We start from the raw sequence: 54432 nt of genomic DNA on the forward strand, positions 1-54432 counted from the left end.
GATGTCAGAGGGTCCGGCGAAACACCTTGTCTTCGTCGACTGTGACGGCACCGGATGCGATGAGTCGTTCGAGGTGTAGCTGAGCTGTCCGTCGTTCGACGGCGTCGACGTACGGTGCCGATACGTGGGGGCGGTAGACGAGTCGATGAGCGACTATGTCTTCCAAGAGTTTTGGTTCGCCGAGGAATTGGATGAGACGGTCTTCGCGGCTCAGTAATTTGTCGCGGTATGCGGACAACCGGCGACGGAACTCGTCGCTGCCCTCGACCACGCCCTTCTGATGGAATGTTCCGTACCAGCGTGCGTCGATCGTTGCGACGTGGTCGATGGAGTCGAGGAAGTCGTTGACGCTGCTACCCAGGTCGCCGTACATCGGGCCGAAGGAGGTGAGGTCGATGTCGGCGACGTAGAAGAAGCCGTCGGGTTCAACGAGGACCCCGCAGTGTCCGCGGGTGTGCCCTGGCAAATGAATGACTGTCGCAGTGCGGTCGCCGAGGTCGAAGACGTGGCCGCCCGCGATCCCCGACACGTTCTCGTGGGTCGGGGGTATGCCGTATTGCGTAGCAATCGACTGCTGGACCTCGACTCGTTCGTTCGGAGGAAGGCCGTAATTGGTGAGCATCGTGTCGAGGGATGCGACTGCGGGTGCGTCGAGATGGTGCGCATAGGCCGGGGTGTCGAAATGGCGTAGTCCGGCGATGTGGTCCTCGTGCCCGTGGCTGACGAATACGAGGTCTGCGCCGACGGGGTCGCGGTCGAGGGAGAGCGAAGGGTCGATGACGAGCGTGCTTTCAGATCCGTGCACTACCACGGTGTTCCCGTAGGGGACGGCACCACCGTTCTCAGGAACCAGTACCGAGACCTTGCCGAATTCTGCAGGTGTGAACATCTTTCGCCTTCCTCGTGACGATCGTGTCGTGACGACACCGGCTTGCAGGCTCGAATCAGTGGAGATGTTGTCGAGACGTCTCGACAGTATCCGTTGCCCAAGCGGCGAGGTGCATCGGATAGTGGCAGTAGATCCAGTCAGTGTGCAGTGCCGGCTATTTCGTCGAGAGTCCGTTCGACGGCTCGGGCGATCTTGCTTGCAGGTGGGAGATGCTCGGCATCGGCCTGGATTCCGATCCAGAATGTGTCGTTGTAGGACGCTGCGGTGAAGCCGACGCGGACATTGCCCGCCAACGGGCCCAGAGGCCAGAGTTCGACTAGCGCTGCCCCGTCGAGCGTGAGCGGGCCGCGCGGTCCATGGACGTTGGACACGACTGCACCGATCATGTGCTGCCGCTTTGCGAGCTTGTCGAAAATGCCGGCGATACGCGGTGACCGAAAGGTTGTTCCCGCAGCGCGTGCGGAAGGTTTGGCCGCAGCGGTTTGCTTCGCGACGATCGCGACTGTGCGTTGTGGGTCGGTTTCACGAAGTGGAAGGTCGATGATCATGAACCCGACGGCATTGCGTGCGCTACCGATCGCTGTGACTGCGACGGGTACCGATACCGCAATCGACTTGGGGATGGGCTCGCCGCATTCTTGGAGGATGAATCGTAGTCCGCCGCCCACCGCAACGAGATAGGCATCGTTCAAAGTGCCTCCCGCTTGCTGCGCGGCATGCTCGATCAGCGAGGTGCGGACGTTGACGGACGAGATCGATCTCGTGGGACCAATGGCGCCCAGTAACACCCGTGATCGGATTGGCCGGTGCAGGAAAGTACCGATTCGAAATCGGAGGAGGTCGAGGGAACCGGCGGCCTTCGGAGGGATGTTCGGCACGGGAGCGCCCGGGTCGGTACTTTTCGAATCAGGTGAGGCGAACAAGCGCTCGAAAAGGTCGCTGGCTCTGGCGCCGTCGAGAACCGCGTGATGCACTCGGATCACAATGCCGCACAGACCCGGTCGAGCTGCAGGAACGAAGGCGATGTGCCACAACGGTCGGGTGGTGTCGAGGGGTTGCATCACGAGTCGACCACAGACGGATTCGAAGTCGGGTTCTGTAGGCCCGCGTTCGTCAAGCGAGAGATGGAGGTCGAAGTCGATGTCGTTTTCCGTCCACCACCATGACCCGTTCCGCATGATCGGTCGCTGCCGCAGTAACGGCTCCTGCGCGATGTGAGCGGCGAGGGTGCGGTGAAGTCGCATTAGATCAGGTCGACCGTCTCGATCGACGAAGCCACCAGGAGCGAGCAGTCCGGCAATAGTGACCAGGTAGGGCTGGACGTGCACACCGAGCTGGAAGCTCGCAGCGTCGACGGGTGATATCGGCACGTCGGGTGTGGTGTCGACCATCTGCTGAGCCTAATCGAGGCGACACGGTGGACGGCGATGGTTTCGGCTAGCGGATCACCAAGTCGTGGTCGGTGGCGCTGAGCGTGATCGCGGCAATGGGGTTTCCGCGCATCCAGTCCTGCACGAACGCGTCCAGAGCGGGGTTCGATGCCCGATCCGCGTACGCGTCCGACGGGATCTCGATTGCCCCGACGAGGTGGCGCGGATCGGCATCGAGGCCGGATGCGCGGGGAGCCATCCGTAGTCCGTCGGCGGTGTGCAGGACGACCGGAAGAACCGTGCCATCCGGTGCAGTCACGGTCGCGGTCCGCGTGGTGGCGACCGGGTCGAAATGGTCCACGTCCAGTCGGTATCCGGACGGTTGTGCGTGCTGGCCGATCGCGTCGAGCAGACGCGGATCCACCACAGAGTACGGAAACCCGATGTCGATCAGAGCCTGACCGTCGATGGCACCGTCGCGGGCGGGCAGGGTCGTGGACAAGTGCCAGGGGGCAGCGGGGGACAGGGTATCCGTCGACCGGTCTGTCGGCGCGTTTTCGATCAGTGTGCCGAGGAGGGACGCGCCGGTCGGCGTGAACTCCCAGGCATCCCCGACGAGATCCTTGTGCCAGAAGCCGGATTCGGCGCCGCGGAGACCCTCGACGCGCAACTCCCGCCGGTTCGGGCCGGGACCGAGTGAGTGCACACTGATCGCGGATGTGACTTCACCGGGAATTTTGGGCTGGTGCACCCAGTCTGGGGCCGGAAGTCGGATCGCGGCGGTGCTGCGGTCGAGTGTTTCGGCCACGAGGTTGGGTGCCGACGGCTTGTCCGACTGATCTTCCCAGCTGTAGCGGAAGAAGATCGAGTCCGATCCCGAAGAATCGAAATCAAATGTGCGGGTGTATATGTCGCCGTACTTGTTCATCACGAAAGTGGTTGATCCGGCCGCCGACAGCGAGTCCGCCTGGAATCGCCCGCCGAGCGGGCCGCCGATCTCGTAGCTGTCGTCGTTGGGCAGCCACGGGTCCGCGTAGGTTATCCGGCTGCCGTCCCCGGTCAACGTGGGGATCATCGTCATCTTGGCGAGTCCGACGAAGTGAATCCGTCCTGCGACGTCGGTGAAAGTTTGGTTGTCCCAAGGCGACGAGACGCTCAGTGCCCACCCGTTCGGGTGGTCTCCGGGGAGTTGTCGGCCGGGACCGCTCCACAGCGGTGCGCCCCATGCCGAGGTCCAATTCCACACCAGCGGATCCTGGGATGCGTTGTCCATCGTGTAGATCCAGCCGTTGTCGTCGACCGCGACGAGTTCGTCGTCGTCCAGTGATATCCCGACCAGTCGTCCACGCAGGCACTCGGGCATCGGCACGAAACGCCACGGTTGAGCCGTTGATGCGCCTGTCTCTCGCGGCCGAGCGAGTAAGTCGTGGTCGACTAGCGCGAAGTCCCAGAAACGATTGAATTGCGTAGTTGGCGTGCGGATCTGGACCGAGCTGGGGGCGGTTGAACCGGTGAATGTCGGTAGGTTTGCCAACCCGACTCGACCTCCACCGGAGGGCGCACCTGGTGGCAGTTGGGCGGTTCCGAATGATATGCAACTGGCCGGCCCAGGTTCGGTGGGCGCGGCAGCGGCGAGGGGAGTGGACCACAGGAGGGCGGCGGAGAGTAGGACGCCGACGCTCAGCAGTCGCGGTCGGTGCGGGTGCGAAACTCCACTCGCGGTCTCGTTCACCGTCCGATTGTCGCATGATCGGCACGTTGAATCTGCGAATTGTGAGGTTTGTCCATCTGTGTCGGTTGCGGCGAGAGTGCCGATCGCTGCGTTGGTTGTTGTGAGTGGAACGAGAGTGCGTGTACTGCAAAGGTATTCGCCGTGTAGCTGAGTTTGCCATGACCTGCAGATACGGTGGGGTGATGAGAAGGCCGAAGTCGCTGGGTGAATGGTTGGTAGCTGACCCTCCGGAGTCGTCCAAGCCACCGGGGCCGATTCTTTTGGCATTCACCGTTGTTCCGCTCATTGCGTTGGTCTGCCGGCATTACGGTTGGTGGCCTTCGCCGTTCGGGGAGTACAGATGGTTGGATCCCTTCCTCGTCAGCGCTGCGGCGCTGCTCATCTTGATCGTGGTCGGTCTGGTGTGGGCGATCCGCACCCTCTACGTCCTTGGCCAGGACCGGCGGTGGTCGTGGTGGATTCTGCCCTCCCCGATCGCCGTCATCGCTGCAGTCGCTCTGGCGTTGTTGATGCCGCCGGCAACTTTCCTCGACAAGAGCGGAGAGTTCGAGACCATCGCGATTGGTCTTTTGGAGCAGCCTGAATCGACCGTGGAAGAGCTCGAGATCGGCCAGTTCGATATCAGTAGTGCCCATGTCGTGCGGCCGGATGAGGTCTACTTCATCGACGACGACAGCATGTTCATCACCTCGAGTGGGTGGGTGTACTCGCCCAGCGGCCCACCATCGGGGTTCGATGATTTCTCCGCAACTCACCTCGGCGGACCTTGGTACGAGTTCACGGCGGTATGGCGTGACTGATAAATCGAGTGGCCTGTAACGCAGGCCTGTAGCTACCATCGCGGTGTGGATACGTACACGGTGACGCCCCATGGGCGTGAGGGGGTTGTCGGCGTCGTCTTCGCCGGCGACAGATAGCGCATTTCGGACCCGACAGCACTTGGTGCTGATCGGGCCATGAGCTGTACCCACCTTCACCGAGCCACGATTGGTATACACCCATGATCATTTTGACCGATACATCTATTCGTTCCAGCCTCGTCAACGCGAGTCGTAAGGAGAAGTCCGATCTCACCGTTCCGGACGGCTTCGGCACCATCGACTTCGACGCTCTCGACTACCTGGGCTGGCGAGATCCGAAAATGGGCCGACGCGCCTACGCGATCGTCCCGACACTCGACGGGGAGACCATCGGAGTCTTGCTCGTTCAAGCCGAGGCCACTCCGCGATCGCGCGCCCAGTGCTCCTGGTGCCGCGACACGCGACTCCCCAACGAGGTCGTCTTCTACGGCACCAAGTTGGCCGGGCCCGCCGGTCGACGTGGCAGCACGGTCGGAACACTGATCTGCCGAGACTTCCAGTGCTCGTCCAATGTTCGTAACGACCCCCCGCTCCCGTATGCCGGCTACGATGCCGCCGCTGCGCGCCAGAACCGGAAAGATGAACTGGTGCTGCGGGCTTCGAGTTTTGTCGAGCGGGTGGCTCGGCAGTAGAGCGGACCAAATCGGGGACGAGATAGCACCCTGTTGCGACGTTCGTCCCCCTTTCCTGACTCAGGGAGGGGGACGAGCTGTCTAGACGGGTTTGATCCGACGAGCACTTCGAGACGACGCGACATGTGGCGTCGCACATGATCGCGCGGTCACGGCGTTGCTCGACGCAACGTCGCCCAGGCTCCGGCGATGCACGCGATGGCAAGGGCCAGAGGGAGTAGCGCCATCGGTACCAGTCGGGGAGTATCGACAAACCACGAACCGATCGCCGGCCACCACCCAGCCCAGGTGATCGCGATCGCTGACAGGCCGAGCAAGCCGAAAAGCCCGGTGAGGGAGGCGAGTAGACCGGTGATCCTCCACCGCTGGTAGATAGCACCTGCCAGCATTGCGATCGAACTGGTCAGCAGCAGCGTCGCGAACAGTGCGAGCAACTGTACGGCGGTGTTGTCGGTGAAATAGCGTGCGATGCCGAACATGCGCATGTGCACACCCCAGCCGTTGGTGGCGGACTCCAGCACGGACAGCAGTTGCAGCGCGATTGCGAAGACTGCGGACTGTGCCAGCGCCATAACCGTGGTGGCAGTGAAGAACTCGCGGCGAGTCACGCTCAGTCCGAGCGCGAATGGGAACGTCTGCGTCATCGACTGGAGGTAGAACGCCAGCACGAAACCGTAGACCGAGAACACACTACCGGTGAATCCTTCACCCTCCTCGTTCCCGACGATCGCGTAGATAGTGAAGCTGATCAGGAACGAGATCAACAGGATGCCCACCGGCCAGGCGATCAGCAACGGCCACGCGACCGTATGCAGTTGTAGGACGGCACCGATCCTGGACCGAGCGGGCGTCTTCGGGACCGTCCGTGGCTCTGTCGTTGCGATACTCATACGGTGATCTCCTTGCGCTGCGTCGAAGTCGCGATGACAAGTTCCTGCAAAGATGCCGGTTCCACTTGGACTCCCGCCTCCCGCAGTCGGTTTCGCTCGGTCTCTGTCACATCGGCCTGCAACATGATTCGGCTGTGGGCACCCAGTGTCTCCCGGCGCAGGACCCTGCCGGACGCAGCAACGGCATCCACCGCATCAATGGGACCGGATACCACCACGGCGCGGCTACGCAGTGCATCCGCGTCTGCGTCGACGACAATCCGGCCGCCGTCGACGACAATCACGTGCTCGAGTAGATTGGCTACCTCGTCGATCAGGTGAGTCGAAAGCACCACAGTGCGAGGATGTTCGGCGTAGTCCGCAAGCAGGCGATCGTAGAACAGTTGGCGTGCAACGGCATCGAGACCGAGATACGGCTCGTCGAATAGCGTGAGCGGTGCACGGGAGGCAAGTCCGATGATCACTCCCAACGCTGACCGCATGCCGCGCGAGAGCTTCTTCACCTTGCGGCACAAGGGAAGTTGGAAGTCGTCGAGCAGTGTCTCGGCGAACGCGTGGTCCCAATTCGGGAGTAGATGGCCGGCGGCGACGAGTACGTGCTTGACCTTGAGGTCTTCGGGGTACGTCTGGCTTTCCTTGACGAAGCACACGTTTGCCAGGACGTCGGCATTTTCGAAAGGGGCAGCGCCGAATACCTCGACGTTGCCGCGGGTGTGCAGGTCCTGCCCGGTCAGTATCTGCATGATCGTCGTCTTGCCTGCGCCGTTACGGCCGAGCAGACCGTAGATCTTGTTGCGGCTGATCTCGAACGAGACGTCCGCGAGCGCGTCGACATCCCCGTACTTTCTGTCCACGGAGCGCATCGAGGCGACAAGTTCAGTTTCGTCGAAACGCCTGACTCGGGGCTCGGTCGTTGTCGTGCTTGCGTTCATCGGTCCGCCTTCCTGTCGTCCAGCATGGATTTGAGTTCGCCGAGGGAAATCTGGAGCCGGTCGGCCTCCGCGACCAGCGGCTCGATGTACTGGCGCGCGAACGCTTCTCGGCGTCTGAACCTGAGTGCGTCGCGGGCACCGACCGTGACGAACATTCCGATTCCCCGTTTCTTGTAGAGGATCCCCTCGCCTACGAGCTGATTGAGGCCCTTGGCTGCCGTCGCCGGATTGATTCGGTGGAACGCCGCCAGTTCGTTGGTTGAGGGCACCTGCCCGTCTTCCGGCAGGGAGCCGTCGATGATCGAGCCTTCGATCTGCTCGGCGATCTGCTGGAACAGTGGTCGTCCGTCGTCGATCACGATGATCGATGGCCGATGTTCACTGGTTCATTACTCATGTAATGAACCATAGAACGTCGTGGGGCATGTTGGCAATGAGATCGCGGAATCTGGCACCGATGACTTGGGTCTCCGAGCGCTGCCTATCGGGACATTCATCGCAGAGGCTGATGGAACAGCTTGGATGCAGACCAGCTACGACTTCCAGATCCCGGGGCGTTGCGCACAGGCATTGAGCTTCTGCGGAACCATGGAACCGCCGATCTAGGTGGTCGACCACGGGACGGGGCACCTTCGGGTGGCCGGTAGTTATTGCCTCAATGAATTCGGCCACCTCATCGAAGACGGCAACTATGTCGCGGGGGTCATTCTGCATGGACGTTGTAGATGGGAGTTCGCTATGCGTTGACGCAAACACCAGTCAGCATCGGCAGTTCGCCACCCAACGTGAAGCCGGCGAAACCAGAAGCCGCGGCTTCGGGGCGTAACCCGCAGTCGTAGAACAGAAGCCGGACCGCACGCCGCGGTCGGGCCCCTTTTCGTCAACCCAAAGACGGAGTCGTATCCACCGCAAGTAGGGACTTAGCGCCCCGTTTTGGTGTTTCTGTACTGATTTGCAATCCCGATACGTACGCTTCCGGCCAGGGAATCGGACACTCGACCAGCAGGGGTATCTATGCCGAATGTGACAGTGAAATTCGGGGGTTCAGACCCGGAAACAGCAGACCTCGCACGCCGGGCACTGCAACCAGTACTAGACAGCATCTACCGCACATACCGCAGGAAACCGCTCCCATTCGTCGAAGCCGCACTTAGACGCGCAGGTCGAGGAAGCTTCTCACAAGCAGGAATTGAGCGATTCGCCGACTACATTTCAAGAGGAGACCGACCGATTCTCACCACATAGCGGCCGCTCGTGATCGGGCCGAAGACCGAAGCGCTTCCACCGGCTACCTGTTCGACGACCTAAATTGGTCAGTGCCAACTAGGTACAGGTCCATCGTGGTCAACATCAACATCAAGAGACAGCGCCCGCCCGCGTCCGAGATCGGTAGCTTGCCTCACCGTGGCAAGGGCACTCGAGCCAGCAGACGTATTCGATCAAACGGAGCTGAGAAGGCTGATTCAGCAGATGCACATTAATCGACCTCTGTGTGAATTCTGCTCACGGTGCGCACTCGCGTGATCAAACCAGTCGGCGCTGTGACATTCGGTTGCTGATCCTATTCGGGGCGGCCTCGACCGACTATTTGGGACCTGTCAAACATACGCTCCCCTTCCTGGCCAGGTAGGGGAGCTTATGTTTGTGACCACCGCACGATCCACGCATCTTCTGATATGCAGGTTTCAGGCAGAGCTGAAAATGTCATCCACATGCGGTCGGCCGATCTTCTCTACAAGTCGGGAGCGGTTAGTGGCCCTGCGCCTTCTAATGAGAGGGGGATCGTGGAACCGTTCGCCATCGCCACGATCACGTTGACGATAGCAAAGAGGACGTTATCCATTTGAATTCACCTCCTCGCTCCGTCTAGGGCCCGGCAGTATTCGCTACTGCATACAGGGCAGATGTCCTGCTATCGAAATTGAGACCTGCAATGTAAGCGGCGAGCCTGGACCGAATGAGGTGACTGTCCTGATATATCCGAGGCCATTCGAGGAGTTGTAGTCCACCAACCAAGATCCACCAGAAGCACCTGCGCCAAAGTTGCCCGGTTTGGCAGTTGCGTGAGAAGCCGTAGTTCCGAACGTCATAACCAGGGAAGACGCTGCGATGCTTGCGGGGAATGAGGTTTCGACTCTGGACACTTACGGCCTTCTATCGAATTGGGGCCAGTCTGCCGGTTTCTAAAGATCTTCGGGAAGGTAGCGCGACGCTAATGTGACGGTCCTCGAAACTGGGGTATTTTTTCGAGCTTTATCCGGCTCTCCGGATTCGGAGTGTATGAGTTGATCCACGGATGATCCGAGCAGGCACAAGATGTAGGTTGGTGAGGGTTTAAATGTGCAGACCGATGGCGTGCGTTGGGACTTACGGTCAGCGCTGTCCGGTACTGAGGAAGAATACGTACTTGATGCTTTTCGAAGGTGATTTTTTGACGCACTTGGGTCCTTTCACAGCTGTGATTGTGAGAAGACCTGCATTCGTGCGTGAGTTGTGGTCCTCGGCGTATGGGTGCGCTACGGCAGATCGTTTTTGCAATATTCAACTGACAAGCTGCGCGGAGTCCGAGCGGAGACAGTTTCCAAACCCATTTGTTGGTAGTCGCGCTCGAATCACTGATGGACGGCAAACGAACCGAGGTACCGGCGACCATCGGCTTCGAGGTCGACAGCACTCTCCTGACAGTGCGCGCAATGGACACCGATTCAGGCCGGGGGACGACCAGTCGGACTGCATCGATGAACTGCAGAATTCCGAGACGCGGTCCTCTAGCACCCCCATTTTCGTTGGATTCACATTGACTGATCACTGAATGGAGGGGGTTGTGTACCTGCCGTGTACCTGTCACAGGATTGGGTCCCAAACAAGCGAAGTTCGACTGCCCCAAAAGGGCTCTGAACTGCGGAGAATCTGTGGAGCCGATGACGGGAATCGAACCCGCGTATTCAGCTTGGGAAGCTGATGTTCTACCATTGAACTACATCGGCGTCGCAGCCGACCGGACGTGTTTTCACCGCCGATCAACGTGCTTTCCGAACATTATCAGACGAGCTTTCAAGCGGCGGTGTCCCCGGGCGCCATTGATCAACACAGGCGTGTCGAAGTCGGCGCCTTCGGTAAATGATTTGCCCAAAATTTTTGCGCAGGAACACCTTTCGGGATGGAGAACTTGAGATAGGTGGGGCTGGGCTCTCCCGTGGGAGTCCAGAACCCGCGCATCGTGTTCGGTAACCACAGTGTGATCGCCCCGGCGATGGGCCGGCACTGCCCGCAGAACCGGTAACCTCTACCTGTGCTGCTCTCCGATCGTGACATCCGTGCCGAAATCTCCGTTGGACGTCTGGGTATCGACCCTTTTGACGACTCTATGGTGCAACCGTCGAGCGTCGACGTGCGCCTCGACGGTCTGTTTCGGGTTTTCAACAACACGCGGTACACGCACATCGACCCGGCACTTCGCCAGGACGAGTTGACCAGCCTGGTCGAACCGGCAGAGGGCGAGCCGTTTGTGCTTCATCCCGGCGAGTTCGTTCTCGGTTCGACTCTCGAAGTGTGCTCACTGCCGAACGACCTGGCCGGCCGCCTCGAAGGTAAGTCGAGCCTCGGGCGCCTGGGCCTTTTGACGCACTCCACCGCCGGTTTCATCGACCCGGGTTTCAGCGGCCACATCACACTGGAGCTGTCCAACGTCGCAAACCTGCCGATCACGCTCTGGCCGGGAATGAAGATCGGACAGCTCTGCCTGCTCAAGCTCTCGAGCGCTGCAGAGTTCCCCTACGGAAGCTCCGAAGCCGGATCCAAATACCAGGGCCAGCGCGGCCCGACACCGTCGAAGGCGTACCTGAACTTCAACCGCGGCTGAACGAACGAACTTCGGGGGGAGTCGCATGATCGGAATTTTCTACGGTCTGGTTTTCATGAACTTGTTGTTCGTGACCAGCACCGTGTGTTTGATGAAGCCGTCCAAAGCCAGTGTTGTTGTGACCGTCTGTGCAGGGGTGGCGTGGCTGTTCTTCAATGGACCGCTGGAAGGTCAGGTCTTGTGGTCGTTGAACAGAGAACACGGTCTGACGGTCTCGGATCTGATGTCGCTTGTTGCCTTCGGCATCGCCGCTCGTGGTTGGAATCAGGTTCGCAAAGCCCGTGAAACCGTCGGCGCAGATCGTTTCTGACCTGCGCGCTCAACTGGATTGACCGCCACGATTCGGACAGATGTTTCGACCTGGAGCACAACAGTCGTCGAATCGGGCACAATTACTGGTTATGTGGTGGATTGTCGGAGGCGTACTACTCGTATGGGTCGTGTGTTCCATTCCGATTGCCATCCTGGTGGGGCGGGGTATCGCGCGTCGGGACCGCGCGGAATTCGACGGGCGAAATCAACAGTGGGCCGACGAGGTTGTCAGGTCGATCGAGAAGCAATCGGAGCAGGACAATGCCGATCGGCGTAAGCCACCACTGATCAGCTGACCAGCTGGACTTTTCCGGAGGTGAGTGGGCATGGAACTTCCACCCGATACTCCCGACGACGTCGTGGCCGCGGCCGCAGCAGGGCCCAGGGTTCCTCAGTTCGATTCAACAATCGGGATTCCGGTAGTTCCACCGGGTGGCGATGCTCCCCACCGGTTGGTGGTCATCGGGGATTCGCTGTCGCAGGGATTCCAGAGCGGGGCAATCTTCAATACTGATCTGTCGTATCCGGCGATCATTGCTCACCAGCTGGGCCGGCTCGATCAGTTCCGCTTTCCCCGTTACGGCGGCCCGGGCGGGCTTCCGCTCAACATCGAACTGTTGCTCCGAACCCTCGAGGAGCGGTTCGGCCCGCGGCTCGACCTCTGGGAGGTTCCGCTCGCACTCTTTGCTGCGCGCGCGTTCATGGATCAGGTAGAGGACTACTGGGAACGCGGACCGGGCAGCGAAGCGCCGACATTCTCGACAATCAACCACAACCTCTCGGTGTACGGGTGGGATCTTCGTGACGCTCTGACCAAGACGGCGCAGGGCTGCGAGGATGCTCTTCACCAACCGCACGACGATTTGATCAGCCAGATCGTCGAGAACAACGGCGAGCGCGCCGCACTGCGAGTTCTGCCGCGAGGCTCCGACGCCGAGAAGCGTATGACCGCGTTCGACGCAGCAGCGGAGTTGGGCAAGGAAGGCATCGAAACTCTGATCGTCTTCCTCGGTGCCAACAACGCGCTCCGCACCGTCACCGAACTTCGAGTCGAGTGGAGCGGCAACAACTTCCGTGATCCGGGCGGCAAGCGCGACTACACGGTGTGGCGGCCTGAGCACTTCGCGTCGGAGTACGCCGAGGTGCTGGCCGCGATCCGCAAGATCAACGCCCAGCACGTCATCCTCTGCACCGTCCCACACGTGACCATCGCACCGATCGCCCACGGGCTCGGGGGGAAGATCGAAATCGGATCCCGCTACTTCCCGTACTACGCACGACCGTGGGTGCGCGACACCGACTTCGACCCACAACGCGATCAGCACATCACCGGCGCGCAGGCGTGGGCCGTCGACACCGCAATCGACATGTACAACGACGGAATCGAGCAAGCCGTCGCGAATGCCCGTCGGGTGGGGAAGGACTGGTACCTCTGCGATATTGCCGGGTTGCTCGAGCGCGTGGCCTCACGGCGCTACGTCACCGACGTCAATGCGCGGCCGTCATGGTGGACGCCGTACCCCCTTCCCAAGGCGCTGACCGACTTGCAACCCGTGCCGGACTCGCTGTTCCTCTCCGCCGACGGTCGCGGCGGCCGCGCTTCGGGCGGCCTCTTCTCGCTCGACGGCGTTCATCCCACGACAGTCGCGTACGGGGTGATGGCGCAAGAACTGGCGAACATCATGGTCACGGCAGGGGTCCAGTTCGACCGCGCTCAGATCGATTTCGACCGACTCGTCCGACGCGACACCTTGGTGCGCACTCCGCCGCAGAATCTCGATTCCACGCTCGGCGTCATCGGCTGGGCCGACGAGCATCTCGGCTTTGCCAAACGTGTGTTCGGCCTCTGACTTTCAGCTTGCCTTCGACATCGTCGGTGCAACGATGCGTTCCGCGTACTCCCGCAACAGCACGACCAGGTCTACGTCGTCGACGGAAAGTCTGCCGGTCGGACCTATCGCAGCCAAGGCACCGACGACACACCTTTCCGCGTCGTGGATCGGGACGGCGACGGCGGAGCGTCCGACACGAATCTCGTCGACCTCACGGGCGGCCTCACCGCGCCGGATCCGAGAGAGTTCGAGTTCCAACTGGTCGCCGTCGGTGATGGTGTGTGCGGTGACCTTTCGCAGTGGGGCCTCGGCCAATTCGGGTCGGTTGGCGAGGAGCAGCTTCCCGATAGCCGACGCGTGAACGGCTGTGACCAGTGTCCGTTCACCACTGAGTTCGTGGTCGGGATCGCGATCGACGAGCCGAATTCTGTTTTCTGCAAACGACGCGAGGTAGACGCCGAACCGTACCTGCTCGCGGAGTTCTTCGAGGAGCACCGAATTGTCGATGGGTGTGGGTTCGGCGGCAGCCCCGGCTAATTCACGGGTGCGTCGGCCTAGTGCGAAGCCGGAGAGGTCGGCGATCCGAACCAGGTAACCGTCGGCGACAAGGATGTTGAGTAACCGATACGCAGTGGCAGGTGGGATGTCGGCCAGGGCGGCAATGTCCTTGGCGGTGGCTCCCGATCCGAGCCTGGCCGCCGACTCGAGGAGGGCAAGGGCGCGCTGAACCGCTCGGGGTTCGTGCCCACCGAGGTCGCGTGGTCGGCCCACCATCAGCGGGCGCCGGCAGTCGGCTCGCCCACCAGCACGATGTTTCCGGCTGCGTCGGTGGCGAACACCCCAGCTCCTGGTAGTACGTCCTCGGTTTCGGGACTGTCGAAAGCTCCGACGTGCAGCAGACTTTTGGGGCTTCGGCGTCGCAGGTAGAACTGCCAGAGTGTGCCCGAAGTCAGGATCACGAGCACGGCGATCGGTGCAACGTACGCGTGGTCGATCGTGTTGGCATAAACCAGGTAACCGAGGACTATCGCTCCGGCACCACTGCCACACGACGCGGCCGCGAGAACGCCGGGAGTGTGCTCGCCGATCCGTGTCAGGAAGACAACGGATGCGATAGCCGTCAGTGCATAGGCCACGATGACGGCGCCGCGAACAGTCAGTCGAACGTCGTCGAAGATTTCTCCGCGCCCGAGAACGGCAAAGGTTCCGCCGCCCAGCAGGACGGTGCAGACCACGGTAGTCAATGCGAAGTAGGGCGTACGGAAGGCACTGTGAACCGAGGCGAACCGGCGGGGGAGTAGGCGCTCGACACCGAACGAATAGACCAGGCGTGACGCAGCATTGGACGACGCCATCGACGACGCCAGCCACGAGCACCCCAGACCGACGTTGAGCGCGATCACGACACCGGGGCTCACGCCCGTCGCCGTTCCGTGGAGATAGGCGTTGACGAGGGTGTCACTGCGCCCGGACCAAGCGGCCCAGCCCGCGAAGATGAAGAGCGATCCACAGATGATCGGAGTGAGAAGGACTGTGCGGGTGACGGTTACCAGCGGACGACGGGCCTCGGGGCCGAAGAAGGCCGCGCTCTCGAATCCGGCGAGAGCGAACACGGCAGCCAGGGCGGTGAGTAACAACCCGTGGCCGGAGGTGGGTGGAACGATCTGTGCTTGTTGACTTCCGGAACCGCCCAGGATCATGAGCCCGACGATGAACAGAAGTGAACAGCTTTCGACGACGAGGATCGCGAGCGCGGCAAATCTGACACTTCGCACGAGAGCGCCGAGAATCAGCAAGGCTATCCCCAGATAGAGCGCGATGACGTGAAAAGTCTTGTCCACGTGCATACCCGCGAAGCCGAGCAATGCGATTGCGGCCTGTCCGCCGTGATAGAGCGTCATCACCGCGCTGCCGACGTACTTGACCAGCATGGCGATGCCGGTGGTCAATGCTGCCCGGGTGCCCAGGCCACGAAAGACGAAGCTGTGCAGTCCGCCCGACGCAGCCATTCGGCGAGTGAACTGCGAAACGCAGAAGGCTATGAGCGTCACCAGCACGGTGGCGGAGATGATGGTGATCATCCCGCTCAACAATCGGCCGTGTGTCAGCATGGTGACGGGCAGAACCACCATCGACACAGCGGGAGCAGTGGTTGCCACCGACTGGGCCAGCACTTCGGCGCCCGAGAGTTGCCGACGGCCCAACGCCCGCAGCGGTGATCGCGCCGGGGGCTGCTTCTCGCGCGTGGTGAAGGACCGCGCGATGGCTTCGGTGAGAGCGGACATGTCGCGTCACGCTAGTCCGGTTCTGTAACGCCGATATTGCGGGCATGCTTCCGCTGATCGCACTCGGGTGAGAGAGCAAGATGCGAACGCTCGCACGTTTCTCACTCGGTCCCCACCGACTGTTTCCTGCGCGTCAAGTTCCGGACCCAACGCTCCTGAAGTCTGTGTTCAACACCAACCACCCGGGTCACCGGGAGCACACTGGGGAGCTCGAATGCCATACACACGTAGATCTTTCATGCGCAGCCTGGGAATCACCGGCGGCGCGGGCCTGGCGCTCGGTGCTATGTCGTCCATCGGCCTGGCGCCGGCAGTGGCGTCGACGCCGAGGCGATTTCAGGCACCTGCTGCGGGTGACCTGATCGGAAAGGTCAAGGGAAATCACTCCGTCGTGATCCTCGGCGGCGGACCGTCCGGGCTGTGCTCTGCCTACGAACTGCAGAAGGCCGGATACAAGGTCACCGTCCTCGAAGCACGCAACCGCCCGGGTGGTCGGGTGTGGTCGATCCGCAACGGCACCGAAGAAACCGACCTGAACGGTGAGACACAGACCTGTTCGTTCTCCGAGGGGCACTTCTACAACCTCGGTGCGACGCGTATTCCGCAAAATCACAACACCATCGACTACTGCCGCGAACTGGGCGTCGAACTGCAGATGTTCGGAAACCAGAACGCGAACACCTTCGTCAACTACACCGGCAACAAGCCGCTGGCGAATCAGTCGATCACCTACCGAGCAGCCAAAGCCGACACCTACGGATACATGTCCGAGCTGCTGCAGAAGGCCACCAATCAGGGCGCTCTCGACCAGGTCTTGAGCAAGGAAGACAAAGAAGCACTCTCGTCCTTCCTCGCCGACTTCGGCGATCTCTCCAGCGACGGCCGCTACGTCGGATCCTCGCGTCGAGGGCACTCCGCGGAGCCGGGCGCCGGCCTCAACTTCGGAACCGAGATCGAACCATTCGGGATGAGCGATGTCATCCAGGGCGGCATCGGGCGTGCATTCTCCTTCGAGTTCGGTTACGACCAGGCCATGACGATGATGACCCCCGTCGGTGGCATGGACCGGATCTACTACAAGTTCCAGGACGCGATCGGGATGGACAACATCGAGTTCGGCGCCGAGGTCAGCGGCATGAAGAACGTGCCGGAAGGCGTCACCGTCGACTACGTCGTCGACGGCAAATCCAAGTCGATCACCGCCGACTACGCAATCTGCACGATCCCACCGCACTTGATCAAGCGGCTGAACAACAACCTGCCCTCCGATATCCTGCTCGCGCTGGATGCCGCCAAGCCGTCGTCGTCGGGCAAGCTCGGTATCGAGTACTCGCGTCGGTGGTGGGAGACCGAGGACCGCATCTACGGTGGCGCGTCCAACACCGACCGCGACATCTCCCAGATCATGTTCCCCTACGATCACTACAACTCCGACCGCGGCGTCGTCGTCGCGTACTACAGCTCGGGTAAGCGTCAACAGGCTTTCGAATCGCTCACCCACCGTCAGCGGCTGGCAAAGGCCATCGCCGAAGGCGCAGAAATCCACGGCGACAAATACACTCGCGACATCTCGTCGTCCTTCTCCGGAAGCTGGCGTCGCACCAAGTATTCGGAATCCGCCTGGGCATCATGGGCCGGCGCGGGAGATTCCCACGGCGGCATGGCAACTCCCGAGTACACCAAGCTGCTCGAACCCGTCGACCGGATCTACTTCGCCGGCGATCACCTCTCCAACGCCATCGCCTGGCAGCACGGGGCCTTCACGTCCGCGCAGGACGTCGTGACCCACCTGCATCAGCGTGTTGCGCAAACTGCCTGACGTGCTTCGTTTCCCATCACTTTTTCTGGAGGTCTAATCATGAAATCTCGCAGCACCAAGGTCCTTGCAGCGGCATTCGCCGCCACCACGCTACTGGGCTTCGCCACTGCCTGCTCGTCTGACGAGGCGGACGCCGAGACCACATCGAGTTCGTTCGTCTCGAAATCGATTCTCGAAGCGGGGCAGGCAAACCCGATGATCGCTCAGGGCGTCGCGATCGGCGGCGACACCGCAATCTACAAGACCAGCGGCATCGGTCCGTCGGCAGGAAACAAGGCGGCGCCGGAAGGTTCGCCGGAGTCGTACATCGACGGTCAGTTCTCCGGCGGTGTTCTGCCGACCGGTGTCACCGTCACCGAGGCGCAGGGCATCAATGTACTCAAGAAGATCCGCGACAACCTCGAAGCTCAGGGATTGAGTCTCGAAGACGTCGTGACGATGCGCGTCTTCCTCGACAACGCGCCGGGATCGGACAAGGCCGACTACACAGGATGGAATCGCGCGTACCGGCAGTTCTTCGCCAACACCAATCTCGACACGGGTGACACCGAGTTGGTGCCGATGGGCACGGCCGAGCCGATCGCTCCGATCGAGCGAAACAGCGCCCGGCCCACCCGATTCGCCCTCGAGGTTGCCGGACTGCCCGTTGCCGGTTGGCTCGTCGAGGTAGAGGTCGATGCGGTGTACCCCGACGGCAAGGAACCCGCCTGATGGGCGCGCTCAGCCCGACTCACTGGGCGATCGTCGCAGTAGTGCTCGTGGTGCTGTTCGGTTCGAAGAAGCTGCCCGACGCGGCCCGGGGCCTCGGCAGGTCGATGCGGATCCTGAAGTCCGAAGTCGGTGAACTGCAGTCGGATACGGACCTCGCGTTGGAGCAGCGAGACTGACCCCCGTGCGCGGTTGAGGAGCCCCCACACTCCTCAACCGCGCACAGGTCTACTAGATCAGACCTTCGGAACGAGCTACCGACGGTGGTGACGGCGGACCCTTCACGAAGACATCGATCAGCACGTCCTCGTCCTGGTACGACGCGAACTGCGCCAACCCCGGCGTCTGGCGCACAGCCGAATGAACAGCGTCACCGTTTTGCGGATACTCCGGCACGACGTGACGCCAATGGGCGCACAGCAGCGTTCCGCCAGGCTCGAGATGCTCGACGACCTGCAGCATTGCCTCGATGAGCTTTTCGAAGGTCAGGTAGTAGCCGACTTCGCTGATGACGACGAGGTCGAAGGTTTCTTCGGACCAGTCGTCACCCAAGGCCCAGAGCCGAAATTCGGCGTCATGTCCGGTAAGCCTCGCACGAGCGCTCTCGAGTGCGGTCGGGACGATGTCGGTGGCGAGAACGCTGTCGCAGCGCTCGGACAACTTCTCGGTGAGAACCCCGATCGAGCACCCCGGTTCGAATGCGCGACGGTATCGAGGTTTCGGGAGCATAGCGACACTGAGTGCGTACTTCCGCTGCTCGTACCAGCGGGATTCGAAATCCCATGGGTCGGACTGTGCGGCATACATCTTGGCGAAGTAATCCGCGGGGAGTTCACTATCGCTCATACGAACACCGTCTCGTACGGCCTCAGTAATCGTTCCATCGCATGGCGGGGGAGGATGGGTGCATCCGCGGGATGATCGGAAAGCGGAGCGATCTGTGAAGTGAACTCATTGGTGGCAGCAGATTTCGCAGCCTGAACGTCGGAGGGCAAGGTCACCTTTCGTGCTCTTTCCCACGGGACTGCCGCATGATCCGGCGCGGCCCAATGCCACGCCCAGATGGGATACTCGATCAAGCGCGATCCAGTGTCCGCGCACGCCCTCGCCGCCGCGTCTCCGGTGGCTTCGTGGTCCGGGTGGCCGTCCCCGCGCCACGTGGAGGCGCACCAGGTATCCGCCGAGGAATCACCGAGAATCGAGCTGAGGCGGTCGGTCAACTCCTGTCGGTTCTCGCCGATCTTTCCGTCCGGGATGCTCAATCGAACCGGTGTGGGAATTCCGAGGACACGCGCTGCCCGATCCGACTCGGACCGTCGACGGCGTTCCATCTCGGGCTGAGTCACGGTCGGTGAATCGGGATGCGAAGCTCCGCCGTCGGTGACAGATACGACCTGAACACTGATGCCGGAAAGTATTGCCAGAAGAGCGGTTCCGCCCAGACCGAGTATTTCGTCGTCGGGATGGGGAGCGACGATGATCAATCGTGAGCATCCGGTGAGATCCAGTTCCGGAAAACTTCTTCCCCACTCCCGCCATGTCGATTCGGGAGTACCGCCGTCGTCGACAGGCTTCTGCGCGAACAGTTTCGAGTTCACCACGGCCGTTTCCCCTTGGCTGCAATCCGGCCCAGCTCGGCGAGATCCTTCTCGGCGTGACTCTGCCGCAAGTAGACGGTGAGATCGGCTACCCGTGCGGCGTGCGCGGCGTCCATGCAGAGCGGTGCGGCGCCGAGAGCGCGTCCCACCCGATCCAGGGTCTCGGTAGCGGCGCGCTCGACAATTGCGCGCACACGGAGTGCCCGCTGCATGGCCTCGGCATTTTCGTCGAAGGGATCCGCATCGACCTCGGCCGCCGCGACTGCGAGCGCGTTGCGCGCTGCGGCGAGCGCTGCATCGACCGCACCGAGGTGTGCGAGTACGTAGGGGTCTTCGCTGCTTGCAGCCTTGTCGTACAACGGATCAGCGACGCCGCAGGCGCCGCCGTACCAGCATGCAGCCACGCCGATCGCGCCGTGCCAGAACCCCGGGCGGCTCAGGTAGTCGCCTGCCGTCCCGACCGGTATAGCCGGAACCATGTCGAAGTCGACCGCGCTGGAGTCGCTTTCGGCCATACCGACGGCCTTCCACGAATCGGGAACGGGATGCACCCCAGGTAGTCCGAGCTCGACCGCGAAGAGGGAGGGGACACCGTCGACCAAGGCGGTGATCAGTGCATGCGTGCAGGTGTTGGCGCCGGAACACCACAACTTGCGACCGGTGAGCGTCCAGATCCCCACGTGCTCAGACGCATTCACCACAGGTTCGGGTGGCTCGGCCGCCCACACTCCCCACAGCTGCCCGGGTTCGGGATCCGGTCCGTCGAGTTCGGTGAGTATCGCGACGGCATCGGTGTGAGCCTCAGCCATCCGGCCGAGAACCACATTCTCCCGTGTGAGCTCTGCCAGGGAGGTCCACCGTGCGGCCGTCGCGCCGCCGCCGGGCAGCGGCAAGTACAGTCCACCTGCGTCCAGGAGTGTGTGTAGTCGTTTCATCGTGCCAGCTCCGCTTCTTCGTTATCGGCGGTCGTACCACCCAGGTTACGGATATGTCCGGCAAAGCCGCCCGGAGTTCGGCCGTCGAGACGCGCAGACGTGGTGACCGCAATGTCCTCTGCCCACGCGATACAGGCACCGGCCTCGCTCAACCGCCGGACGAGATCGACATCCTCGTCTTCTTCGAGATCGCAGAATCCTCCGACGTCCCAGTACATATCGGCGCGGACACCGAGGTTGGCACCGTGGACGTGACCGTGTCGACCATAGGGGTGTGCGTGGTACATACGTTCGTACCGTTCGCGAACGGAGTGCGGATGGCCTTCCCAGTCCGCGATGCGAACGGTGCCCGCGACGACGTCCGCAGTACGCGCATACTCCAATTGGCGCGCAATCCAGGTGGGGCCGACCACCGAATCGGCATCGGTCGTGGCGAACCACGCTGAGGCCCCCAAATCCGAGCCGAACGCAGAGAAACCCGTCGCTCGCGAACGGCCGACGTTCTGATGCTCGACGCGGAGTACTTCCACCCCGTCGGGGATGACCCCCGCGGTTCCGTCCGAACAGTTGTCGAGGACGGCAACCACTCGGACGGGGACAACGCAAGCCGACGCCGCTGTTGCGAGTGCACGAAGGCAATTGGGGAGGTCTTCGGCTTCGTTGTGGGCGGGAACTACGACAAGAACCTGGTCGATTGGCACAGTGACGATCCTTTCCTCACCCTGGTACGGTCGGGTCTTCTTTCGTCCCGGTTCTCAACAGATAACCACATTTCGGACGGGTGCCGCCGCGCGACCGCCAGCAGCCGTGCAGGTCGAAAACTGTTTCGGTGAAACATCTCTGGATACGTTTGAGAGATGTGCCGGCGGGGTACAAGACGGGGTTTTGCGACTGTGCTTTCGGGTGCAAAACGGGGTTTTGCACCGAAGAATCTTCAGAACCGGCGGTGGCGCACCGAATCGACGAGCATCCGGGCCACCTCGTGCAGTTTCACGTTGGTGTGCTGCGATTGCTGAACGAGTCGGCTGAATGCTTCGTCGGCGTCGATGCCGTGGATGGCGATCAGCACGCCCTTGGCTTGTTCGATCTCGGCACGAGATTCCATGGCGCAGTGCAACTGTTCGATGTGCTCGTGTGCCTGACGCCAGCGTCGTGAATCTGCGATCGCCGCGCCCGCAGCGGCGGTGAACAATTTCATCAACTCTTCGTCGAAGGGCTTGAACTCTGTCGAGGCGAATCCGTAGACGTTGAACGCGCCGAGAAGTTCGGTGCTTCCTTCGCCCATGGTGAGCGGCACGGACAAGTAGGACCGGACACCTTGTTTCCGGGCCTCGGCGGTGAATTCCGGCCATTTGTCGTCGTGATCACCCACCTTCGACCGAACCGACGACATGGTGCGCGCGGCGTCAACGCACGGACCACGATCGGCGGAATGCTGGGCATCGTCTATCGCGGAAAGGTAGTCCGCGGTAGATGCAGCAGTTCGTGGGCCATCGGCGGACAGCACCGTCACGCTGACAGCATCGGCATCCGGCAGCGCTTTGACCGCCGTCTCGGCCAGACGTTGGAGCATGGAGTCGAGATGCGCGTCCGTGTTCAGAGTGGACCGGAGTCCGGCAATCGCTTCGGCGAGGGTGTCGAGCGAATCTGCTGCGGAAGCAAACGCCGCGGCTCCCTCTGGGGTGTCCGCATTGCCTGTCATGATTCAGGTCTACTCCGCAAATTGCGGCGATGTAACCGTTCCAGGCGGTCTTTGCTTCGATGTTGCATGAAATCCGAGGTTCCTGGGTAGCCGCACGCAGCGATGTGCGATGTCGCCTGAAAAAAGAGGAGCCGATGATGATCCTGCGTTTACCTGGTGTGTATCCACCGCAACATGACACGTCGTTACTGGCGGATGCGCTGCTGTTCGAGCGCCTCACCGTTCGCAGTCGGGTGCTGGATCTGTGCACGGGGACCGGCGCCCTCGCTGTCGCGGCATCCGCGGCAGGCGCAGGCCACGTCGTCGCGGTCGACATATCTCGCCGCGCGTGTGCCAATGCTCGTCTCAACGGGATCCTCAACGGAACCTCGATCGACTCCCGTCGTGGCGACCTCACCGAGGCGGTGCACGGCGAACTCTTCGATCTGGTGATCTCCAACCCGCCGTACGTCCCTGCTCTTGCAGATGATCTCCCTACCGCTGGAATCGAACGTGCTTGGGACGCAGGCAAGGACGGACGCGCCCTCATCGACAGGATCGCAGCCACCGTTCACGAGGTGCTCGTCCCGGGCGGCACACTGCTTCTCCTGCAATCGGTGCTGTGTGGGGTCGACAAGACCGAGGCGATACTCGAAGAACACGGTATGGCCGTAGAGATTTCAGCCCGGAAGTACGTTCCCTTCGGGCCCGTGATGCGCGAGAGGCGCACCATGCTCGAGGCACGAGGGTTGATCACCACCGGTCAGGAAATCGAACAACTCGTGATCATTCGCGCAACGAAGTCTTGCCCTTCTCCCAACTCGATGTGAGGTGATCGCCGAGAAGATCGTCGAACGCCAGGCACGCTGCGGCGCCGAACAAGATGTCATCAGTGCGGTGCGGCTGCGAAGAAGCGAGACCGCCGGCAAGGTCCCGAACGGCGATCTGTTCGTGAACGGAATCCGCTTCCACGTGCTCGTCGTAGAACAGTGTCGCGCCCGAACCGAATCCGAGTCGGCGCAGTCCTGCGCTGTATCGTTTGCTCGGCAGCGCAGACGTGGTCTCGACAGCGCACAGGTGCCCGACCAGCGTTCCGAGATGGCGGCGATGAAAACCGAAGAGCGAGAGAGCATTCAACGACGCCAACGTTACCGCGGGAACAGAATCGATGTAGTGGCCGTAGCGGTCCGAAAGACCCACAGCCCGCATGGTGTCGGCAAAAAGACGCGAATGCATTCGCTCTGCGCGGCCGCCTCCGTACTCGTCGCTCTGCACTTCGACGAGGGCGGCCTTGACGGCACCGGAGAGGCGCGAAATTCCGAGGGTGTGCACATCCGCCTCGCGGAGCTGATTGAGCGAACGGTGAATCAGCACCTCCGAGAACTGATCGATCGTTGCATCCTTCGCCATGAAGGACGCAAGACCTGGGCCTGCGCTGGGGGCGGTCATCGACCAGAGGTCGGCCACGACGTCGCCAGACGACTCCACTGTCCCCACGAGTTGCGCGATGGCGGACTCGAAACGCTCTTCGAGCCGAGACCGCACCGCGAGCAGGTCCGGATTCCACTCCCATTTGTCCGAGACGTTCTCGATTCCCTGCAAATGAAGCTCGTAGAGGAGCGTCAGGGTCAGCTGAGCGTCGTCGTCACGAAGAATGTCGTAGGTGAGGTCGGTGGACTGTGCATCCTCGTACGCGTCAGCGGCAGCCGTAATCTCCCTCGGATCGGCCGAGGAGCGCAGAATGGAAACGAGAGTGGCGCTCAATGGGCCGCGGGCCTGTGGAACAGGCATGGAAGTGGGCACACCAGTGGCCGAATCGAGAACTGAAGAGGACATATGACCGCGTTTCCCGAATCGTCATCTGCCGAAACACCGAGTGTTCCCGGTAACAACACCACCATAACCGCCTGCACGGACGGCCCGCTGCTGGTGCGTGGTGACTTCGAGTTGCTCCGTGACGACGGCACTCCGATAGAGAACAAGCGCTCTACGGTTGCATTGTGTCGATGTGGGCGGACCGGCATCGCGCCGTTCTGCGACAGCTCCCACAAGAAGAAGCGGGCGCGAGCGACGTAACCGGTGCCAATATTCGGAACAAGCCCGACCCGTGAACCGAGACGACCCGGAAACCAAGAAAAGGCTGGATGCCGGCACCATGCGGTGCAGCGTCCAGCCTTTTCAGTCTGAAGTCAGACTGGGATCGAACTCAGATGGCGCGAACGTTCTGAGCCTGGGGGCCCTTCTGGCCCTGTCCGATCTCGAACTCGACCTTCTGGCCCTCGTCGAGGGACTTGTAGCCGCTGCCCTGGATCTCCGAGTAGTGAACGAACACATCCGGTCCGCCACCTTCCTGCTCGATGAATCCGAAGCCCTTTTCACCGTTGAACCACTTGACACTGCCCTGAGCCATAACCAAATTCTCCTGGATCCATCGAGCCGAGCCCTCCCATCGAGAGTCCGGTCTCACACCTGATCCTGCCATGCTCTTCTTTTTCTGTCTCCAATTACATGCATGGCGAGTTGCAGTATTTGACGGCTTTGTCCCGTTCCGGGACCACGTCGGAAGCAGGTGATTGTTCAACTATGCGCGTTTACCTGCTGTGATGTATTCGTCCCTTCGATGCAGCGCGAAATGACAACACCTGTGTTAAATCTGGATTCGCGGCGCAGAATGCCACCCCGATACCGAGGAGGGGACCAAATACCCAACTCGATCGGGGTCGAGATCAGTCCGAATCGTCGGGTTTGGTGTGCCCGTCGAACGTCACATGGATGTTCTCGTGGGGAACCGCGCGTTGTGCTTTTGCTTGATCGGCGAAGGTGCGCCGATCGCCTTCGATGAGTTCGGTGTTGTCGGTGAACGGAGCCAACAACGCCCGCGGATGGAGTTTGTCGACTCGCACGACGTTGATTTCCGCACACATGACGATCGAGGCTGCAGCGAGGAACAAGAAGGCCAACAAACCCAGAACGATGGCAAAGACGCCATTGGTGGTGGAGGCACCCCGCACCACAGAGGTCACATAGAGGGCACCGAAGGACTGAAGTGCTTGCCAGAGAACAGCAGCGGCGATCGCTCCAGGTGCCACATCGGCTACCGAGAGCGGGCGGGCGCAGGTGAGCCGGAAAGCGACGATGAAGATGCCCGCATTCAAGACGACTACCGCAAGGGTCAGCAGGAAGCTGAACGAACCGCCCAGATGAAGCGCACCGCCGATGTTGGAGACAGCGGTGGTCCCCAAGATCGCGAGACCGATCGTGCCGAGGAGTAGTAGCCCTTGGAGACGCCCGCGGATGGGATCCGGTCGCATGTTTCGGGGCACCGACCACACCGTGTTCATCGCGTTCTGGCAAGCCAGAGCGACACCGAGGCCACCGTAGAGACCACCGACGATTCCGATCACCAGACCCGTGACACCGCCGCCGATCTGTTGCGCATTGCCCAGGTCGTCACCGATCACCGGAAACTGATGCAGCGCGGAGTCCAAGATCTGTTGCTGAAGCTCAGGGTTGCCCGACAGCACGAAGCCGAGAATGGTCGAGAGCAACAGAAGAAGAGGAAAGAGCGAGACGAAGCCGTAGTAAGCGATCAGCGCGGCTAGATAAACACCTTGATCGTCGAGGAACTTGTAGAGGACCGCTATCGGGAACCCCAGGGCCGGATGCTTCTGTTGCAAGGCATCGAGGCGCTTGGCGATTGTCATTCTCGGTCTCTCTCAGCTCGTCGGACAGCCCGACGAACCTTAGTCGCTGCGAGCGCCCGGCGCTCGACGCCGGTGCAGCCGTCGCGTCAGGAGGCTTCGAGTGACTTCTCTGCTTCGTCGAGCGCGCGCATTGCTCCCTCGACAGAGTTGGTGACCGGGAATTCCTCTTCCGCCCGCGCCGCGCGAAGCAAGCGTCGAAGCGGGTGTGACCCGATCGCGGCCCACTGGAAGTCGTTGGCTCGCGAACGGGAGTTCAGCTCGGCGAACAGTTCGAGGCAGACCGCACCGACGAACAGTGAGTTGGACAAGTCCAGAATGACGCGAGACCACTCCGCAGCGTACGAGTTGAGAAGTTCTCGTAGTGCTGGGGCGGCGAGTTTGTCGAGGTCGACCTCGACCTGGATCAGGACTGTCGAGGGCGCTATCCGCCAGGCCGCGAAACCATGCGTTTCCACGATCGGCCCCAATTGTGTTGAGGGATCGATGGAATCGATCGGTGTGTGGTCGAGTTCATTCAGATTCATGGCAGATCCGGTCTGTGTGCTTTCATCGAAAGGCTGACGACCGATCTGGCGGCGCGGAAAGTTAATGCGTCCAGGCGTGGAAAGCTTTAGAGCTCAATGGAAATGAACAGTACAGATGTGCGCAGGAAATGCTCACCTGATCCAGAGCCTTGATGCGAACCGAGCGCCAGTGGCTTCAACCCCGGCTGTATTCTCAACCTCGGTACCGTTCAGTGTAGCTCGAGGGCGTGAATCGGTCCAGGTGAGAGGTCGAATATTAAGCGGTGCAATGTTTTTGGCTCGACGCTTCGGTATGGTGGAAGATCAGCGTCACCGGACGAAGGGAATCAGATGAACGACCGCGATGCACTCACGGCCATCTCGACCAAGCTCGACACACTGATCGGCGCGGAGACCAACGGTTTGCGGGACGAGGTTCCGCCCGGTTCCAGTGTGCAGCGCACCGAGCAGGACGGCGAGCACGGCCGGTGGGGGCACGATTACCGCCTCGCCAACAAGTATCTCGAGGCCCTCGACATCGGCCAGCCCGGTCTCATCGATCGAGACGAGCTGGAACGTCTTGCACAGGAATACATCTGATCCTCGAGACGTACCTTCAGAAGATTTCACCCATCTCGGTGCGTAGCTGCTTCAGTGACTGAGTGAGGATTCTGGATACATGCATCTGAGAGATGCCGACCTTTTCGGCAATCTGGGATTGGGTGAGATGGCCGAAGAATCTGAGAACGACGATCGTGCGCTCGCGCTCCGGTAGTGCCAGGAGCGCGGGCCGCAGGGTTTCGTGATTGTCGATCCGACTGATCGCTTCGTCGTACTGTCCCAAAGTGTCTATCAGAGTCAGACCACTCCCGTCGCCGGCGGACGCGGTGTCGAGCGGTGTGGTTCGGTACGAATTACCGGCGGTCAAACCTTGTTCGACCTCGTCCGGTTCGATGTCGAGTTCCTTGGCGAGTTCCGCGACTGTCGGTGCACGGCCGAGCGTCTGGGACAAAGTCGTGAGCGCCCGGTTGAGGGCAAGGTGCCGTTCCTGAAGGCTACGAGGCACTCGCACGGACCAGCCGTGATCGCGAAAATGCTTTCGAACCTCACCCATGACGGTCGGGACGGCGAACGAGAGGAAATCCGATCCTTTGTCGACGTCGAATCGCTGCACGGCCTGTATGAGCCCGACGCGAGCAACTTGCTCCAAGTCCTCGAAAGGCTGGCCACGCCCCTGGTATCGGCGAGCGACGTGTGTGGCCAGGGGTAGGCACAGTTCGATGATCGAGGTGGTTATTTTTTCTCGGCTGGGATCATTCGGCGGAAGCGAGGCCATCGAGACGAACAGTTCGACAGCTGTTTCGTACTGGTCCTTCTTGTCCGGTGGGACAGCGGTCACGCACGCTCCTGGGGCAAGCCCTTTTCAAGCGTCATCGTCAGGGTGATGTGACCGTCCGCGTCGATTTCCGACTGTTCCAGGCGGACGGAATCGACCAGCGCTTCGAGAACGAACCATCCGAAGCTGTGCGACTTGTCGGGTATCTCGGAGTGCGCGATCACGGACACGACAGTCCGAAGTGTGCGGCCGACGGTGTCGAATCGGCAGGTCAAGTCGCTGGACGGTATCGCGTGGCCGATGAGGATGCTCGCGACTTCGTCCATCGCCAGAGCAAGGTCGGCTGTTCCGTCGACATCGAGTCCGGTGTTGTTGGCAACCGTTCGGGTGATTCCGCGCAGAGTGGGAAGTTGAGAGTACGACGCGCGGACGCGGAGCGAGGCGATGGAGTCGTGAGTTAGTTCGGTTTCGGTCGGACTCGACAGAGGGATCAAGGGGCTTCCTGTAGGTAGATGTGGCGTAATTCCGGCGGACCGAGGCAAGGACCGGTACCGGCCGTGCGTGCCAGCCATCTCTACCCCGGAAGTATTCATGGCCTTGGATTACCCTTCGCCCGGCGAACTAACCCTCTTTACCCGAACTAGAGGATGAATTGTGAGACACATCACCTGTGGTGCGGACGTACCGAATCCTCATCTTTCATTTTCGCGTCGTTCGGGTACAGCCGCTTCATGGACACCCATTCGGACAGACAGATCCCCGTACACATACGACCGGAAGGTGTCACTGATGACGAGGTGAAGGCGGCAGGAGTGCTGTCGAACGCCCTTGAAACGGTGGAACGGGCACGCGGTGCTCTGTACGACTTCCATCAGCTGATAGGGCATGCCGATCTGATGCTCGACGAGGTCGTCGAGCTACTGCGATCCAGCGGCAACGACGACCTGGCCGATCAGGTCGAGGGCGAGTTGATGGGCCGGAACGTGGTCGAGGGGCGCTGGACTTTCCAGTTGGTCGAAGAGTTCGACGAGAACTACTGGTCGTTTTTTCGTGAATGCGAGAAAGTGGTGCGCGACAAGCTGGCAGGCGGAGTGCCGCACCTCTTCGAAGCCGAGATGAAGGAGCGACGCCGCACGCACGGTTTGCGGCACCACGAGGCCAGGCCCTGAGGTTCCTGTCTACTCTCGTGAGCTCGTCGCGGCACTGATCAGTGGTTCAGTTCGAGCTTTGCGCAACGATTCTCGCTCGGTCGCCGTCATGCCGCCCCAGATACCGTGGGGTTCCCCGGTCTGGATGGCGTGCACCAGGCATCTCTGCACGACAGGGCATCTGGCGCACACCAGCTTCGCCGAACTCTCGCGCTTCGCTCGCCTGGAGCCGCGCTCGTTCGTGTCGTCGTAGAACAGAGCGGGGTCGGTGTCGCGGCAGGTGCCGGACAGTTGCCAATCCCACTCGTCGGCAAGGGGCCTGGGAGATGTGTAGGAGCGCATGAACATGGACGTTCCCTTCGCTGCGTGACGAACTCGACTCGGATCGCGGATCCAGGTCGGGTGTTAAGGCAAAGCTCGGTCCCGCCGGCCTGAACCGGCGGGACCTTCGAGGCTCCTCCCTCGAGGGGGAAGATTTCGGGGGTACCTCTGGTCGGTCATTACCCAGCCGTACAACTTTTGAATCCCGGTCGTCAGGAATTCTTTTGATCCACGGCACGTCGTTCTGCTGCGGCGACAAGACCACCGGCGATGTCGCGCACCTTGACGTTCCATTCCTGCGACATCTGGACCAGAAAGTCGAAGGCTTGGTCGGCCGAGCACTCACGCTCGGCCATCAGTAATCCCTTGGCCTGCTCGATCAAGGGCCGAGAATCCAAAGCTCTTCTCAGTTCGTCATTTTCCGCGCGAAGGCGGGTGAGGACGTCTGACGCCGAACTGGACTGCTGAGCCAGCGGTCGTTGAACCTCGTATACACGATGAAGCACACCGATGACCCTGCCGTCATCATCGGTGACGGCGGAATTCACCGTATTCCAATAGCGGGTGACAAACATCCCGCTCCCGCGCTCGTCGCGCACGTCGTAACGCTGAGTCGGCAGTGTGTCCCGAGTTCGGGACCGCATCGTGCGCTCGAATGACGCTGTCAACGAGAAGATTCCATCGGCAAACGAGTCGTCGGGATTGTCGGGGAAGGCTTCGAACACTTCCACTCGGTGCAATTGATCGAGGCTGCGACCGGATACGGCAAGGTATTCGTCGTTTGCGCCCTGGATACGAAAATCGCTGTCCACGAGCAGAAGAGAAGAACTGCTTGCCGCAAATCGATCGCTACGAACGATCGAGCGGAGAGTGCTCGAACTCATGATTGTGTCGTTTCTGTCCTGTCTTCGACGGTTGCGGCCCCTGATATTTCAGAAGTAGGTGATCGCGAGAACTCCAAGGGCGGTGCCTGCCAGGATCGATCCGAACAACAAACGCTGCTGCAACACGAACATCTGATACTCGCGACGTGTTTGTGTCGAGGTGCCGCGCGAGTCCGCAGACATGCTCTTGCCCTTTCCTGTTGTGGGGAGTGCGGTTTCGGCCGACCCCCGATCGGCCGAAACCGCGGACGGTGCATCAGTTCTGACGCGCCTCATTTGCGGCATCCTGCTCGGTGGACGCGCCTTCGTGTACGAGGCTGCCACCCGAGTTCTCGAGGTGAGCACGAACGAACCACTGGAACTTTTCCAACTGCGCCGTCTGGCCGATCAACATGTCCTCGGTGATCGGATCGATCTTGCCGACACTGTCGATTGCGGTGCGACTGTCGGTGATGATCCCGGTGTAGACGAGGTCGAGCGCAGCGAGGTGCGCACGAGCGTCGTCGCGGCCGACGGAGTAGTCGTCCCACGTTCGATCGCGCTCGATTGCTCCCGCGGTGCCCTTGGGTGAGTTACCCAGTGCCGCGATACGTTCGGCCACATCGTCGGCGTAGCCGCGAACCAACTCCACCTGGGGGTCGATCATCTCGTGCACGCCGATGAAGTTGGGGCCCACGACGTTCCAGTGAACGTGCTTGAGCGTGAGGTGAAGATCGTTGTAGGCGCTGAGGCGTTCCTGCAGAATATCGGCGACGGACGAACCGTCTGCGCTGCTCAGTCCCGGTACGGTGAACTCGGACATATGTTTTCCTCTCGTCTTGATGGGGATCGCCCTCCAGTGGGGCGGTCTCGCGCCATCGTCAATCGGATCGCGTGTCGGTCAGGTTCAGTGCGCGAGTGCTACTGGCTCCTCTGTCACCGGGTCGCCGTACATCATCGCGATTCGGCGCTTGACCTCTTCGGTTGTCAAAGTCGCACTTGCGACAGTGATTCCGATGCCGGTGGTGCTCTCGCCCTGTGTGGGCGGGATGTCGATCGTCGTCATCTTGCTCCCGGTGAAGAGTGTGCCGTGAGGGAGTCGGCTGAACCACCGACTCCGACGTCTGGGTGTTCTGCGCCTTCGAGCTCCAGTTATGGCGCTTTCAGGTGCTACAAAATCTATATCAGCCGATGTAGATAATTGGCAAGGCTTCTTCGATTCGCGGGCGAGGGAAAGCGCATTGTGCAATCTTGTCGAAATCGGCTTTGATCTGCCATTTCACGCCCTTTCTGCTCGACGATTCTTGTTGTCAGTGGTCCTGGACACGCTTGAATCTATGTCCTGGGCGTCAGATTCACTGCGTGATGGTGCTAAGGTCGGGTGACGCCGATTGAGACAGCCGACACCGAACTAGGAGGTTCCAGTGACGTCGGAATCCCAGACCCGGGCGCTGCGCGGCGTGTACGGGATCTCAGTGATGTCTGAACTGTCCGGGGTAGGACCTCAGACGCTGCGCCTTTACGAGCGAAGGGGCTTGCTCACACCAACCCGCACCGATGGCGGTACGCGCCGGTACAGCGAGGCCGACCTGGATACGCTCGGACGAATCACCGCGCTGATCGACGACGGAGTCAATCTCGTCGGTATTCGTCTGATTCTGTCCCTCGAGGCCGAGAATGCAGTCTTAGCGGCTCGAATCAGCCAGTTGACCGCCGAGGGGGACTAGTGGTGCTGCTCGAGACGATGCCGTTCAGGATGGAGTTTCGGTGCGGGTAGGGTCGCCGAAGTCCGCGTCGGCGGAGATTTTGTTCCCTGCCGCTGCGATCTGTTCGAGCGCGGCGTCCAAAGCATCGACCAACCATTGATGCGACGCCTCCGCGAGGAGGCGATCCGGAGTGTCGGTGTTCTCGGATTGGAAGAACCGCACCAGCCATGATTCTCCGTTGTCGGGTCGATCGGAGAGTCCAGCCGCGGTATTGGTCGCCAGAAGGAACCGGTTGTATTCGAGGTCAACACGAATGGCGTACTCGCCGAACAGGTTCACCACGTTGGCCGGCCGATGAGTAGCGGCAGCGAGCGCAATGAGAGCGTCGTTGTAGGTTTCGGAGTACTTCATCGTGAGGGGCATGGTCGGCCTGTCTTTCTGGGCCGATGCAGCATTGCACGGCTATGTCGAGGAGATCAGTTCGCAGCCGCTGCTTGACGATGAACTGAAACCAATCCTAGCTCGAGTCTCCGAGCGCACTGACGCAAGCCCGTGAGGGTCAGTTGTTGCGCGCAAAGTTCGACTCACGCTCCGTGAGGAACTGATCGTCCGGAAGCGGTCCAGCTGGGGCAAGCGCAGTCAGGAACGACTCGGCCCACTGATGCACATCGTGTGTCATGACCTGTCGATGCAGCGCAGCCATACGTCGACGGCCTTCCTTCGGATCCTGATGAACCGCGGTCAGGATCGTATTCTTCACGCCGTCCAAATCGTGCGGGTTGACCAGATATGACTGTCGTAATTCCATTGCGGCACCGGTGAACTCGCTGAGAACGAGAGCACCTCCGAGGTCGCCACGACAGGCCACGTACTCCTTGGCCACCAGATTCATCCCGTCGCGCATCGGCGTCACGAGCATGACGTCGGCAGCGACGAACAGTGCGATCAGTTCTTCACGGTCGACCGGCTGATACAGATAGTGAACGACGGGGCGGCCGATCTGACTGTGGTCACCGTTGATGCGGCCCACCTGCTCTTCGATGACGCTACGCAGGTCGATATAGTGCTGCACGCGTTCACGACTGGGCGTCGCGAGCTGCACCATCGTGTACTTCTCCGGATCCAGACGATCCTCGTCGAGGAGTTCCTTCAAGGCTTGAAGCCGCAGGTCGATACCCTTGGTGTAGTCCAGCCGGTCGACTCCCAGCAAGATTTTCTCGGGATTTCCCAGCTCTTCCTTCAATTCGCGCGCGCGACGCAGGACCGAATCGCTTTTCGACTGGCGCTCGAGTTCGGCAGAATCGACGGAGATGGGAAAGGCGCCCACCTTGACGACGCGAGAATCGAAATCCACATGCCCGAGCGCGCTTCGAACACCGACGCCCGCGGTCGTCGTCTTGAGGCCGAGAAGTTTGCGGGCCAAGAACAGGAAATTGTTTGCGCCACCAGGTAAGTGGAAGCCGATCAGATCGGCGCCCAGCATTCCCCTGACGATCTCCTTGCGCCACGGAAGCTGCATGAAGAGCTCGACCGGAGGGAACGGGATATGAAGAAAGAACCCGATCGTCAGATCTGGCCGCAGCTCGCGCAGCATCGCCGGCACAAGTTGCAACTGATAGTCCTGCACCCAGACAGTCGCTCCGTCCGCGGCGCAACGCGCGGTTTCCTCGGCGAACCGCTGGTTGACTGCGACGTAGGTGTGCCACCACGACCGCTCGAACGTCGGAGCCACCAGAACGTCGTGGTAGAGCGGCCACAACGTGTCGTTGGAGAACCCCTCGTAGTACTCGGCGAGGTCCTGAGAGGTCAGCTCGACGGGAAACAGACGAAGGCCGTCAACCACTATCGGATCGACCTTCTCGTCCGCGACCCCCGGCCAGCCGACCCAGGCGCCATCCCGCTGTCGGAGGATGGGTTCGAGCGCAGTGACGAGCCCACCCGGACTTCGCTTCCAGTTCTTGCTTCCGTCTTCGTCGGTTTCGAGATCGACCGGCAGTCGGTTTGCGACGACGACGAATTCGGAGAGCTTTTCGAGATCGGTACTCACGCCGACATCGGCTCCGCCAGGGTCTCGTCCAGGACGGAGGTCGAGGACAGGTACGCGACTGCATCGGCTGTCGAGTCGGTGTACACGATGTCGGTGTCCATCTTCAGAAGAGACAGCGGACGCCTGACAGGGTGCGCTGCGACGAGCGTCCACGGCACGCCGAGCCTCCGTGCCTTGGCCGACAGAGTCTCGATGATGGAAAGACCTCCGACGGAGATGAACTGGACGTCCGAGCAGTCGAGTACGAACGGGTGTCGCTCACCGATCAGGTCGTCGACGCAGGCAGCGAAATCAGCTCGGGACCGGACGTCGATCTCGCCGCTGACCACGAGCGACTGAATGTTTTCGGCACAGGTCGTCGTGAAGGTGGGGGGACTGTCCGTACGCTCATCTGTAGTTCTCGAAAACTCGTTCATCGAAACTCCTGACGGATTGCTCGAAACGGTTCGTTCGAACGGTCTGGTTCGAAACGGTTTCGTTCGAAACCGGGAAACGGCACGGGAAGCAACGCACGAACCGTGCTCGTCTTCAACGGCTGGGTACTCAACCGTGCTGAGTGCCTACCTTACCGCATCGCGAAAACCCAGGTGAAAAGCGTTAGATCCGTACGGATTTCAAGGTCCCGTGAGCGTCGGCCCACGGGACCTTGGTCCCGATGGTTCAGACCTTCCGGGATCAGTCGGTGTCAGTCGCCGGGCCGGTGCTCGAGGCTCCGCCCTCGTCGGCCCACGTACGTTCGCCCGACGGATCGGTCTGAACGTCCTTGGGCGCGGTGTCGGAGCCGGTTCCCGGACCGTGGTCGGTGCCGGTGGTCTGCGGCTCGTCCGTCTGATCCGTACGGTCGGTGGAATTCTGTTCACTCATGGTGTGCGTTTCCTTCGGGAAGTCGTTGTTCATGTACTTGTCGTTTCCTGCTCACCCGCGAGGGGTACTCAGTAGGGGGTAGTGCGTCACGTCGAGCCAGTACGTCACGTCGAGTCCATACCGGCAAAGTCAGCTGTCACCGAAGCAGGAGATTTCACGTGAACCATATGACCGTGACGACCGAACACCTGCGTGCACTGCTGGGCAGTGGCCCCCATTCGGAACTGGTAGCGGTCGGGGGCGAGATCGAGATCTACGTCCCCGATGAAGAAGGGTTCGGTCTCGAGGGTATCTCGCTTGTCACTCGCGAGCAGTTGGCCGAACGTCTACCGTCCTCACCCGACAACCCCGACGAAGGTGAACTACGTATCGCCGCAGAATCGTTGAGCGAGATGATCGCCGAACTCGGCGGTTGAACTCCGAAGTTCGGGGCAGCCGACGTCAGATCTGCGGGATCGGATCCGGAGGGTACGGGTTTGGTGGCGTCGGAGTCGGTGGCACGGGCGGCGGATTCATCGGATCGGGTGGTGTCGGCGCCGGTGGTGTCGGCGGCCCCGGGTCGGGGGCGGGGCCCGGATCCGGTGGTGGGGGAGTGGTCATGAGTGCCGGGTTCCCAAACACTTGCCGAACAAACACCTAGTGTTCGGAGTGGCTTTTGGTGTTCCCTTCGGCAGGTAGATCATCGACGATGTCGACTACGGCGACGTGGATGCTCTCTGCAGAGACCGGTGGGTCCGTGTCGCCGAGGATCAGGTGAACGACATCGACGACGGTGAATCGAACCCGGTCCGACAGTTCGGCCAGATCCACTCCGTATGGCGCTGCCAGTTCGATACGTAGTGAACGTATTTCGTGGCCGTCGACGAAGAACTCGATGCTGCTCGGCGAGCAGTGGTGCCGAGAACGTATCTCGGCGGCCAAGTGGGTGCGGAGTACGTGATCGCTCACCGACACCGTGCCTAGACGTGGACCTTCCGACGCGTGTGCGTCGAGCGGCCAACCGGACGCCGAGGTCGACCGTAGCGCCCGGATCACCTTGTCGCTGATTCGATCCCAGCCCGGCTCGGGAGCGTTCCGCAGGACGTCGGATGCGTGCGCCATCAATGCGTCGGTTCGTGATTCAGTCATCGCCACCTCGTCATTCGTTCACTCAGGTTAGCCCGTGCACGATGGTGATGCCCGCGCACCGCATCCGGGGTGAGTCTTAGAATCTTGCCGATTTGAACGAACGTGAGCATCTCCACCTCTCGCAGCGTCCATGCCGCACGCTGGCGATAAGGCAGTTCACCCAACGCTTCTTCCAGTGCCTCGAGGAACGCGGAGTTCGAGGTCGTGTCGAACGGGCCGGCCTCGGGAGACGGCACGAGAGGATCGAGCAATCTGTCGTCGATCGGTTGAGCTCTCTTGATTCGATAGCTGTCCACGATCTTTCGGGAACAGATCGCGAAAAGCCATGTTCGCATCGACGATTCGCCACGAAACGAATCGAGTCGACGCCAGGCGGCCACGAAGGTGTCCTGGACTACCTCGAGAATGTCACCTTCGTCTGCGAGCATGCGACGCGCATAGCGGTGAAGTGCAGGTCCGTAGTAGTGCACCAGTGACTCGAATGCTTCTCGGTCGCCGAGTATCGCAGCGTTCACTGTCGCGGTGTCCAAACCGTCAGGTGCTTCGGTGAGCCCCTGTGTATGCGGTAACGCCACAGTCGCTCCTCTCGCGGAAATGCGGAACACTCGGCTGCGTTCGAAGATTGTTCGCCCGGCCGGGGCGTTGAATGTTACGGACAGTAACTAACAAGTGTCAGTGATGCACGTCACCTGACTGGGGCATTCGGTTTTGCCTTCGAGTGACGACTACACAGGTAGATCGATCAACAGGAGGAGATGACAATGGTCAGCACGCAGGTTGCGACAGCATCTACGAAGGATGTTGCATCATCGAACGACTCGGCTCTCGTGAGTTCGCAAGGAAAGACGTCGATCGCCGACACCGTTGTCTCGAAGATTGCCGGCATCGCTACGCGAGAGGTGAGCGGCGTGTACGACGTCGGCGGCGGAGCGTCGCGGGTTGTCGGGGCACTGCGCGAGCGGATCCCCGGCGCGAGTGTCAACCACTCCCAGGGAGTATCGGTCGAGGTCGGCGAAAAGCAGGCAGCGGTCGACATCGACATCGTGGCCGAGTACGGCGTATCGCTCGCCGATCTGGCCACCGGCATTCGCCGCAACGTCATTGCGGCGCTCGAACGGATGACGGGTCTCGAAGTGACCGAGGTGAACATCACGGTTCACGACGTTCACCTCGACGAGGGCAGTGACGACGAAACCGGCGAGCCCAAGACTGCACGGGTGCAGTGAGTTCCGAAATCGCCGACACCATCGCGGCGGCTGTGACGGGGATACCTGGGGTCGCCTCGCTTCATGCCGGAATGTTCGGCGAGGTTGGCACGTACCTCCCCGGTCGCCGCGTCGTCGGCGTGCGGGTGACGGAGTCGTCGACAGACATCCATGTGTGCATCTTCGCCGACGCCGCCGTTCGAGATACGGCTTTACGTATCCGCCAAGCGGTTTCAGGACTCGTTACAGGCCCCGTGAACGTGACAGTGGAAGACGTAGTCGGTCGTGCGCACGATGCCTGAGCACTCTCGTGGTCCAGTTCCTGATCGCCGATCCGCACGCCGAGAGGCGATCAGGAGCTACCACCCCGACGTGGGCGGATCTGCCGACGCGCTCAATCGAGCGCTCGAACGCGTCGACCGGGACTTCGCGTCCCCGATCGGTGTGGGTGTGCGCAGGACACTGCGCGGCACGATGCGGCAGATAGCGAAACCCGCTCGGACCCAGTACACGCGTTTGCGCGCTCGGTTTCCGGGTGCCAAGACCTACACCGAGATCTGACTCGCACCAACGAACATCATCCACAACGGAGGATTCACATGACCACCTCGACTGTCGGCCTACTGGCAGGACTACTTCTCGGAGTCGCAGCTGCTGCAGGCGGTTTCACCGGATTCCTCATCGCTCTGGTTCTCGGTGTGATCGGATACCTCGTCGGTGGTCAGCGTGACGGCGAGTTCGATCTCGGTGTGATGCTGAAGGGTCGCGGACGTGGCTGAGACAGCTCGACCGGAGTCGTCTGTGCTTGCCGAGCCGGGCGATCGTGGAACGCTGACGATTCGAGACAGAGTCGCGCAGAAGTTGGTTCTCGAGGCGACGCGCGGGACCCCGGGGGTGCGTCATCACGCCGGCGGCATGGACAAACTGACCGGGCGTGAACTGCCGAGGGCGCGAGTGCTGGTATCCGGCAAGCGGGTACGGGCCAAGGTGGACATCGCGATCGAGTGGCCCGGATCCTTGTCGGTCATCGGTACAGCGGTGCGAGAGAACGTGACAACCCAGTTGCAGTCTGTATCGGGCCTGGACGTAGACGGCGTGGACGTGGCGATCGTGAGCGTTCTCCCGGCATCGACCACGCGTGACGCGGGAAGGAAAGTGCGATGACCGCCGACAAGGTCGCACCACCCACTGCCTCGAGGGCTGCTGCTCCTGTTCCCCTTGCGGCGCCCGGATCGGCCGTCACGGGATTCCTCATCGCCGCGGCGCTACTTGCGCTCGGCGTGGTCGGCGTCCGCGACGCGCTGGTGGATACCGGCGTGATCACCGGGTCGCAGTGGATACCAAGTGCTGCCGCATATGTGGACGGGCTCGCGTACCAGGGTTGGATGTTGCCGGCGGGGATCGCAGCCGTCGTTCTCGGCCTGTGGTTCGTCATCCTCGGACTCAAACCGCGACGAAAGACTGCCAATGCCTTGGTCGGAGTCGCGAATACGTGGATCGATCCCGTCGATGTAGCGGCGATAGCGTCTGTTCGCGTCGAGTCACTGGCCCAGGTTCGATCCGCTTCGTCACACGCGACCCGGCGCAAGCTGGAAGTGAAGGCCTCGGTCACGCCCGATGGAGCCGCCACCGCTGAATCGGAAATCCGTGCGGTGCTGGGGGACTTGGCCGGGTCGCTGTCACCATCGCCGCGAATCAAGGTTCGTATCCAGACGGGATCGCTGTCATGACTCGGACGGCGACGGCGATGGATCGCGTGGCGACATGCGTCGTGGGGATGCTCGCGATAGCGGTGGGAGTTGCAGCGATCCTGTGGAATCGCGACGTGATCAAGGATTTCCCGGCGCGTATCGAGATCCCGTGGGCTGAAGATCTTGTCGATCACTCGTGGTGGCCATGGGCTGTCGGAGCTGGGGGAGTACTGCTAGTCCTCCTCGCGTTGCGGTGGTTGATCGCGCATGTGCCGCTGCGTCGGGTGAAGGAGATCGCCGTCCATGGGTCGAACTCACACAATTCCATCACCGCGGATCTGGGTGCGGTGGCGGAAGGGGCGAGCGCATCACTGGAGGACTTCGACGAAGTGTCGCGTGTCCGAGGAAAAGCGTTGCTCGATCGTGGAGTTCGCACGATCGATTTGCGAGTGACATTGAGACGTAGCGTCGTATCCGGATCGGAAACGTTGTCCGAGCTGATTTCTCGCGTCACCGACACGGGGGATCAAGTCGCTGCGGTGGTCGGTGATCCATCCATCGCGACCAGAACTCACATCGCCGTGGAAAGCGCGAAACACGATGAGCCGAGAACTCTCTGATCAATCGAGGTTTGAGCCTCCCGACGGCCGGGTATTGGTAGACCTCCCGATCGTGCACAGAGTCATGGATGTTGCTGTGGCACTGTGCGTCACGGTGCTCCTGGCGACCGTCACTTCGATGGCGATCGCGATCGTAGTGACGCTGATCATGTGCGCGTCGGTGAGTGTCGTTTCTCGTATGTGGTGAATCGCCAGTCATTTTGGTTCTGTCGTGAACACCTGATAGAAAGGTAAGCAGACAATGTGGCTGCTACTGAGTGCACGATCCCCCGCGTCGTGCGGCGGAGAGTCCGGTTGTGTGCAAACACTACCCGCGATCACGGTCTAGTTGCGCGGGCCGATCGCTCGGAACTCTCCCTTTACCGGCAGTCTCTCATTGCGCCGCCCCTCTTTACTCTAAGGAGTCCAAATGCTTCCTCTCGGTATCATCGCCTGGATCATCATCGGTGGACTGGCGGGTTGGATCGGCAGTAAGATCATGAAAACCGATGCGCAGCAGGGGATCTTCCTCAACATCGTTGTCGGTATCATCGGCGGTCTGATCGGTGGTTTCCTGCTTCGAGTCTTCGGCGTCGATGTCGAGGGCGCGGGCTGGATCTTCAGCTTCCTCACTTGCCTCCTCGGCGCTGTCATCTTGCTGTTCCTGGTCAAGGCAGTCACCGGAAAACGCTGACACGCATTTGTCCACGCAGTTCGAGTTCGACTGAATCCACGACCGAATTCCACGGCCGAACGCACGACCGAATCCACACCGAATTCAAGAAGGAGAAATACATGTCTGACTTCATCGACAAGGCAAAGCACCGCGCTGAGGATCTCATCGGCGAGGCGAAGGAAAAGTTCGGAAACGCCACGGGCAACGATGATCTGGCTGCCGAGGGTGTTGCCGATCAGGGCGAGGCGAAGGTCAAGAAGGCCGGAGACACTGTCAGTGACAAGGTCTCGGATATCAAGGACAAGTTCACAAGCTGAGTGAGCTTCAGCGCGGTTGATCGGCATGTCCGGTCAACCGCGCTTTTGTGTGCCTCCCCGGCCGTTGCGGCTACCGCGATACGCGAACTTGCGCGTTTCTGCGAGCCACTCCGGAAGCATGCGCATGTGGGCCGGTGTGTTCAGAATCGGATCGAAGGACGGCTGTAGGCAATCCGGGTGGTCCTCGACTTCGTCGAGGCAGAGATGTCCGATCGGTATCAACTGAAGTTGAATCCTCGCGAGGTACACGGAGAAGTGCAGCGGGGAATGATCGACCGCAGCTTTCAATGCTGACAAAGAAGTGCCGGCCGGATGGACACCGCGCGGTGTCACGATCAGCCACGCCGCGGCACCGCCCGCGCGTGAGTAAGGAACCAGTGTGCTGTATCTCGCGCCGTTCCACGAGAAAGCCGGAGCTGGAAACATTTTCGAGAAGGTAGAAAGTCCTGATGTTGCGAGAAGAATGTCCCACGGGTTTTCATCTGCGCCGACATCGTGCAACCGAAGCGCCAGGCCGAGTACGTCGGGTAGGTCTCCGGGTGTTCCGAGGGCTTTCGACATTCGAGCGGTGACGGTAATCGTCGACGACTCCGATACCGGCCACCATGGGGTGGCCGGCTTCAATGTTCCCTTCAGTTCGATCCCGTGAGGGTGAAAAACCCTGGCCATGCGCAGCGATGATGCGAAGTGGAACGGCGCACCGACCAGCTTCCCGATCGCACTCTTGCCGGCGGGGATGATCGAATTGATCGTCACAGCTTCCTTTATCTGAGAATTCTCCGCCCGTGAAGCGCCCGGACTGGACGGACGTTCAGGCGTATTGACGGGCTTTTCAGTGGCGTCTTTCGACTTCCCAATGGTGGTGATTGCTAATCATGTGACATGCCGTAACAAAAGTCTCGCCCGCCGGGATAATTAGCCAAACGCATAAATTGGTCGTTATGGTTTGTTTGTCCGTAACGGTGCGATCGGACCTGCGACCGTCGCGAACTGGCGAGATTGCTACTCGTGATTTGTGTTTGGTGATTGCGCGGAAACAAGAAATGTCGAGGAGACACGCTGATGGGCCACTCTCGAACCTGGCTGACGCGCGCGCTGGCAATGCCGGTGGCTGTCGCGGTCACTTTGTTGCTTCCGCTCGGCAGTGTCGCCTCCGCCCAGGATTTCGAGGACGACGCAGATACTTCGGTGGCCGCCGCAGCCACAACTCCGATCTCCTTCACCGAACTCGGACGAGGAACAGACATCGTGTTCTCCTCTGATGACGCACCCGTCTTGGTGACCGTGCCGGTGCCGGACGGACTCACCGCAACAGCCGTGACCGGAATCCTGACCGCCCCGACCGACTTCAGTAGGGGTTGGCTCGAAGTGACTGCGGACGGCAGATTGGTGAGCCGCGTCGACTTCGACGCCGGGCAGGCCGGAACCGGCCTACCGATTTCGGTTCCGTTGCAAGGTCTCGAAGTGGTCGACCGGAGCGTGACCGTGTCGATGATCGCTCACCTCGTTCCCGTCGACGACCGCTGCTACGACCGAACGAGATACCAGCCCCTTGCGCTCCGGGATGCCTTTGTCGCCTACGACGGTGCCGAGCAGCAGCCCACGACTGTTGCAACCTTCTTTCCGCCGATTTTGAGGAAGGCAACCATCTACGTCACGGATGGTTCGTCACGGTCACAGCAGAGTGCGGCTCTGCAGCTGAGTGCAGCGATTGTCAACAAGTACGGAAGTCAGCCTGACGCCGTGGTGGTGGAACAACTGCCGAACGGCCAGAGTCTGCCGTCCGCTGAGCCGGGACTGTTCGAGAGAGCTGTAGTACTCGGCAACAGTGGGGACGCCGGCATCGATCTCGCGGCTGCTCCGAATGGTGCACCAGTGCTGCGAATTTCAGGGGACGACAAGACCCTCGTTCCTCAGGTCAGTCTGTTGGCGGCGAACTTCGACGGCTACTGGGCGGCGAGCAGGGCGCTCGCGTCACCGGACAACACAGTTGCCCAGATTTCCCAGGACGCCATCACCGTCGGTGAGCTGAAGCTCGGAACGTTGACGGCTTCCGGTCTCAATCACATCGAGGTCGACGTCCCGTTCAGCCAGTCGCAACTGGGGCGTCCGATGAAGGACGTGTCGATCCGAATGATCGGTTCCTATGTACCGCTGCCGAATTCACGCAACGGAGAACTGTCGATTTCGCTGGGGGACTCACGGCTTGCTTCGCAGACGGTGAACGAGACAGGGCGCTTCGACATCGGCGTCGATGTTCCGAACGAACTCCTGCGTCGCGACCTGACCTTCGAAGTCTCGATGGATGTGACCGGCGACTTCCAATGCGGCACCAGTAGCCCGTCTTCGCTCACTGTCGATCCGGCAAGCACCATCACGTCCACTACCGGATTCCCGCCGACGCCTGGAGGATTCCAGGCATTACCGCAGTCGATGCTGCCCACACTCGATGTCGGTTTGAGTCACGGTGATTTCGCAGATCTCGTTCGCGCGCAGCGCCTCGTTGTCGCGATGCAGCGGTTGAGCTATCTGCCGCTGCAACCGCGTGTGCTCCCCTTCGGCGACGCGGCGACCAGTTCGCTGCCGGCGTTGTTGATCGCGGCGGACGGGAAGCTTCCCACTCCGGTGGCTCTACCCATGGACACAGCAGATCAAGGGCTCCTGCGCTTGCAGGGTCTTGAATTCGGTGGACAATACGGTGCCTTGCAGGTGGTTTCGGGTTCGCACAACGAAGTGGTGGCGCTGACCTCTGAGGGTGATGCGGCCGATGCCGACGGTCTGCTCAACTGGTTGGAAAGTGGGAAGGACCGGTTCGCAGAACTGACCGGCGATCTCCTGGTCGCGCCTCGGGGAAGTGAGCCCTTCGATGTCGGAGTCAACGTCGCCCCGTTGGGCACCGCGGCCTCGGCCGAAGAGGAGACCGGACTGAGCGCGGTCACGATCGGCTGGATCGGATTCGGGACCGTGGTTCTGATCGCTGTTGCCGTCGGTGGTGTGCTCGTAGCTCGGCGTCGCGGACAGTGACCGTCACCGATCGCCCGGCCCTGTCCGTCGCGGTCCACGATCTACCGGGCCGCAAGCCATGGCGGATGTTCGTCGCGCTCTTCGCGATCTACACCGCGTTGGGCGTGTGGATGAACGCGGGTATCGGGTTCATCTTCACCGATTCGCTCAGCCGCGTCGCCGCGGTGTCGGCGATGCTGCTCAGCCGTGATCCGCACTTCGCGGCGATCGGGTTCGTGTTCACCCCGTTGACGGCGGCAGTCCAGATTCCGATGGGCCTGATGGGTCATTGGTGGCCGGATCTGCTGCGGTGGAACATCACTGCGGTCGTGATGTCCGCGGCCTTCATGGCTGGTGCTGTGATTCAGGTACGTGGGATCAGCCGCGACCGTGGGTGTGCGCGATGGGTCACCGTCGTCCTGACCGTGCTGTTCGCTGTCAACCCGATGATCGTCATGTACGCGGCGAGCGGAATGAGCGAAGCTCCGTTCCTCTTCTTCGTTCTGTGGGCGACACGTCGGTTGATTCGGTGGATGCGAAGCGACGACGTACACGACCTCATCGGTGCCGGCCTCGCTTTCGCTCTGGCGTACCTCACCAGATACGACGCATTGGCCCCGCTGTTCGTCGCGGTGGTGCTGGTGACCGTGGTGAGTTGGCTTCGTTTCCGCCCGACTGCTGACGAGCGCGGCGAGGGCGCGGGGCCTGGCTTGCGGCTCTGGGCAGCAGCCCTCGACGGTGCCGTAGTGCTGATGCCGGGATTCCTTGCCTTCGCCTTGTGGTCGTTTGCCAGTTGGCTCATCACAGGTCAAGCGTTCCAACAGTTCTCGTCGGTCTACGGGAACAGTTCCATCCTGGAGCAGGCTGGTGCCGGAACCGACTCACCGATCGCCCGTCTTGCGTTCTCGATTACCGAAATGGCCGTACTCGGCCCGGCGCTCCCGGTGCTCGCGGTCCTTGCAATCATCTACGCACTTCGGCGGCGCGACACCGAAGTGGTCGTGCCTCTTGTGTTGTTCGGCGCCATCCTCGGTGCCCAAACCTTGCTCTACGTGATGGGATCGACGTTTCCCCTTCTGCGCTTCTACATTTCGATCATTCCGCTGTGTTTCGTGTTGGTCGTCCTGATCGCACCTCGCGGTGCGCCGGTCGTCACGCGTCGACCGGGGGCTGCTGCGTCACGCTCGGTATCGACGTACCCCGAGCAGTCGGGGCCCTCTCTGCCCCTTGTGATCTCTCTGTGCTTGCTGGTCGGGTCGACGCTGGTCACGTTTGTCGCGATGGGTAATGCGCGGATCGCAGTGCTCGAGCATTCCATTGCCAGTGCGATCATTCCGGGCCGGCAGAACCTGGAGGAGCAGACGAATCTGCGCACGTTTGCGGCCGAGCGTCGCATCGCCAGGTACCTGGACGACTTGGCTCTGCCGGAGGGGTCGGTTCTGCTCGACACCGTGCAGAGCTATGCCGTCGTGGCGTCGTCGAACAACCCTCGGCAATTCGTCGTGCCTTCCGATGCGGACTTCGTGCGCGTACTGAACAACCCCGCCGAACATCACGTCGAATACATCCTGTCGGTGCCGAACACCGGTCGCGGTGTGTCGGACGCGGTCAATCGGCGCTATCCGACGATGTACGACACCGGGGCCGGCGGTGTGGGAGCGCTGGTACTCGAGGTTCCCAACGACGGCGGCATGGACCCTTCGGCCTGGCGTTTGTATCGCGTCACCGGTGAACGGCAAACGGGTCGATGAGGCAATTCGTGTGGGAGGATTGTCCGTATGACGTGGATGGTTGTAGATGTCTTCTGAAGAAGTGCGTCCGCGTGTGCCTGGCACAGTGCGTCGCCGTATCGCTGCCGCTGTAGTCAGCTTTGCAACCGTCGCGGTGGTGACAGGAATGTTCACGACGCCGGTGGTTGCCGATTCGCCCAAGACGGTTCGGGTGGGAGTGTCGTCGAGCGGACTGACGCTCGACGGACAGCCATGGTGGCCTACCGGGCTGAATGCTTATCAACTGGCCACTGATTGGTCGGTGAACTTCGGCTGTGGCGCCATGGTCGATCTCGATGCCTACTTCGGTTCTCTGCCACCGAACTCCGTCACGCGTTTCAACGCGTTCCAGGCGCTCGCGGTGAACAAGGTGTCCGGGGAGATGGATTTCGGCCCGATGGACGCGGTGTTCGACGCTGCGGCGCGACACAATCAGTTCACGATTCCGGTGCTCTCACCCCAGGACAGCGGGTGTGATGACGGGCTGTTCAAATCCAGGGACTGGTACACCGACGAGTGGAAGGTCGCGAACCTGATCCCAGGTCGAGCCACCATGAGCTTCCAGGACTGGATGCACACCGCCGTCGACCGTTGGAAGAACGAGCCTTCCGTCGCGGCGTGGGAATTGGTGGGGGAGCCGGAACCGAGCCTGTGTACCGATGCCGCCTGCAATTGGTGGACAAGAACGTGCCCGTCTGATTCCGCGCAGGTGTTGCGGGAGTTCTTCGACACGGCAGGCGCCGAACTTCGGGCGATCGATCCGAACATCCTGATCACGGCCGGATACGTCGGGGGCGGTCAGTGCGGCACTGCGGGTGACGACTACCAATACGTGAGCGAGTCCGACTTCGTCGACGTTCTGCAGTATCACGACTACGGAGCAGACGGGGTTCCGCTTCCGGGCGACCAGTGGAACGGACTGGCGCGTCGCATCGAACAGGCCGCGAACGTCGGGAAGCCGTTGTTGGTCGCCGAGACAGGCGAATTGGCAGGCAGTTGTGAATCACTGGCGACCAGAGCCACGAATATCGAGACGAAGCTGACGGGGCAGAAGGTGGCCGGTACGGCCGGAGCTCTCCTGTGGGCATTCGTGCCGGATCCACGGCCGAACGAATGCACGATGGATATCGGGCCTGACGATCCACTCTTCGACGTGATTGCTTCACTGGCAAGTTAGGACACTGCGAGTAGTCCACTGGGAGTTCCGCCCAGTGGGAGTATGGTCACGATTTGATAACAACCTGAACCTGGTGTTGCGGCGTGATGATCGTATTTCGTTCGTATTCAATGGTATTCAGTGGCATTCACCTGTGGATAACCGAACTTGAAGGCTGGTGAAGTCGCACGGGACCATCGATGCGACGCCTCCAGGACCTACGTCCGGGTCGGCTGGGGACGGTCCGGTTGAGGCGCTGAGTTCGGAAGTTGTGTCGTACCTGTCTCTTTGGTCAGTTGCTACGTCCCGCCGTGGTCAACGTCGAAATACGATCACAACCGTTCGCCGCGGTAACGGGTAGTGCGCGGAGTGCGGCGCGCCCCTCGTGGAAGTGACATCGAGGGGTGGTGTGTAGCTCTCGCGCGCAACGAATTCCGAGTTCGAGTCAACTTGCGGCGGCATCGGCCGCCCGGTAGACCTTGTGCGCAGGCTGTACATGCGGTGTGAGCTTCGGTCGTCGAAATGAGGGGACGACCGCTGCATGCGCGTAACGGTAAGTGTGTGAAACATCGCGTGAGCGGAGAGGTGAACGATGACTGGGTGCGCTGAACGGCCTTTCAAGACTGCTGTGGTTCCGGCTGCCGGAATGGGGACTCGTTTCCTCCCGGCCACCAAGACGGTTCCGAAAGAGTTGCTCCCCGTGGTCGATACACCCGGGATCGAGCTGGTCGCCAGCGAAGCGGCGCAAGCAGGCGCGGAACGTCTGGTGATCGTCACTGCGCCGGGCAAGGCATCGGTCGTCGGGCATTTCGTCGAGGACCTGGTGCTCGAGGGCAAGCTCGCCGCCAGCGGGAAGCACCATCTACTCGAACGTGTGCGTCGGGCTCCGGGCCTGATCTCGGTGGAGCCGGTTGTGCAAGAGTCTCCGCTGGGATTGGGACACGCTGTCGGTCTGGTCGAATCGGTGCTGGATGCGGACGAGGACTCGTTCGCGGTGCTGCTTCCCGACGATCTGGTCCACCCCTGCGGCATTCTCGACGCGATGGCGAAGGTACGTGCCGAGCGTGGTGGTTCTGTGCTGTGCGCGTTCGACGTCGCGCCCGATCGTGTTGGGGCCTACGGAGTATTCGACGTCCAAACACCTGTGGAGGGCAGCGATCCCGATGTGCTTGCCGTCATCGGCATGGTCGAGAAGCCGGCTCCTGAGGATGCTCCGTCCACTCTCGCCGCGGCCGGACGATACCTTCTCGATCGCGCCGTGTTCGACGCGCTCAGACGAATCTCACCCGGGCAGGGTGGCGAACTACAACTGACGGATGCGATAGCGCTGTTGATCGCGGAGGGGCATCCGGTTCACGTCGTCGTCCATCACGGAACCCGCCACGATCTTGGTAACCCGGGAGGCTTTCTGCGAGCATCTCTCGACCATGCGCTCAGTCGCACCGAGTACGGACCGGAGTTGCGAGTCTGGCTCAAGGAACGATTGGATCAGCCGGATCCGCAGCTGACCTACTGACTTGCAAGGCTATGCGACGCGGAGCGTCTCGCCAGCTCATCGAGGAGATCTTGCGTGCTGAGCGACGACAGCGAAATCGGCTTGTCGTCCAGACCCGACTCGTCAGGTGTCATGTAGCCCGCCGCGACAAGAATTTCCTGGACGTGGACGTCGAAGACGCGGCAAGCAGTTCTGATCGTGTCCTGCGTGGGGGGGCGTTTCGCGGACAGCCACCGACCGAGTTCGGAGGGGCGTATTCCCAGCGCACGCGCAGCATCGGCTACGTCAGTTTCTTGGCGAAGTTCCAGTTGATGCTTCACCCATTCCGAAAAACCGCTCATACCGGTCATAGTGCCTGAGTGCTGCGCGGTAAGCCAGCGCCGTCTCGACACGTAAGGCGCTCGACGGCTGATCTGTGATCATTCGGCAACCAATCACCGCAGTTCTCGCGTACCGGTAGTTAAGTTTTGTGACTGGATTGTGTGTTTACCGCAACCATCTAGCTGTGCGTTTTCCGGTGAAACCCGAAATCGGGTGAAATTGTGGGTGAGGCGGATCAGTAGACATAACTCACACCTGTGTAGAACGTGAGGGTTGCGTTGTCACGTGTTCAGACCGTGGAAGGTTTTTTCCCAGTAGGACGGGTTGCGAATCAATTGGTAGGTCCCCTTGATCGCCGCGATGCTCATCAGCACCCAATACAACGGAGCAGTCAGACAGGCGAGGAGGAGCATCGCGTTTCGCGTTTCTCGGCACGCCACGAGGTTCATGTAGAGAACAGCGGCATTACCGAATGCCAGAGAGATCAACGCGGGGAAATAGACATAGTTGGGGAAGACCTGGTGGATCACTTCAGGTTGTCCGAGAATCCAGTCCAGACTGATGAGCCAGAACACCATGTTCAAAGTGGCGACCAAAGGTGTGCCGGCCATGAGAATCGTGAATCGGAGAAAGCCGATCGGACCCAATCCTCGCCATAATTTGACGGGTTGGCGCATGTGGACGAGCCACGTCTGCAAATAGCCCTTGTACCAACGCGAGCGCTGTCTGATCCAGTTGATCGTGTCACTGTTGGCTTCTTCGAGCGTGGTGGAATTCAAGACCGCGGTGCGATATCCGCTCTCTGCAATCCGCACGCCGAGGTCCGCATCCTCAGTGACATTGAAAGGATCCCACGCCCCGATCTCGTCGAGGACGCTACGGCGTAGGTGATTCGAGGTGCCGCCGAGAGGAATCGGTGAATTGCTCCGCATCAATCCAGGAAGGATGAAGCTGAACCACAGCGCGTAATCGGCGGTGAACCACGCGGTCAACAGGTTCTGAGTTCCGTTGTGGAATGCAAGTTTGGCCTGAACACAAGCAGTGTTCTCGGGAAGTTTCGCGAAAGTTGCGACTACTCGACGTAATTGGAGTGGGTCGGGGGAATCCTCGGCGTCGTAGATCGTCACGATCTCGCCCGTAGAGAAATGCAGACCGTAGTTGCATGCTTTCGGTTTGGTTCGTGGATCGGCCGCGGGCACCTTCAGAATGCTGACGACCTCGTCCACACCGGCGGCAAGTGCAGCTTCGATAGTGACGGCGTCGTCTTCCTCCAGTAGGAGAAGGACTTGCATCTTGTCTGCCGGATACTCGATCGCTCGCATGGCTGCGATGAGGTCGCCGACGACTTCAGGCTCGTTGTATGCGGGGACCAGAATGGTATAGGTGGGAAGGTCGTCGTATGAAAGAGCAAGTGCCTCTTCGTCACTGATCGTCATGATCGAGGACGCATCGAGACCCCTCGTGAACAAGATCAGACGGTCGACCATCGCCCAGATGTATCCAATGGTGCAGATCAATGTCAGCGCGATGAGAGTCGGGACGAGGAAGAACACGAGGCTGACGACGACCAGCGCAAAGCCTGCCAACAACGTATTTCGCTGCCACGGATAGAAGGCCACGGAGGCGGATGAGATCGGATGGCGCTCGCGTAGACCGTTCACTGCATCGTGCAGGGCGGCCTCGTGGTACTCCGCTGTATCCGGGTCACCGCTGACCACGACACTGTTGGACTGGCTTCGGTTTTCGTTCACCACGTCTGAGCCTCCACGAGTAGTCGAGCGAGTGCTTCGAGCATGTCCAGGTCCTTGTACTCGGATTCGGTGTCTTCGGTCGAGGTTTCACCACGCAGTAGAACGGCGAGGGTATTGCTACCGTTGGACGCCATCGACGGCTTCGGTTCGGGGAAGTAGGCGTCGGGTTCGTGATTGTCGACGCTGATCAGGCTGACTCGTTGCGCGGCTCCGTCGCCCCGCGTCCAGACGAAATTGAGATTGCTCCATGTGAGAAGGAGAGCGTCGTCGACGATCGTGTACATCTCGGCGACGATCCCGTGCGGCAGCTCCAGCGTGACCGTCGGGCTGACTCTCGCGTTCTCCAGGTCGTAGGTGGTCTTGCTGGGATACACGGCGAGCGTGGAGGGTCGACGGACCTGGACGACGTCAATCTGTACCGTGCGAGGCCGCATCTGTGAGTCCCAAGCGGGATTCGGAGTGTCGGCCCGAATGGTCTGACGACTCAGCTCGGAGGTGCTGCCGAAGTAGCGACGGGGCCAGTCGTATTCGGATGCTCCAATCTGATGCCAGCCCAGTGGAACGACAAGTCGAGGATCCGCAGTAGCCGGGGGCGGACCGACGTTGACTGTCAAACTTGTCGATGGCAGCGGCGTGAAGAACATCAGCACTGCGGCGGCAAACACCGCGAGGATGGTCCAGTTGCTTGTGGCTGTCGAGGGCTTTCGGAGTGGTCGGTCGAACGGTTTGAGCGACTTACCCCGGCGTTCGTACAGATAGAAGGCGCCGCCGACGACGATTGCGGTTCCGAGTGCCGGAAACAACTGCACGGCGAAAAGCGGAGCAGTGGGATACTTCTGAATCGTGAAGTAGAGAATCACCACACCGAGCACCGTTGCGGCGACGAAGGCGATCGCCCCTCGCCTCCACGTTCTACTGACGGCGATCGTGGTCGCGGCAGACGCGACAAGCACCATGAGGACGCTGTAGTCGAAACGAGTCCCGCCCATTTCGGTCGCGATGGCGCGGTAATGCAGCGGCGCCAAGATGATCGGGACCACCCAGATTGCCCAGTACCGATTGACCGGACGGAGGCCGAACATCAGAACCGCTGCGCTCCAGACGAATACCCAGGCTGCGATGACGTCGATATGCATCAGTTCGTAGGTCTCGGCGAAACGCGGTAGCAGGAGCGCTTGAAGTCCCAACGCGACGAAGAGACCGATGCAGCCGACTATCTTGTCGGTCTCACGATCGTGAATCGGAAGCTCCGGGCCGCGCCTCAAGTCTGTTCCGACGGCTGCAACCAGGCACAAGAGCGGTAGAGCGAAGACGTAGCCGATGGCAGTTCCGCTGGCCGTGCTCTGCCAAAGCTTGGTCCAGGTGGGCCAAAATGCAAAGATCGTGGCGAGCGCGATCATCAACCACCGCACTGCGAGTCGAGGAATGATCCCGGACTCGGAGCGGATCTCACGAATCTTCAACATTTCCAGTTCCATTCGCTTACTACCCGACATCTGCGTGCGATTCGAGGCTGCGCACCGCTGGGCACTGCCGACCATCGCCATCGGTCCGGCGCCATATGCAGACATTACTTGATCGAGACATATCGCCCTCGCCACGTCGAAGCGCCAGTCCCCGAGCAGTCCGGCCGGAACGTCTCACATGCTCACATCTCACATAGTGGGAATTTTGAAATCTTTTTTTCGGTACCCAGTGCGGGTCTGGGTTGGCCGGATGGCATGGCGGGATTTCGGGTCTGCCGAATTACTCCATATCGAAGGGCAATTCACTTGCGAATTGCAGAAAGTTCAATCAGGTCCGGCGGATTCGACCTACGGGGACATAGGTCCCCGGCGTGCAGGGACGGTTCTCGGTTGCGTGGATTCGGGTCCAGTTACCCATGCGAAAGAACTGTGGTCAGCAGTGAGAGGCAATGTCTGCTTTGTGAGCTATTGCAGTCGTCGGGACCTAAGCCCTCGACGTTTCCGCGGATTTACTCAATAGCTGAACTATAGCTACTAAATGGTAACTACAGCGTAAATGGCACCGTGACATTGCGGCGATTGAACGTGAACGATCGTCCAACATCCTTTGGGTGTGTGCTGGGAAGAAAAATTGCCGGTTAGAGTCTTGACCTGCAACATTATTCGAATTGAACTCCGGCCTTGGAGATGTTCTCATAGTACTCACGCGGCACGTGCAATGCCTCCGGATTATCGAGTTGCAATGTTGCCGATACCTAAGCGGAACATTTGCTCTTCTCCATCTTTAGCTGTGCCTGAAGCGTTCGGGTGCAAACGGGAAATTCCGAAGAACGGTCGGGGCCTGGCGGCTCGCAAACGGGAAGGTTGGTCAGATGTCGGCATTGGACATGTCCATGGCGCCGTCGCTCGGGTATCGGCGTCCGCGCATCGTGCCGGACTCCCGTGCGGAGTTTTCCTCGCGTGCTGCGTGGCAGCATCGATACATACGTGCTCTGGCAGTGACGGATTCGCTGATTGTCGTAGCGGCGGTTTCGGCTGCGCAGTGGCTTCGATTCGGCGCCGCGCCGACCGCCGTCGACGCTCGTGAGCTCGGGCAGTTCAGCTACACCGGTTTGTCGATCGGCGTGGTGATCGCGTGGCTGGCGACGTTGCAGATATTCAGGACCAGATCTGCGAGTGTGATCGGAAGCGGTCCTGAGGAGTATCGGCGAATCCTGGTGTCCGCGATGAGATTGTTCGGCGTCATTGCGATAGTAAGCCTTCTGCTTCGTCTCGATATCGCCCGGCTCTACCTCGCATTCGCGTTCCCTGTCGGCCTTCTCGCGCTACTGGTGAGCCGTTGGCTCTGGCGTGGGGTGATCGTGCGAAGGCGTACTCGCGGGGAGTGCCTCACATCGGTACTGGTGGTGGGCAGCAAGGATGCCGGCGCTGAACTTGCACGAAACTTCGAGCGGGGTAGCGCAGACGGTTTCCGCGTGGTGGGAGTGTGTGTGCCGGGGTTCCTTCGGCGCGCGGACGAGTCCATCGCAGTCGACGGGCGTGACATACCGCTCCTCGGTGGTGAGACATCGGTAGTCGAAGCGCTGGAACTTGTCGGCGCAGACACCGTTGCCGTGACGGCAACCAAACATCTCGGCTCGGATGGCATCCGTGCACTTGCCTGGGATCTGGAATCGCGGGACGTAGATCTGGTCGTTGCGCCAAGTATCGTCGACGTGTCGGGGCCGCGCCTGTCGATGCGGCCGGTGGCCGGTCAGCCTTTGATACGCGTCGAGCGACCGAAATATCATGGTGCGCAACGCTTTGCGAAATCGTCGTTCGACGTAATTTTCGCGTCATTGTTACTGGCAGCAATTGCACCTGTTCTCCTGGCCGCGGCTCTGGCGGTCAAGCTCTCGAGCCCGGGCCCGGTGTTGTATCGAGCGGAGCGAATGGGACTGGACGGCAAACCATTCCCGATGCTGAAGTTCCGTTCGATGGTCCAGAACGCAGACTCACAGGTGGAGTCGTTGATGGCCCAGAACGACGGCGCCGGTGTGCTCTTCAAGATGCGCGACGACCCGCGCGTTACACCGGTCGGGCGCTTCTTGCGCCGTTACTCGATTGACGAGCTGCCACAGTTCGTCAATGTTCTTCGGCGCGAGATGAGCGTGGTCGGCCCCAGGCCTCCGCTTCGCCGCGAGGTCGAGGCCTACGACGGAACTGTCAGTCGCCGACTTCTTGTCAAGCCGGGGATCACAGGATTGTGGCAGGTCAGTGGACGATCGGACCTTTCTTGGGAAGAGACTGTACGACTGGACCTTTCGTACGTCGACAACTGGTCGCTGATGGGTGATGTATTGATCGTCGGCAAAACGTTGAAAGCGGTGTTGGCCAGTGACGGTGCGTACTGAGACGTGAATGCGGATTCGGGACCGACTTCAGTTCGTGACGTTCTCGGTGGAAAGGCATAGCTCCCCTTGATCTTTCGTACGTCGACAACTGGTCGATGGCGAGCGAGAACACGATCGTCGCGAAGGCGCTCAAGGCGATGTTGGGAAGTGATGGAGCAAATTGACCAGGAGAAGTTTGTGTCGGAACCGCCAAAGTTGAAGTCGTTGCTTGTTGTGGCGCCCTGGTTGGAAGGTGGGGGTGCACAGAAATCATTGTGCGGGCTATTGCGCGGGCTTACCGACACACATACGACCGTGGTCACTTTGTTTGCAGGCTGCCGCGACTTCAACGAGGTTGCGGACCTCGCAGACGAGTTCGTCATGCTCGACTATCCAAGGAGTCCTGGCGGACTGGTCGGAGCCAGTCGTGCCATAGCAACACATCTACAGCATTCGGATGTGGTCTATTCACTGATGAGGGGTAGCCATGTCGCACTAGGCGTTTCGAGTTTGCTCAAACGTCTTCCGAGTGAGCTGATTGCGACCTTCCATCAGTTGCCGAGTGCGGATGAAACTGGCGTTTTCTCCCTGGTCGAGAACATGCTCGTTCGTAAAGCACTTCGGCACGCAAAGCTGATCACCGCACCTTCGGAA

The 54432-nt window shown here is 60.9% G+C and carries 65 protein-coding genes and 1 tRNA gene (1 of these 66 only partly in view); 31 read left to right on the top strand and 35 right to left on the bottom strand.

Annotated features, from left to right (window positions below):
• Positions 1-4: 4 nt before the first annotated feature.
• From RhoBH5_RS18690 to RhoBH5_RS18700, 3 genes are all read right to left on the bottom strand, one after another.
• The gene (locus RhoBH5_RS18690; RefSeq protein ID WP_042452347.1) at positions 5-889 is read right to left on the bottom strand and encodes an MBL fold metallo-hydrolase; all 885 of its coding nucleotides are present in this window, start codon (positions 887-889) and stop codon (positions 5-7) included.
• Positions 890-1026: 137 nt separating this feature from the next.
• Positions 1027-2280 (bottom strand): wax ester/triacylglycerol synthase domain-containing protein, encoded by a 1254-nt coding sequence (locus tag RhoBH5_RS18695; RefSeq protein ID WP_054187574.1) that lies wholly within the window; start codon positions 2278-2280, stop codon positions 1027-1029.
• 46 nt (positions 2281-2326) lie between these two features.
• Positions 2327-3991: a hypothetical protein gene (locus RhoBH5_RS18700; protein ID WP_230793318.1), complete on the bottom strand. Its 1665-nt coding sequence runs from the start codon at positions 3989-3991 to the stop codon at positions 2327-2329.
• Between the two features lie 182 nt (positions 3992-4173).
• Here RhoBH5_RS18700 and RhoBH5_RS18705 point away from each other — a divergent pair, with 182 nt between their 5' ends.
• Positions 4174-4791: a DUF1109 domain-containing protein gene (locus RhoBH5_RS18705; protein ID WP_270008662.1), complete on the top strand. Its 618-nt coding sequence runs from the start codon at positions 4174-4176 to the stop codon at positions 4789-4791.
• A 200-nt stretch (positions 4792-4991) separates the two neighbouring features.
• Positions 4992-5483, top strand: a complete 492-nt coding sequence (locus RhoBH5_RS18710; protein WP_270008663.1) for an FBP domain-containing protein — start codon at positions 4992-4994, stop codon at positions 5481-5483.
• 149 nt (positions 5484-5632) lie between these two features.
• On the opposite strand, the gene RhoBH5_RS18715 is transcribed toward RhoBH5_RS18710, so the two are convergent.
• From RhoBH5_RS18715 to RhoBH5_RS18730, 4 genes are all read right to left on the bottom strand, one after another.
• Positions 5633-6373, bottom strand: a complete 741-nt coding sequence (locus RhoBH5_RS18715; protein ID WP_192712037.1) for an ABC transporter permease — start codon at positions 6371-6373, stop codon at positions 5633-5635.
• Positions 6370-7305 carry an ABC transporter ATP-binding protein gene (locus tag RhoBH5_RS18720; protein WP_270008664.1) on the bottom strand — a complete coding sequence of 312 codons (936 nt, stop codon included), beginning with the start codon at positions 7303-7305 and terminating at the stop codon, positions 6370-6372. The genes RhoBH5_RS18715 and RhoBH5_RS18720 overlap by 4 nt, the downstream gene beginning before the upstream one ends.
• Positions 7302-7664 (bottom strand): GntR family transcriptional regulator, encoded by a 363-nt coding sequence (locus RhoBH5_RS18725; RefSeq protein ID WP_007726518.1) that lies wholly within the window; start codon positions 7662-7664, stop codon positions 7302-7304. The genes RhoBH5_RS18720 and RhoBH5_RS18725 overlap by 4 nt, the downstream gene beginning before the upstream one ends.
• Positions 7665-10218: 2554 nt before the next feature.
• Positions 10219-10292 (bottom strand) — tRNA-Gly (locus RhoBH5_RS18730).
• 305 nt (positions 10293-10597) lie between these two features.
• Between RhoBH5_RS18730 and dcd the strand changes: the two genes are divergently transcribed.
• The 4 genes from dcd to RhoBH5_RS18750 are packed head-to-tail and all read left to right on the top strand — an operon-like array spanning position 10598 to position 13329.
• Positions 10598-11167 (top strand): dCTP deaminase, encoded by a 570-nt coding sequence (dcd, locus tag RhoBH5_RS18735; RefSeq protein ID WP_003943702.1) that lies wholly within the window; start codon positions 10598-10600, stop codon positions 11165-11167.
• A gap of 25 nt (positions 11168-11192) precedes the next feature.
• Positions 11193-11477 carry a hypothetical protein gene (locus tag RhoBH5_RS18740; protein ID WP_054187570.1) on the top strand — a complete coding sequence of 95 codons (285 nt, stop codon included), beginning with the start codon at positions 11193-11195 and terminating at the stop codon, positions 11475-11477.
• Positions 11478-11517: 40 nt separating this feature from the next.
• Positions 11518-11775: a hypothetical protein gene (locus RhoBH5_RS18745; RefSeq protein ID WP_270008665.1), complete on the top strand. Its 258-nt coding sequence runs from the start codon at positions 11518-11520 to the stop codon at positions 11773-11775.
• Positions 11776-11805: 30 nt separating this feature from the next.
• Positions 11806-13329 (top strand): hypothetical protein, encoded by a 1524-nt coding sequence (locus tag RhoBH5_RS18750; protein WP_054187569.1) that lies wholly within the window; start codon positions 11806-11808, stop codon positions 13327-13329.
• Positions 13330-13332: 3 nt separating this feature from the next.
• Here the strand turns inward: RhoBH5_RS18750 and RhoBH5_RS18755 are convergent, their stop codons facing one another.
• Positions 13333-14085, bottom strand: a complete 753-nt coding sequence (locus tag RhoBH5_RS18755) for an IclR family transcriptional regulator (RefSeq protein WP_042926394.1) — start codon at positions 14083-14085, stop codon at positions 13333-13335.
• A complete protein-coding gene (locus RhoBH5_RS18760; protein ID WP_054187568.1) occupies positions 14085-15596 on the bottom strand; it encodes an APC family permease in 1512 nt (503 codons plus the stop codon). The genes RhoBH5_RS18755 and RhoBH5_RS18760 overlap by 1 nt, the downstream gene beginning before the upstream one ends.
• Before the next feature lie 238 nt (positions 15597-15834).
• Here RhoBH5_RS18760 and RhoBH5_RS18765 point away from each other — a divergent pair, with 238 nt between their 5' ends.
• The 3 genes from RhoBH5_RS18765 to tatA are packed head-to-tail and all read left to right on the top strand — an operon-like array spanning position 15835 to position 18302.
• The gene (locus RhoBH5_RS18765) at positions 15835-17415 is read left to right on the top strand and encodes a flavin monoamine oxidase family protein (protein ID WP_270008717.1); all 1581 of its coding nucleotides are present in this window, start codon (positions 15835-15837) and stop codon (positions 17413-17415) included.
• A 39-nt stretch (positions 17416-17454) separates the two neighbouring features.
• Positions 17455-18126, top strand: a complete 672-nt coding sequence (locus tag RhoBH5_RS18770; RefSeq protein ID WP_007726540.1) for a Rid family hydrolase — start codon at positions 17455-17457, stop codon at positions 18124-18126.
• Positions 18126-18302, top strand: a complete 177-nt coding sequence (gene tatA, locus RhoBH5_RS18775) for a Sec-independent protein translocase subunit TatA (RefSeq protein ID WP_003943732.1) — start codon at positions 18126-18128, stop codon at positions 18300-18302. The genes RhoBH5_RS18770 and tatA overlap by 1 nt, the downstream gene beginning before the upstream one ends.
• Positions 18303-18354: 52 nt before the next feature.
• Here tatA and RhoBH5_RS18780 read toward each other — a convergent pair whose 3' ends face one another.
• The 5 genes from RhoBH5_RS18780 to RhoBH5_RS18800 form a co-directional block, all read right to left on the bottom strand.
• Positions 18355-18969: a class I SAM-dependent DNA methyltransferase gene (locus RhoBH5_RS18780; protein ID WP_125050412.1), complete on the bottom strand. Its 615-nt coding sequence runs from the start codon at positions 18967-18969 to the stop codon at positions 18355-18357.
• Positions 18966-19724 (bottom strand): PIG-L deacetylase family protein, encoded by a 759-nt coding sequence (locus tag RhoBH5_RS18785; RefSeq protein ID WP_003943643.1) that lies wholly within the window; start codon positions 19722-19724, stop codon positions 18966-18968. The genes RhoBH5_RS18780 and RhoBH5_RS18785 overlap by 4 nt, the downstream gene beginning before the upstream one ends.
• Positions 19718-20656 (bottom strand): acyl-CoA dehydrogenase, encoded by a 939-nt coding sequence (locus RhoBH5_RS18790; protein WP_270008666.1) that lies wholly within the window; start codon positions 20654-20656, stop codon positions 19718-19720. The genes RhoBH5_RS18785 and RhoBH5_RS18790 overlap by 7 nt, the downstream gene beginning before the upstream one ends.
• Positions 20653-21357 (bottom strand): glycosyltransferase, encoded by a 705-nt coding sequence (locus RhoBH5_RS18795; protein ID WP_042452319.1) that lies wholly within the window; start codon positions 21355-21357, stop codon positions 20653-20655. Before RhoBH5_RS18795 ends, RhoBH5_RS18790 begins: the two co-directional genes overlap by 4 nt.
• A gap of 233 nt (positions 21358-21590) precedes the next feature.
• Positions 21591-22358, bottom strand: a complete 768-nt coding sequence (locus RhoBH5_RS18800) for a GAF and ANTAR domain-containing protein (protein ID WP_270008667.1) — start codon at positions 22356-22358, stop codon at positions 21591-21593.
• Between the two features lie 137 nt (positions 22359-22495).
• On the opposite strand from RhoBH5_RS18800, the gene RhoBH5_RS18805 reads away from it, so the two are divergent.
• Positions 22496-23167, top strand: a complete 672-nt coding sequence (locus RhoBH5_RS18805; protein ID WP_270008718.1) for a HemK2/MTQ2 family protein methyltransferase — start codon at positions 22496-22498, stop codon at positions 23165-23167.
• On the opposite strand, the gene RhoBH5_RS18810 is transcribed toward RhoBH5_RS18805, so the two are convergent.
• Complete coding sequence (locus RhoBH5_RS18810; protein ID WP_007726547.1) at positions 23124-24173, bottom strand: iron-containing redox enzyme family protein; 1050 nt, start codon at positions 24171-24173, stop codon at positions 23124-23126. The two genes, RhoBH5_RS18805 and RhoBH5_RS18810, sit on opposite strands and share 44 nt — an antisense overlap.
• On the opposite strand from RhoBH5_RS18810, the gene RhoBH5_RS18815 reads away from it, so the two are divergent.
• Positions 24174-24413, top strand: a complete 240-nt coding sequence (locus RhoBH5_RS18815; RefSeq protein WP_003943717.1) for a CDGSH iron-sulfur domain-containing protein — start codon at positions 24174-24176, stop codon at positions 24411-24413.
• Positions 24414-24543: 130 nt separating this feature from the next.
• Here the strand turns inward: RhoBH5_RS18815 and RhoBH5_RS18820 are convergent, their stop codons facing one another.
• The 3 genes from RhoBH5_RS18820 to RhoBH5_RS18830 all read right to left on the bottom strand — a co-directional run bounded on the left by RhoBH5_RS18820 (position 24544) and on the right by RhoBH5_RS18830 (position 26565).
• Entirely contained in the window at positions 24544-24747 is a 204-nt protein-coding gene (locus RhoBH5_RS18820) for a cold-shock protein (protein ID WP_003943666.1), read from the bottom strand.
• Between the two features lie 316 nt (positions 24748-25063).
• Positions 25064-26041, bottom strand: coding sequence for a YihY/virulence factor BrkB family protein (locus tag RhoBH5_RS18825; RefSeq protein WP_003943713.1), 978 nt, complete (start codon positions 26039-26041; stop codon positions 25064-25066).
• Positions 26042-26127: 86 nt separating this feature from the next.
• On the bottom strand, positions 26128-26565 hold the full coding sequence (locus RhoBH5_RS18830; RefSeq protein ID WP_270008668.1) for an STAS domain-containing protein: 438 nt from the start codon (positions 26563-26565) through the stop codon (positions 26128-26130).
• A 330-nt stretch (positions 26566-26895) separates the two neighbouring features.
• Between RhoBH5_RS18830 and RhoBH5_RS18835 the strand changes: the two genes are divergently transcribed.
• Positions 26896-27144, top strand: coding sequence for a hypothetical protein (locus RhoBH5_RS18835; RefSeq protein WP_003943680.1), 249 nt, complete (start codon positions 26896-26898; stop codon positions 27142-27144).
• A 16-nt stretch (positions 27145-27160) separates the two neighbouring features.
• Here the strand turns inward: RhoBH5_RS18835 and RhoBH5_RS18840 are convergent, their stop codons facing one another.
• Positions 27161-27943, bottom strand: coding sequence for a SigB/SigF/SigG family RNA polymerase sigma factor (locus RhoBH5_RS18840; protein WP_003943639.1), 783 nt, complete (start codon positions 27941-27943; stop codon positions 27161-27163).
• On the bottom strand, positions 27940-28374 hold the full coding sequence (locus RhoBH5_RS18845) for an ATP-binding protein (RefSeq protein ID WP_003943620.1): 435 nt from the start codon (positions 28372-28374) through the stop codon (positions 27940-27942). The genes RhoBH5_RS18840 and RhoBH5_RS18845 overlap by 4 nt, the downstream gene beginning before the upstream one ends.
• Before the next feature lie 237 nt (positions 28375-28611).
• On the opposite strand from RhoBH5_RS18845, the gene RhoBH5_RS18850 reads away from it, so the two are divergent.
• Positions 28612-29049, top strand: a complete 438-nt coding sequence (locus RhoBH5_RS18850; RefSeq protein WP_039972685.1) for a hypothetical protein — start codon at positions 28612-28614, stop codon at positions 29047-29049.
• Between the two features lie 9 nt (positions 29050-29058).
• Here RhoBH5_RS18850 and RhoBH5_RS18855 read toward each other — a convergent pair whose 3' ends face one another.
• From RhoBH5_RS18855 to RhoBH5_RS18875, 5 genes are all read right to left on the bottom strand, one after another.
• Positions 29059-29376, bottom strand: coding sequence for a WhiB family transcriptional regulator (locus RhoBH5_RS18855; RefSeq protein WP_003943622.1), 318 nt, complete (start codon positions 29374-29376; stop codon positions 29059-29061).
• A gap of 185 nt (positions 29377-29561) precedes the next feature.
• A complete protein-coding gene (locus tag RhoBH5_RS18860; RefSeq protein ID WP_007726556.1) occupies positions 29562-30233 on the bottom strand; it encodes an ANTAR domain-containing protein in 672 nt (223 codons plus the stop codon).
• Positions 30234-30281: 48 nt separating this feature from the next.
• Positions 30282-30416, bottom strand: coding sequence for a hypothetical protein (locus RhoBH5_RS18865; protein ID WP_256261806.1), 135 nt, complete (start codon positions 30414-30416; stop codon positions 30282-30284).
• Between the two features lie 73 nt (positions 30417-30489).
• Positions 30490-31035, bottom strand: a complete 546-nt coding sequence (locus tag RhoBH5_RS18870) for a Dps family protein (protein WP_003943731.1) — start codon at positions 31033-31035, stop codon at positions 30490-30492.
• Between the two features lie 84 nt (positions 31036-31119).
• A complete protein-coding gene (locus RhoBH5_RS18875; RefSeq protein WP_003943664.1) occupies positions 31120-31278 on the bottom strand; it encodes a hypothetical protein in 159 nt (52 codons plus the stop codon).
• A gap of 358 nt (positions 31279-31636) precedes the next feature.
• Between RhoBH5_RS18875 and RhoBH5_RS18880 the strand changes: the two genes are divergently transcribed.
• Positions 31637-31939: a MerR family transcriptional regulator gene (locus tag RhoBH5_RS18880; RefSeq protein ID WP_003943719.1), complete on the top strand. Its 303-nt coding sequence runs from the start codon at positions 31637-31639 to the stop codon at positions 31937-31939.
• A gap of 24 nt (positions 31940-31963) precedes the next feature.
• On the opposite strand, the gene RhoBH5_RS18885 is transcribed toward RhoBH5_RS18880, so the two are convergent.
• The 4 genes from RhoBH5_RS18885 to RhoBH5_RS18900 all read right to left on the bottom strand — a co-directional run bounded on the left by RhoBH5_RS18885 (position 31964) and on the right by RhoBH5_RS18900 (position 34829).
• Positions 31964-32341 (bottom strand): hypothetical protein, encoded by a 378-nt coding sequence (locus RhoBH5_RS18885; RefSeq protein ID WP_007726560.1) that lies wholly within the window; start codon positions 32339-32341, stop codon positions 31964-31966.
• Between the two features lie 136 nt (positions 32342-32477).
• Positions 32478-33965, bottom strand: a complete 1488-nt coding sequence (locus tag RhoBH5_RS18890; protein ID WP_054187565.1) for an alpha,alpha-trehalose-phosphate synthase (UDP-forming) — start codon at positions 33963-33965, stop codon at positions 32478-32480.
• A complete protein-coding gene (locus RhoBH5_RS18895; RefSeq protein ID WP_007726563.1) occupies positions 33962-34381 on the bottom strand; it encodes an STAS domain-containing protein in 420 nt (139 codons plus the stop codon). Before RhoBH5_RS18895 ends, RhoBH5_RS18890 begins: the two co-directional genes overlap by 4 nt.
• Before the next feature lie 259 nt (positions 34382-34640).
• Complete coding sequence (locus RhoBH5_RS18900; protein ID WP_136472457.1) at positions 34641-34829, bottom strand: PI-type proteinase; 189 nt, start codon at positions 34827-34829, stop codon at positions 34641-34643.
• Between the two features lie 167 nt (positions 34830-34996).
• Between RhoBH5_RS18900 and RhoBH5_RS18905 the strand changes: the two genes are divergently transcribed.
• Positions 34997-35245 carry a hypothetical protein gene (locus RhoBH5_RS18905; protein ID WP_007726566.1) on the top strand — a complete coding sequence of 83 codons (249 nt, stop codon included), beginning with the start codon at positions 34997-34999 and terminating at the stop codon, positions 35243-35245.
• Between the two features lie 220 nt (positions 35246-35465).
• Here the strand turns inward: RhoBH5_RS18905 and RhoBH5_RS18910 are convergent, their stop codons facing one another.
• Both RhoBH5_RS18910 and RhoBH5_RS18915 read right to left on the bottom strand, forming a co-directional pair.
• Positions 35466-35957, bottom strand: a complete 492-nt coding sequence (locus RhoBH5_RS18910) for a hypothetical protein (protein WP_218960345.1) — start codon at positions 35955-35957, stop codon at positions 35466-35468.
• On the bottom strand, positions 35954-36532 hold the full coding sequence (locus tag RhoBH5_RS18915; protein ID WP_007726571.1) for an RNA polymerase sigma factor: 579 nt from the start codon (positions 36530-36532) through the stop codon (positions 35954-35956). Before RhoBH5_RS18915 ends, RhoBH5_RS18910 begins: the two co-directional genes overlap by 4 nt.
• Before the next feature lie 186 nt (positions 36533-36718).
• On the opposite strand from RhoBH5_RS18915, the gene RhoBH5_RS18920 reads away from it, so the two are divergent.
• The 10 genes from RhoBH5_RS18920 (at position 36719) to RhoBH5_RS18965 (ending at position 40445) form a co-directional block, all read left to right on the top strand.
• The gene (locus RhoBH5_RS18920) at positions 36719-37183 is read left to right on the top strand and encodes an Asp23/Gls24 family envelope stress response protein (RefSeq protein ID WP_003943699.1); all 465 of its coding nucleotides are present in this window, start codon (positions 36719-36721) and stop codon (positions 37181-37183) included.
• Complete coding sequence (locus RhoBH5_RS18925; RefSeq protein WP_042452304.1) at positions 37180-37464, top strand: hypothetical protein; 285 nt, start codon at positions 37180-37182, stop codon at positions 37462-37464. The genes RhoBH5_RS18920 and RhoBH5_RS18925 overlap by 4 nt, the downstream gene beginning before the upstream one ends.
• A gap of 70 nt (positions 37465-37534) precedes the next feature.
• Positions 37535-37723, top strand: a complete 189-nt coding sequence (locus RhoBH5_RS18930; RefSeq protein WP_007726577.1) for a hypothetical protein — start codon at positions 37535-37537, stop codon at positions 37721-37723.
• Between the two features lie 38 nt (positions 37724-37761).
• A complete protein-coding gene (locus RhoBH5_RS18935) occupies positions 37762-37941 on the top strand; it encodes a hypothetical protein (RefSeq protein ID WP_003943629.1) in 180 nt (59 codons plus the stop codon).
• Positions 37934-38326, top strand: coding sequence for an Asp23/Gls24 family envelope stress response protein (locus RhoBH5_RS18940; protein WP_042452300.1), 393 nt, complete (start codon positions 37934-37936; stop codon positions 38324-38326). Before RhoBH5_RS18935 ends, RhoBH5_RS18940 begins: the two co-directional genes overlap by 8 nt.
• On the top strand, positions 38323-38892 hold the full coding sequence (locus tag RhoBH5_RS18945; RefSeq protein WP_270008669.1) for a DUF6286 domain-containing protein: 570 nt from the start codon (positions 38323-38325) through the stop codon (positions 38890-38892). The genes RhoBH5_RS18940 and RhoBH5_RS18945 overlap by 4 nt, the downstream gene beginning before the upstream one ends.
• Positions 38889-39473: a hypothetical protein gene (locus RhoBH5_RS18950; RefSeq protein WP_158170311.1), complete on the top strand. Its 585-nt coding sequence runs from the start codon at positions 38889-38891 to the stop codon at positions 39471-39473. The genes RhoBH5_RS18945 and RhoBH5_RS18950 overlap by 4 nt, the downstream gene beginning before the upstream one ends.
• Positions 39474-39537: 64 nt before the next feature.
• Positions 39538-39660 (top strand): hypothetical protein, encoded by a 123-nt coding sequence (locus RhoBH5_RS18955; RefSeq protein WP_003943707.1) that lies wholly within the window; start codon positions 39538-39540, stop codon positions 39658-39660.
• Positions 39661-39882: 222 nt separating this feature from the next.
• On the top strand, positions 39883-40146 hold the full coding sequence (locus RhoBH5_RS18960) for a GlsB/YeaQ/YmgE family stress response membrane protein (protein WP_042925709.1): 264 nt from the start codon (positions 39883-39885) through the stop codon (positions 40144-40146).
• A 101-nt stretch (positions 40147-40247) separates the two neighbouring features.
• A complete protein-coding gene (locus RhoBH5_RS18965) occupies positions 40248-40445 on the top strand; it encodes a CsbD family protein (RefSeq protein WP_007726588.1) in 198 nt (65 codons plus the stop codon).
• A gap of 33 nt (positions 40446-40478) precedes the next feature.
• Here RhoBH5_RS18965 and RhoBH5_RS18970 read toward each other — a convergent pair whose 3' ends face one another.
• Positions 40479-41201, bottom strand: a complete 723-nt coding sequence (locus tag RhoBH5_RS18970; RefSeq protein ID WP_003943634.1) for a hypothetical protein — start codon at positions 41199-41201, stop codon at positions 40479-40481.
• Between the two features lie 306 nt (positions 41202-41507).
• Here RhoBH5_RS18970 and RhoBH5_RS18975 point away from each other — a divergent pair, with 306 nt between their 5' ends.
• The 4 genes from RhoBH5_RS18975 (at position 41508) to RhoBH5_RS18990 (ending at position 47889) form a co-directional block, all read left to right on the top strand.
• Positions 41508-43469 carry a hypothetical protein gene (locus tag RhoBH5_RS18975; protein WP_065352047.1) on the top strand — a complete coding sequence of 654 codons (1962 nt, stop codon included), beginning with the start codon at positions 41508-41510 and terminating at the stop codon, positions 43467-43469.
• On the top strand, positions 43466-45199 hold the full coding sequence (locus tag RhoBH5_RS18980) for an ArnT family glycosyltransferase (RefSeq protein WP_212633946.1): 1734 nt from the start codon (positions 43466-43468) through the stop codon (positions 45197-45199). The genes RhoBH5_RS18975 and RhoBH5_RS18980 overlap by 4 nt, the downstream gene beginning before the upstream one ends.
• A gap of 46 nt (positions 45200-45245) precedes the next feature.
• Complete coding sequence (locus tag RhoBH5_RS18985) at positions 45246-46394, top strand: cellulase family glycosylhydrolase (RefSeq protein WP_052027882.1); 1149 nt, start codon at positions 45246-45248, stop codon at positions 46392-46394.
• A gap of 571 nt (positions 46395-46965) precedes the next feature.
• Positions 46966-47889 carry a UTP--glucose-1-phosphate uridylyltransferase gene (locus tag RhoBH5_RS18990; protein WP_007726597.1) on the top strand — a complete coding sequence of 308 codons (924 nt, stop codon included), beginning with the start codon at positions 46966-46968 and terminating at the stop codon, positions 47887-47889.
• Here RhoBH5_RS18990 and RhoBH5_RS18995 read toward each other — a convergent pair.
• The 3 genes from RhoBH5_RS18995 to RhoBH5_RS19005 form a co-directional block, all read right to left on the bottom strand.
• Positions 47883-48209: a helix-turn-helix domain-containing protein gene (locus RhoBH5_RS18995; protein WP_228232489.1), complete on the bottom strand. Its 327-nt coding sequence runs from the start codon at positions 48207-48209 to the stop codon at positions 47883-47885. The two genes, RhoBH5_RS18990 and RhoBH5_RS18995, sit on opposite strands and share 7 nt — an antisense overlap.
• Before the next feature lie 261 nt (positions 48210-48470).
• Positions 48471-49943, bottom strand: coding sequence for a glycosyltransferase (locus tag RhoBH5_RS19000; protein ID WP_376137774.1), 1473 nt, complete (start codon positions 49941-49943; stop codon positions 48471-48473).
• Positions 49937-51406 (bottom strand): hypothetical protein, encoded by a 1470-nt coding sequence (locus RhoBH5_RS19005; protein ID WP_232508984.1) that lies wholly within the window; start codon positions 51404-51406, stop codon positions 49937-49939. The genes RhoBH5_RS19000 and RhoBH5_RS19005 overlap by 7 nt, the downstream gene beginning before the upstream one ends.
• An 872-nt stretch (positions 51407-52278) precedes the next feature.
• Here RhoBH5_RS19005 and RhoBH5_RS19010 point away from each other — a divergent pair.
• Together RhoBH5_RS19010 and RhoBH5_RS19015 are read left to right on the top strand one after the other, a co-directional pair.
• On the top strand, positions 52279-53799 hold the full coding sequence (locus RhoBH5_RS19010; protein ID WP_270008670.1) for a sugar transferase: 1521 nt from the start codon (positions 52279-52281) through the stop codon (positions 53797-53799).
• A gap of 150 nt (positions 53800-53949) precedes the next feature.
• Positions 53950-54432: the 5' end (the start) of a glycosyltransferase gene (locus tag RhoBH5_RS19015; RefSeq protein WP_054187557.1), read on the top strand. 615 nt of this gene lie beyond the right edge of the window; 483 of the gene's 1098 nt are visible here — the first part of the coding sequence; its start codon is at positions 53950-53952; its stop codon lies beyond the right edge, outside the window.

The organism is Rhodococcus sp. BH5 (assembly GCF_027583855.1).
Classification (GTDB): domain Bacteria; phylum Actinomycetota; class Actinomycetes; order Mycobacteriales; family Mycobacteriaceae; genus Rhodococcus_F; species Rhodococcus_F qingshengii.

Coding starts and splice junctions, on each gene's coding strand:
- RhoBH5_RS18760 (WP_054187568.1), bottom strand. CDS start 15,596: ATGTCCGCTCTCACCGAAGCCATCGCGCGGTCCTTCACCACGCGCGAG.
- RhoBH5_RS18715 (WP_192712037.1), bottom strand. CDS start 6,373: ATGAGTATCGCAACGACAGAGCCACGGACGGTCCCGAAGACGCCCGCT.
- RhoBH5_RS18895 (WP_007726563.1), bottom strand. CDS start 34,381: ATGAACGAGTTTTCGAGAACTACAGATGAGCGTACGGACAGTCCCCCC.
- RhoBH5_RS18695 (WP_054187574.1), bottom strand. CDS start 2,280: ATGGTCGACACCACACCCGACGTGCCGATATCACCCGTCGACGCTGCG.
- RhoBH5_RS18905 (WP_007726566.1), top strand. CDS start 34,997: ATGACCGTGACGACCGAACACCTGCGTGCACTGCTGGGCAGTGGCCCC.
- RhoBH5_RS18875 (WP_003943664.1), bottom strand. CDS start 31,278: ATGACGACGATCGACATCCCGCCCACACAGGGCGAGAGCACCACCGGC.
- RhoBH5_RS18745 (WP_270008665.1), top strand. CDS start 11,518: ATGTTTCGACCTGGAGCACAACAGTCGTCGAATCGGGCACAATTACTG.
- RhoBH5_RS18900 (WP_136472457.1), bottom strand. CDS start 34,829: ATGAGTGAACAGAATTCCACCGACCGTACGGATCAGACGGACGAGCCG.
- RhoBH5_RS18770 (WP_007726540.1), top strand. CDS start 17,455: ATGAAATCTCGCAGCACCAAGGTCCTTGCAGCGGCATTCGCCGCCACC.
- RhoBH5_RS18870 (WP_003943731.1), bottom strand. CDS start 31,035: ATGTCCGAGTTCACCGTACCGGGACTGAGCAGCGCAGACGGTTCGTCC.
- RhoBH5_RS18850 (WP_039972685.1), top strand. CDS start 28,612: ATGGACACCCATTCGGACAGACAGATCCCCGTACACATACGACCGGAA.
- RhoBH5_RS18920 (WP_003943699.1), top strand. CDS start 36,719: ATGGTCAGCACGCAGGTTGCGACAGCATCTACGAAGGATGTTGCATCA.
- RhoBH5_RS18705 (WP_270008662.1), top strand. CDS start 4,174: ATGAGAAGGCCGAAGTCGCTGGGTGAATGGTTGGTAGCTGACCCTCCG.
- RhoBH5_RS18960 (WP_042925709.1), top strand. CDS start 39,883: ATGCTTCCTCTCGGTATCATCGCCTGGATCATCATCGGTGGACTGGCG.
- RhoBH5_RS18885 (WP_007726560.1), bottom strand. CDS start 32,341: ATGCCCCTCACGATGAAGTACTCCGAAACCTACAACGACGCTCTCATT.
- RhoBH5_RS18805 (WP_270008718.1), top strand. CDS start 22,496: ATGATCCTGCGTTTACCTGGTGTGTATCCACCGCAACATGACACGTCG.
- tatA (WP_003943732.1), top strand. CDS start 18,126: ATGGGCGCGCTCAGCCCGACTCACTGGGCGATCGTCGCAGTAGTGCTC.
- RhoBH5_RS18835 (WP_003943680.1), top strand. CDS start 26,896: ATGAACGACCGCGATGCACTCACGGCCATCTCGACCAAGCTCGACACA.
- RhoBH5_RS18815 (WP_003943717.1), top strand. CDS start 24,174: ATGACCGCGTTTCCCGAATCGTCATCTGCCGAAACACCGAGTGTTCCC.
- RhoBH5_RS18800 (WP_270008667.1), bottom strand. CDS start 22,358: ATGACAGGCAATGCGGACACCCCAGAGGGAGCCGCGGCGTTTGCTTCC.
- RhoBH5_RS18955 (WP_003943707.1), top strand. CDS start 39,538: ATGGATGTTGCTGTGGCACTGTGCGTCACGGTGCTCCTGGCGACCGTC.
- RhoBH5_RS18765 (WP_270008717.1), top strand. CDS start 15,835: ATGCGCAGCCTGGGAATCACCGGCGGCGCGGGCCTGGCGCTCGGTGCT.
- RhoBH5_RS18790 (WP_270008666.1), bottom strand. CDS start 20,656: ATGAAACGACTACACACACTCCTGGACGCAGGTGGACTGTACTTGCCG.
- RhoBH5_RS18755 (WP_042926394.1), bottom strand. CDS start 14,085: ATGGTGGGCCGACCACGCGACCTCGGTGGGCACGAACCCCGAGCGGTT.
- RhoBH5_RS18975 (WP_065352047.1), top strand. CDS start 41,508: ATGGGCCACTCTCGAACCTGGCTGACGCGCGCGCTGGCAATGCCGGTG.
- RhoBH5_RS18945 (WP_270008669.1), top strand. CDS start 38,323: ATGACCGCCGACAAGGTCGCACCACCCACTGCCTCGAGGGCTGCTGCT.
- RhoBH5_RS19010 (WP_270008670.1), top strand. CDS start 52,279: ATGTCGGCATTGGACATGTCCATGGCGCCGTCGCTCGGGTATCGGCGT.
- RhoBH5_RS18720 (WP_270008664.1), bottom strand. CDS start 7,305: ATGAACGCAAGCACGACAACGACCGAGCCCCGAGTCAGGCGTTTCGAC.
- RhoBH5_RS18855 (WP_003943622.1), bottom strand. CDS start 29,376: ATGTTCATGCGCTCCTACACATCTCCCAGGCCCCTTGCCGACGAGTGG.
- RhoBH5_RS18860 (WP_007726556.1), bottom strand. CDS start 30,233: ATGAGTTCGAGCACTCTCCGCTCGATCGTTCGTAGCGATCGATTTGCG.
- RhoBH5_RS18950 (WP_158170311.1), top strand. CDS start 38,889: ATGACTCGGACGGCGACGGCGATGGATCGCGTGGCGACATGCGTCGTG.
- RhoBH5_RS18995 (WP_228232489.1), bottom strand. CDS start 48,209: ATGAGCGGTTTTTCGGAATGGGTGAAGCATCAACTGGAACTTCGCCAA.
- RhoBH5_RS18820 (WP_003943666.1), bottom strand. CDS start 24,747: ATGGCTCAGGGCAGTGTCAAGTGGTTCAACGGTGAAAAGGGCTTCGGA.
- RhoBH5_RS18935 (WP_003943629.1), top strand. CDS start 37,762: ATGACCACCTCGACTGTCGGCCTACTGGCAGGACTACTTCTCGGAGTC.
- RhoBH5_RS18830 (WP_270008668.1), bottom strand. CDS start 26,565: ATGAATCTGAATGAACTCGACCACACACCGATCGATTCCATCGATCCC.
- RhoBH5_RS18810 (WP_007726547.1), bottom strand. CDS start 24,173: ATGTCCTCTTCAGTTCTCGATTCGGCCACTGGTGTGCCCACTTCCATG.
- RhoBH5_RS18865 (WP_256261806.1), bottom strand. CDS start 30,416: ATGTCTGCGGACTCGCGCGGCACCTCGACACAAACACGTCGCGAGTAT.
- RhoBH5_RS19005 (WP_232508984.1), bottom strand. CDS start 51,406: ATGTTGAAGATTCGTGAGATCCGCTCCGAGTCCGGGATCATTCCTCGA.
- RhoBH5_RS18985 (WP_052027882.1), top strand. CDS start 45,246: ATGTCTTCTGAAGAAGTGCGTCCGCGTGTGCCTGGCACAGTGCGTCGC.
- RhoBH5_RS18990 (WP_007726597.1), top strand. CDS start 46,966: ATGACTGGGTGCGCTGAACGGCCTTTCAAGACTGCTGTGGTTCCGGCT.
- RhoBH5_RS18780 (WP_125050412.1), bottom strand. CDS start 18,969: ATGAGCGATAGTGAACTCCCCGCGGATTACTTCGCCAAGATGTATGCC.
- RhoBH5_RS18710 (WP_270008663.1), top strand. CDS start 4,992: ATGATCATTTTGACCGATACATCTATTCGTTCCAGCCTCGTCAACGCG.
- RhoBH5_RS18690 (WP_042452347.1), bottom strand. CDS start 889: ATGTTCACACCTGCAGAATTCGGCAAGGTCTCGGTACTGGTTCCTGAG.
- RhoBH5_RS18910 (WP_218960345.1), bottom strand. CDS start 35,957: ATGACTGAATCACGAACCGACGCATTGATGGCGCACGCATCCGACGTC.
- RhoBH5_RS18750 (WP_054187569.1), top strand. CDS start 11,806: ATGGAACTTCCACCCGATACTCCCGACGACGTCGTGGCCGCGGCCGCA.
- RhoBH5_RS18825 (WP_003943713.1), bottom strand. CDS start 26,041: ATGACAATCGCCAAGCGCCTCGATGCCTTGCAACAGAAGCATCCGGCC.
- RhoBH5_RS18965 (WP_007726588.1), top strand. CDS start 40,248: ATGTCTGACTTCATCGACAAGGCAAAGCACCGCGCTGAGGATCTCATC.
- RhoBH5_RS18740 (WP_054187570.1), top strand. CDS start 11,193: ATGATCGGAATTTTCTACGGTCTGGTTTTCATGAACTTGTTGTTCGTG.